Source organism: Arthrobacter sp. CAU 1506 (assembly GCF_005047635.1).
In the GTDB taxonomy this organism is placed as follows: Bacteria; Actinomycetota; Actinomycetes; order Actinomycetales; family Micrococcaceae; genus Crystallibacter.
On record NZ_SUKC01000009.1, the window covers coordinates 1 to 57671 of the forward strand.

Genomic DNA, 57671 nt, shown 5'->3' on the forward strand with positions numbered 1-57671 from the left:
AACCGGCCGCGGATTCGTCAATGGCGCCAATTATCGTACTCGTATTATGCTCAGAAGCGCCGTCAGAACGGCGGCCTGATCATGCATCGCAGCAGTGGAATTCACCACGAAACGCGGAGAGCCAGTTTCATCCCGCTACACATCAGCAGCATGCAGGCGGTGCTGCAAGGGGAGATGATCGCTGATCTCCGTCTAGTCACCGAACGTGGGCTGGCGGAGTATCTGGAGGACACCTTGGCCTCGAAGGAGGGCCTCCACCTGGATCTCGCCCTGGACTTGAAGGCGAACGGTGGACAAATGCCTGTCGGCTGCCCGTCGGCCGCCTGAGAGCGGCCCTCCGGCGCCGAGTTAGCCCAGCAGCAGGGCAACAAGCAGGACGGCGGGAAGCGAGAGTATTGAGCTGAGGAAGATGATGTCCCGCACCAGTGTGGACCGCATTCTGAACTGGCTGGCGAACAGGAACACGTTTTGCGCCGTGGGCAAGGCGGCCATGACCACCACTCCCAGCAGGGGCACGCCGTCCAGTTGGAAGATGAAGTGCCCAACCACCCAGGCGAGAACCGGCATCAGGATCAGCTTCACGGTGGTGCCCAGCGCCACGTCCGCGCGCAGGCTCCGCTGGGTCAGGGGCTTCTGCCCGTACAGGCTCATGCCGAACAGCATTAGCAGCAGGGGGATGGAAGCGTTGCCCACCATTTCAATCGGTGTCCAGAGCACCTCCGGAAGGTGCAGCCCGGTCAACGACATCAGCGCGCCGACGGCGGTGGCAACGGTAACGGGGTTGAGGATGGACCTCACCACGGTGCGCCACAGCGGGACAGTGGCGGGAGCAGCGCCGTCGGAAGACACCGGCTGGGCGGCCGCGGCCTTCCGTTGGCACCAAGCGAAAATGGACAAGTAGATCGGCGCGATGACCAGCAGTTGGGCCAGCAGCACCGAGACCACCGGGTCTGCGCTGCCCACCGCGTAGAGGGCGATGGGCACGCCGATGTTCCCTGCGTTCACGTAGGTGGAGGCCATGGCGCCGCCGGCCGTTTGTGCGGCTGAGCGCCGCAGCGCGAAGCGGCTGAACAGTGCGTAGACCGTGCCGGCAACAGCCGCCGTGATCAAGGCAATCGGGGTGTAGACGCCGATCACCGACGCGAGGTCCGTGTCCGCGAGCAACACCAGCATCAGCGCCGGATTCGTGATATAGAAAATTACCGGCGTGAGCCCGCGCTGCATCTCCGGCGCCTTTTGCGGCAAGATGGCGGCGGCCGCGAAGCCCACCGCCACGATCACCAGCACTATGCCGAAGCCGAGCAGCACTCCTTCCACGGAACCTCCTTCACATCACGTCAATGTCCGGCCGGCCAGGAGTGGCCGACCGGACAGAGCCTTGCACGGTAGAACGGAAAAATCCGCCCGCCCCGCGGTATGCGAAGCGGGCGGAAGGTCCTAGCGGACCAAGCAGGGGCGTTTGGGATCAAATTCCCAACCCTGCACCAGGTACTGCATGGAGACGGCGTCATCGCGCGCGCCGAGGCCGTGCTCCAGGTAGAGCGCGTTCGCTTCGGCCAGCCGATCGCGATCCAGTTCGACGCCCAGGCCCGGGGTCTGCGGGACCTCGATCTCCCCGTCGCGGATCTGCAGCGGCTGCTTGGTCAGGCCTTGGCCGTCCTGCCAGATCCAGTGCGTGTCCAGTGCGGTGATCTCGCCCGGGGCAGCCGCGCCAACCTGCGTGAACATGGCCAGCGAGATGTCGAAGTGGTTGTTCGAATGCGAGCCCCAGGTCAGGCCGAACTCGTTGCACAACTGTGCCACCCGGACGGAGCCGGCCATGGTCCAGAAGTGTGGATCGGCCAGCGGGATGTCGACGGCGTTGGTGCGCACCGCGTGGGCCATTTCGCGCCAGTCGGTGGCAATCATGTTCGTGGCGGTCTGCAGGCCGGTGGCCCGGCGGAACTCCGCCATCACCTCGCGGCCGGAGAACTTGCCTTCGGCGCCGCACGGGTCTTCGGCGTACGCCACCACACCCTGCATCCGCTTGCCCAGCCGGATGGCGTCCTGCAGCAGCCAGCCGCCGTTCGGATCCAGCGTGATGCGCGCGTCCGGAAAGCGCTGCTTGAGCGCGGTGACCGCGTCCACTTCCAGATCGCCGGCCTGGACGCCGCCCTTGAGCTTGAAGTCCTGGAAGCCGTAACGGGCCTGCGCGGCCTCGGCCAGGCGGACCACCGCCTCCGGCGTCATCGCCTCTTCCCGGCGGACGCGTTCCCAGTCGTCCGCGCCGTGCGGTTCGCGCAGGTACGGCAGGTCGGTGGCGTCGGGGTTGCCCACGTAGAACAGGTAGCCGAGCATCGGCACCGCGTCGCGCTGCCGCCCGTCGCCGAGCAGTTCGGCCACGGGCACGCCCAGGAACTGGCCGTGCAGATCCAGCAGCGCCGATTCGATGGCGGTCACGGCGTGCACGGTGGTGCGCAGGTCGAAGGTCTGCAGGCCGCGGCCGCCGGAGTCGCGGTCGGCGAAGGCAGCGGCGATTTCACGCAGCAGGCCACGGAAACGGGCCACCGGGCGGCCGGTGATCATGGCGCCGGCGTCCTCGATGGTGGCGCGGATCTTCTCGCCGCCGGGGACTTCGCCCAGGCCGGTGCGGCCGTCGGAATCGGTCACGATGACCACGTTCCGGGTGAAGAACGGACCGTGGGCGCCGGAGAGGTTCAGCAGCATCGAGTCATGCCCGGCGACCGGGACGACCTCGACGGCGGCAATCGTGGGTTGGTTGCTCATGCTTTACTCTCCTGCGCGTTCGATGGTGCCGTCGATGCGCCGGTTGAGCTGCCACGGGTTGGACTGCTGCAGCGGGGCCGGCAGCAGGGCGTCCGGGATGTTCTGGTACGCCACCGGGCGGAGGAACCGTTCGATCGCCAAGGTGCCCACCGACGTCGTGCGGGTGTCCGAGGTTGCCGGGAACGGCCCGCCGTGGACCATGGCGTGTCCCACTTCGACGCCGGTCGGCCAGCCGTTGGCCAGGATGCGGCCTGCCTTGCGCTCCAGGACCGGCAGGAGCGGGGCGACCGTGGCCTGGTCCTCATCGGTCATGTGCAGGGTGGCGGTCAGCTGGCCTTCCAGCCGCTTGGCGGCCGCGAGCAGGTCGTCCGTGGAGGTGTAGCGGACCATCAGCGATGCCGCGCCGAAGATTTCCTCGTGCAGCACGTTGTTGGAGAGGAACGTGGGGACGTCGGTGCCGAACACGGCCGGGGCCGGGGCGTTCTGCGTGGCTCCGTCCTGGCCGCGGGCCACCAGCTCCACACCATCCTGCTTGCCCAGCGAATCGACGCCGGCGGTCCAGGACTCAGCGATGCCGCGGGTCAGCATGGTTTGTCCGGCGGACGGGGCCATGGCGCGGTTCACGGCAGCGGCGAAGGCATCGCCGGTTTCGCCGGCGGGGACGAAGACCAGGCCCGGCGCGGTGCAGAGCTGGCCGCTGGAGCCGGTGACCGAGCCGACGTAGGCTGCGGCCAGCGCGTCCAGGTCGCCCTTGAGTGCGCCGTCGAAGAAGAACACCGGATTGATCGAGCTCATCTCGGCGTAGACCGGGATCGGTTCCGGGCGGGCGGCGGCGGTGGCCACCAGGGCGGTGCCGCCGGAGCGGGAGCCGGTGAAGCCGACGGCCTTGATCGCCGGGTCGGAGACCAGCGCCTGGCCGATGCTGGCTCCGGGACCGTAGATCAGCGAGAACACACCCGGGTGCAGGCCGCAGTCGCGCACTGCGTCGGCAATGGCATGGCCGACGATTTCGCTGGTGCCCGGGTGGGAGTTGTGGGCTTTGAAGACCACCGGGCAGCCCGCCGCCAAAGCCGAGGCGGTGTCGCCGCCGGCGGTGGAGAAGGCCAGCGGGAAGTTGCTGGCGCCAAAGACGGCGACCGGGCCAACCGGAACCTTGCGCTGACGGATGTCGGCGCGCGGCATCGGCTGGCGGTCCGGCTGGGCCGGGTCAATGCGGACACCGCGGTGGTCGCCCTGGCGCACTACCGACGCAAAGAGACGCAGTTGGCCTGTGGTGCGGCCGCGTTCACCGTTCAGCCGGGCAGCGGGGAGCCCGGTTTCGGCCATCGCCCGCTCAACCAGCTCTTCACCGACGGCTTCGATGTTGTCGGCGATCTTCTCGAGAAATGCGGCGTGTGTTTCCGGATCCAGCGAGCTGAAGGAATCGAAGGCTTCCTCGGCCGCGGCCGCGGCCGTGGCGGTGGCGAGCTGGGCTGCATCAATCAGGCTGTAGGCCGGTTCGAGCGTTTCGTTGGTGGCGGGGTCGAAGCCGTTGACGGTACCGCCGGTGCCGGTGACGGATTCACCGGCGATGATCGAATGGCCTGTCAGAGTTGTCTGAGTGGTGGGCATCGGGTGCTCCTTCTTTACTGCTTCTGTACTGCGGATGGTCGACGGTGGCTGAGGGCCGGAACGCGGCCGCCCGTCTCGGGCGACCGCGTTGGGCCAAGGGAGCCGCCCGTCTCGGGCGACCGCGTTGGGCCAAGGGAGCCGCCCGGGGTCCCCGTGCTGAGTTAAGTGAAGCCGGGGCAGGCGGCGAACGCTAGGCGTTCTGCAGGGCAGCGTCCGCCGGGCGGATGCCGGCCGCGTCGATCAGGGACGACAGGTCGGCGATGTCCTGCTCGGTCAAGTCCTGCAGCGGCGGACGGACCAGGCCACCGTCGCGGCCGACGGCCTTCAGGCCGCCCTTGACGATGGAGACACCATAGCCCTTGACCCGGTCGCGGATCTCCAGGTACGGAAGGACGAAGCGGTTGAGCTTCTCGGTCACGGCATCGCGGTCCTGATTGCGGACGTCGCGGTAGAAGTCCAGTGCGAACTCCGGCACGAAGTTGTACATGGCGGAGGAGTAGGTGCTCATGCCCAGCTGCAGCAGCGGCAGGGCGAAGGTCTCCGCGGTTGGCAGGCCGCCCAGGTAGAACAGCCGGTCGCCGTTCTTGGCGTACACCTTGGTGAGGTGTTCAATGTCGCCCAGGGCGTCCTTGAACCCGATGAAGTTCGGGTGCCGGTCGGCCAGTGCGGCCACGGTGTCCGCGGAGTAGATGGCGTTGGCGCGGTTGTAGACGATGACACCAACGTTGGTGGCGGCGCAGACGGCGGACACGTGGGCCAGCAGGCCGGCCTGATCGCATTCGGTCAGGTACGGCGGCAGCAGCAGCAGCCCTTCGGCGCCAGCAGCCTCGGCGTCCTTGGCGTTCTGGATCGCCTGGGCGGTGGAGCCGCCGGCGGAGGCAAGCACGGGAACCCGGCTGCCGGCTTCCTCCACGGCCATGCGCACCACGCGGGCGGCCTCGGCCGGGGTCAGGCTGAAGCCCTCGCCAGTGCCGCCGGCGGCAAACAGCCCGGCAACATCGAAGCTGGACTGCCACTCCAAGTGCTTACGGTAGGCAGCTTCGTCAATGTTCAGTTCCGCGTCAAAGGCAGTGACCGGGAAGGACAGCAGCCCGTCCTTGAGCTTGTCTGCGAGTTCTTGGGGCGTGTACTGAGCCACGTGCATCTTCCTTTGCGATGGTGCCGGTAGCGGCGGGGTTGACTGCGTTGGTTCCACCCTAGGAATCCCAGATGATGCCTGTCCAAGCCCACTTTTGTATGGATTGATGCACGAAGAGTATTGCGCAGCGGGGTCCCTGCCGCGGTCTCGGGTCCCGGCGCAGCTAGGCGGCTTTGGTCCAGACGCTGTCCAGCATCCTGCGTAGCGCAGGGTTGTGCGAGTTCCGGCTCCAGATGGCGTGCAGCTCCACCGAGTCCGGGGCCAGCCCGGGCAGGTGCAAGTAACTGACGCCCTCGACGCCCAACAGCTGGGCCGACTCGGGCACGAAGGCGACCCCGCGGCCGGCCGCGACCAGCGCCACCATGGTGAGGATCTGGCTGACGGTGTGAACCACGTTGCCGTGCTCGATCGGTAGCTGGCGCACCACCAGATCGTAGAAATAGCGCGCCTTGATCGGTGAATGCATGATCAGCGGAACGTCCTTCAGGTCTGCCATGGCCAGCGGGCGGGCGAGCCGGTCCAGAGGATGTCCGCTGGGAACCGCCAGCATGAGGTTCTCCGAGAGCAGGAGGTGCGATTCGAATAGGTCCGTATCAAAGGGCGGTCGGGCCAGGCCCAGGTCGAGGTCGCCGTCCATGATGGCCCGGATTTGTTCTCCCGTCACCAGTTCTTCGAGTACGACGTCGACATCGGGCAGCTCCTGTGTAATTTCGTCGAGCAAAGAGCCGAGCAGGCTGAAAGCGGTGGCGGCCGTGAAGCCAATGCGTATTTCACCTGCCCGGCCGGCAGCAATGCGGCGCGCCGTTCGGGGCGCACGGTCGGCGGACACTACTAGCTTCCGCGCCTCCGCGAGAAAGGCGTGCCCGGCTGCGGTCAGCGCTACCTTGCGGTTGTCCCGTTCCAGAAGTTCCACGCCAATACTGCGCTCCAGTTTCTGGATCTGCCGGCTCAGTGGCGGCTGGGTCATGCTCAGCCGCTCAGCGGCTCTTCCGAAATGCAGTTCTTCGGCGACCGCGATGAAACTGCGTGCCTGGTCCAGAGTGAACATGATGCCTTTCAAGTATCATTCAATGCACGAATGGGCTTGGACATGCATCATAGTCTTTTTCTAAGCTCGATGACCGAGCCACGAGTGACCTGCTTCATATGAGCCGTGTCACGGCTGAGAACCGTCGAACATCGCTGTTCATCGAGCAAGGAGCCCGAAGTGAAAGCACTCTCCATCCGCCGGACCGTCCTCGGTCTGACCGCTGCCTCTGCTGCGCTTGCGTTGACCGCTTGCGGCGGCAACGTGGGCGGCGCAGCCTCCGACGGCGGAGAATTCCCCGCCGGTCCGATCACCCTGACCGTCGGCCAGGCTCCGGGCGGGTCGACTGACCTGATCGCGCGCACCGCGGCCGAAGGCATGGCGGACGAACTCGGCGTCGCGGTTCCGGTGGTGAACAAGCCCGGTGCCAACGGCGCCCTGGCAACCCAGGAAGTCGCGGCAATGGAGCCTGATGGACAGAACCTCGTCCTGCTGAATGCCTCGCTGATCACCATCACTCCGCTGGCGGTGTCTGAAGAAGAAGCCGTCACGCTGGACGATCTGGAGGTCATCAAGGGTCTGTCACAGGACGACTACGTGCTGGTGGCCAGCGCCGACTCCGGTTTTGAAAACCTGGACGACATCAAGAACAGCTCCAAGAAGCTGACCTTCGGCACCACCGGCGTGGGCACCGGCTCGCAGCTTTCGCAGGCCATTCTGTTCGCCCAGGCGGAAATCAAGGGCACCGCGGTGCCGTTCGATTCGGGTTCGCCCGCGCTGACCGCGGTCATGGGCAACCAGGTCCAATTGGCCACCATCCAGCTCGGCGAAGCCAAGCCGCAGATCGACGCCGGCACCGTCAAGCCGATCGTCGTCTTCTCCGACGAGCGGAACACCTTCCTGCCGGACGTCCCCACCGCCATTGAAGAGGGCTACGAGGTCCCGGTGTCCCAGTACCGCGCCCTGGCTGCGCCGAAGGGACTGCCCGCGGATGTGAAGGAGAAGCTGGTTGCGTCCGTCGAGGCCGCCCAGGCCACAGACACCTACAAGGCGTTCAACGAGAAGAACATGCTGACCCCCAAGGAGATCTCCGGCGAGGAAGTCGTCCAGCAGTGGAACGACTTGGCTGCCAAGTACAAGGAGCTCACCGAGAAGTACGACATCTCGCTGGCCGGCGAGTAGCACTACCCACGTAAGGCCGACCGGCCTTCACAGCGAATCGAGTTAACCATGACGCCCCACCGCGAGAAGCCAGCAGAAGGCAGTGAGTCAGTCGACGTCATCGACGACGACCTGACGCCGGAGCAACTGGCCGCCCAATGGCAGGCCGAGGCCCCGCCGCCGGCAGGACCGATTGCCAACCTCGCCGCATCCCTCGTGGTGCTCGCGCTGGGTGTGGCGGGGCTCGTCATGTCGATCGGCCTGGGGCTGGGAACTCCCTCCCAGCCCCGGCCCGGAATGTGGCCGTTCGTGGTCAGCCTGGTCATCGCCGTCCTCGCGCTCGCCCAACTGATTGTTGGGCGACGCGGAGGCCGCGACGGCGAGAAATTCTCCAAACTGTCCTGGCTGGCGGCCATCGGTTTCGCGACCCTGTTGGCGATGGTCTGGCTGATGCCGGTCATCGGTTTCGAGATCCCCGCCTTGCTTCTCTGCTTGGTCTGGATGAAGTTCCTCGGCGGGGAAACCTGGCGCGGAGCCATCCTGTACTCCCTGCTGGTTGTCGCAGCCTTCTACGGCATCTTCATCCTGGCCTTGGGAACCTCGATTCCCCACCTGTTCTAGCGGGCTGTGCGCTCCCGCCGTGTTGGCTTCGCAGCCGCCGGTGGGACCCTCGACCCACCCTTGCCCCCTGATCCAAAGGTCTTCGCATGGATTTCCTGCAACCGGTCATCGACGGCTTCGGCGTCGTCCTCATGCCCTCCAACCTGCTGTACTGCCTGCTGGGTGTTGTCATCGGCATGCTCATCGGCGTCCTGCCGGGCCTCGGTCCGGCAGCGACCATCGCCATCCTGCTGCCGCTGACGTACGGCATTGAGCCCGTCACCGCCATCATCATGCTGGCCGGCATCTTCTACGGTGCGCAGTATGGCGGCACCATCACCTCGGTGCTGCTGCGGCTGCCGGGCGAGGCCAGTTCCGTGGTCACCGTTTTCGACGGCTACCAGCTTGCCCGAAAGGGCAAAGCCGGAACAGCGCTGGGAATTGCAGCCATCGGCTCCTTCATCGGCGGCACGGTGGCCATCATCGGACTGACGTTCCTGGCCCCGCTGGTGGCCAGCTTCGCCCTCGACTTCGGGCCCCCGGAGTACGCCGCACTGGCCCTGGTCGGCATTCTGCTGGTGGCCACCATCAGCAACGGCGCCAAGATCAAGGCCCTGATTGCGGCCGCATTCGGTTTGTTGCTCGCCACTGTGGGACGCGATGTCTTCACGGGCGCCGAACGCTTCACGTTCGGCAACCTGAGCCTGGCCGACGGCATTGACTTCGTCCCGGTGGCCATGGGCCTGTTCGGTGTCGGAGAGATTCTCTACAACCTGGAAGAACGCCACCGCGTGGCCCAGGCGCCGGCAACCGTGGCCAACGTGTGGCCGTCCAGGAAGGACCTCAAGCAGTCCGCCGGTGCCATTGGGCGCGGCTCGGTGCTGGGCTTCTTCCTGGGCATCCTGCCCGGCGGCGGTGCCACCATCTCCTCGCTCGCTGCCTATGCGGTGGAGAAGAAGCGCGCCAAGAACCCGGAGCGTTTCGGCAAGGGCGCCGTCGAAGGCGTTGCCGGCCCCGAAACCGCCAACAACGCCGCGGCCACCAGTTCCTTCATTCCGCTGCTGACCTTGGGCATCCCCGCCAACGCCACCATGGCCATCATCTTCGGCGCACTGCTCATCCAGGGCGTAACCCCGGGACCGCAGCTGATGGTCGACAACCCGGACCTGTTCTGGGGTGTGGTCAACTCCATGTACATCGGCAATATCCTGCTGCTGATCATGTCCATTCCGCTGGTCGGTCTTTTCGTCCGCATCCTGCGGGTACGTGCCGCCATCCTGGCGCCGATTACCGCCCTGATTACCCTGCTGGGCGCCTACACCATCCGCAACTCGATGTTCGATGTGCTGCTGGTGGTGCTCTTTGGCGCCGTCGGCTACCTGATGAAGAAGTTCGGCTTCGAGCCCGGGCCGCTGGTGCTGGCCTTCGTGTTGGGCGCCCTGTTGGAGTCGAGCCTGCGGCGTTCGCTGCTAGTGCTCGATGGCGATGTCGCCGGATTCATGGGCCGCCCGATCTCCGCCACGTTGCTGGTGGTCTTCGTGCTGGTCGCCGTCTGGCCAATGGTCAAGTCAGCCATGGATCGCCGGAAGAACTCCCTGACCTCTTCCCCCACCACATCTAAGGAGAACGTATGAGCATCCTGGTCGGTTATGTACCCACCCCGGTCGGCGAGGCGGCCGTGTCCGCCGGGATCGCGGAAGCCAAGCTCCGCGGCGAAGAGTTGCTGATCGTCAACTCCACCCGGGAAGGGGCCCTGGTCGACAAGACCGTCGCTTCCGAGAACGACATCCTGCGGCTGAAGTCGGCAGCCGAGACCGCCGGCGTGACCGCCGAAGTGTTGCGCCCGACGCACCGCGACGACCTGGCCGAGGAGATCCTTGAGCTGGCCCGCGAACGCGAGGTCTCCCTGATTGTCATCGGCCTGCGCCAGCGCAGCCAGGTAGGCAAGTTCATCATGGGGTCGCACGCCCAGCGCATCCTGCTGCAGGCCGACCGGCCGGTGCTGGCAGTGAAGGCCGCCGACTAGCCCATCGGGCTGACATTCCAACAAGAAAATACACGAAGCGGCAGCAGGCACCAGCCAGCTGCCGCTTCGGCGTTCGCCGCGGTGCGCCCGTCCGGATTCAGCTCCCCGCCGGGCTCAGCGTCCAGCGGTGACGTCCAACCCCAAAATGCGGCGGGCCCGTTCGCTGTCGCTGGAACGGAAGCCCGAGGGCGCTCGCTGCCCGTCCAGTGCGGGCATCAAGCCGCGCAATGTCCGCTGCCAACCCTCGAAACGCGTCGGGAAGCAGGCGCGGAGGACTTCCAGCAAGATCGAAACCGAGGCCGAGGCGCCGGGCGAGGCACCCAGCAGGCCAGCCAGTGTGCCGCCCGCGCTGACAACAACTTCCGTGCCAAAGCCTGTGATCGACCCGTGGCCGCCCACCCGCTTGACGGTCTGCACGCGTTGGCCCGCAGTCAACAACTCCCAATCGGCCCCGTCGGCTTGCGGAACAAACTCCCGCAATGCCGCCAGTCGCCCGTCGACGGACTGCAGGATCTGCCGGACCAAGTAGCTGACCAGGGACGCATTGGTCCCGGCTGCCGATAGCAACGTACCCAGGTTCCCGGGAGTGACAGAACGCGGTAGGTCGCTTAGGGCACCCGTCTTGAGGAAGCGTGGCGAAAAGGCCGCGAACGGGCCGAATAGCAGATACTCCCGGCCGCCGACGATCCGCAGATCCAGGTGCGGCACGGACACCGACGGCGTCCCGGACGCCGCGTGCCCGTAGACCTTGGCGCGGTGCCGGGACACCAGCGCCGGATTGTCGGTGCGCAGGAACCGGCCGCTGATGGGGAAGCCGGCGTAGCCCCGGATCTCCGGGATTCCGGCCTTCTGGAGCAGCGGGAGCGTCCCGCCGCCGGCACCGACGAACACGTGCTTGGCCCGCAGGCGCCTGTGTCCGGAGGGGGTCTCGACGTCGAGCATCCAGTGCTGACCCGCCTGCCGAAGATTGGTCACCCGGTGGCGGTACCCCACCAGGCACCCGCTCTCGGAGAGGGCAGTGGCCAGCCGGGCGGCGATGGCCCCGTAGTTCACGTCCGTTCCGCCGGCATTTCGGGTGACCGCAACCGCTGGTCCGGACTGGCGGTCGGCGAACATCAGCGGAAGCCACTGGGCCAGCTGCTCCGGGACGTCGCTGTAAACGGTGCCGTCAAACAGCGGGTGGCCGGACAATGCGCGGTGCCGCGCGCGGAGATAGTCCACGCCGTCAGCGCCGCGCGCGAAGCCGAAGTGCGGCACCGTGCGGATGAAGCTCGCAGGTTCCGTGAGGTGCCCGGTTTCCACCAGATGGGCCCAGTACTGCAGCGAGGCCTGGAACTGTTCATTGATGCTGATGGCGCTGCCAGGGTCCACGCTGCCATCCGGACGCCGCGGCGTGTAGTTGAACTCGCACAGGCCGGCGTGGCCGGTGCCGGCGTTGTTCCATGGATGGGAACTTTCCAGCCCGGCCTCGCCCAGTCCTTCGAGCAGGGCGATGCTCCACGTCGGTTCCAGCTCGTTGAGTAGGGCGCCGAGCGTGGTGCTCATGATGCCCGCCCCAATCAGGACGACGTCGAACTCCTCGGCCGGGGAACCGGCGGATCCTGTCATGGCTGCCTTTCTAAGAGCGGAGGATGGGGCGGGCCCAGCAGATGGGCACCAGGATTTCGGGCCGCGTCAGTGTCCCGATTCGCGCTCCAGCCGGTGCCGCGAGTTGACCAGGTGGGTGCGCATCGCGGCGGCGGCTGCCATCGCATCGCCGGACTCGACGGCGGACAGCACCGCCGCATGCTCGGCGGCTACCTCGGCAAGACGGGTGGTCTCGCCTTCGTCCGCGCTGGTCTCCAACCGGTAGCGGGGCATGGCAATCATGGCCGGACCGAGCGCCGCAATCGCATCCTGCAGGTAGGGGTTGCCGCTGGCCTCGGCGACGGTCCGGTGGAACTCGAAGTCGTGGGCCAGTGCCGCGGCCGGGTTGGAGCCGGAACGGGAGAAATCAGCGTTTGCGGAGCGCAGGGCTGCCACCTGATGATCGGTCCGCCGGACGGCGGCCAAGGCTGCGGCTTCGCTCTCCACACCGGTGCGGAATTCCACCAGTGCGCGCCGATCCTGCAGGGTCCGCACCGGACGGGTGGTCCGCGATGCGTCCGGCTCCACCGGCGGGGTCAGGGCAAAGCTGCCGCTGCCGCGCCGGGTATGCACCAGCCCCTCGGCCTGCAGCCGCGTGATGGCCTCGCGCACCACCGTACGGCTCACCCCGTGCTCGGCGATCAGCGTGCTCTCACTGGGCAGCTTGTCGCCCGGGGCGATCTCGCCGTCGACAATCCGCCGGCGCAACTCGTCGACCAGGGTTGTTGTCAGATTCGGTTTCATCGCTCCCGTATCTTTCGTTCTGAGAAATGGAGGAACGACGGCGGTGCGGGGCACCGCCGTCGTTATGTGGACCAAGCGCGGGGCAGGGTCAGGCGCGGCCGAACTCCACGCTGTCCGTGGTCCAGGCCCGGGCCTGATCGCTGAAGGTGAAGCCGAGGCCGGGGCGGTCCGGAACGATCATCCGGCCGTCGCGGGTCTCCAGGCGCTCATTGAAGAGCGGATCGAGCCAATCGAAATGCTCCACCCACGGCTCGCGCGGGTAGGTGGCGGCCAGGTGCAGGTGGATCTCCATGGCGAAGTGCGGGGCCAGGTCCAGCCCGGCCTTGTCCGCCAGCGTGGCCAGCCGGAGGAACTGGGTGATGCCGCCGACGCGCGGCGCATCAGGCTGGATGATGTCGCAGGCGCGGGCGGCGATCAGCCGTTCGTGCTCGGCGACCGAGGCCAGCATTTCGCCGGTCGCAATCGGCGTGTCCAAAGCGGCGGCAAGGGCGGCGTGGCCCTCGGCGTCGTAGGCGTCCAGCGGCTCTTCGATCCAGACCAGGTCGAACTGCTCCAGGCGGCGTCCCATGCGCAGGGCCGTGGCGCGGTCCCACTGCTGGTTGGCATCCACCATCAGCGGCACGTCGTCGCCAATGTGCTCGCGGACGGCTGCAACACGGCGCAGGTCCTCCGCGGTGTCGGGCAGGCCGACCTTGATCTTGATGCCGCCGATGCCTTCCTCGATCGAGCGGCTGGCACGCTCCTTGACCTCCTCGATGGAGGCGTTCAGGAAGCCGCCGGAGGTGTTGTAGGTCCGGACCGAATCCCGGTGCGCGCCCAGGAACTTGGCCAGCGGCAGGCCGGCCCGCTTGGCCTTGAGGTCATACAGCGCAATGTCCAGGGCGGCCAAGGCCTGGGTGGCGACGCCGGAGCGGCCCACCGAGGCGCCGGCCCAGAGCAGCTTGTTGTAGAGCTTGGCGATGTCGTTGGGGTCCTCGCCGATCATCGTCTCGGCGACTTCCTTGGCGTGGGCGTACTGGGCGGGGCCGCCGGCGCGCTTGGAGTAGCTGAAGCCCAGGCCCTGGTGGCCCTGTTCGGTGGTGATCTCGGCAAACAGGAAGACCACCTCGGTCATCGGCTTCTGGCGCCCGGTGAAGACCTTGGCGTCGGAAATCGGGGTGGCCAGCGGCAACGTGGCGGTAGAAAGCTTGACGTGCCGGATGGCATCGGGTGTGTAGGGCATGGCGATCCTTACGCGGGATGTGCAGATTAACTCATCCTACAAGTATCGAACTTGTCCTACAAGTACTGTCCGCGGTCAGCTCACCGGGGTCACCAGCGAGCCTTGGTGCAGGTAGCTGCGCAGGTTTTCCAGCGTCAACGCGGCCATGTCGGCACGGGTCTCGTGTGTTCCGCTGCCGATGTGGGGGAGCAGGACTACGTTCTCCAGTCCGAACAACTCGGCGGGGACGTGCGGTTCGGACGCAAAAACATCCAGTCCGGCACCGGCCAAGCGGCCCTCCACCAAGTCGGAGACCAAGGCTTGTTCGTCCACTACAGTGCCTCGAGCAATGTTCACTAGATAGCCGTCCGAACCGAGCTTGGCCAGCACGTCGGCGTCGACCAAGCGTGCCGTCGCGGGGCCGCCGGCCGTGGCGACGACCAGCACCTCCACCGCTTCAGCCAGTGCGGCCGGCGAGTCGTGGTAAGTGAAGCCGGAGCCTTCGACTGCACGGCGGTTGTGATAGTGGATCTCGCAGCCGAAGGCCTGCAGCCGCTTGGCGATTGCCTTTCCGATGCGGCCCAGGCCGAGGATACCGACCTTTTTGCCGGAGGCACGGACGGCCAGGGGGTACGACGGAGTTGACTCCCATTCGCCCCTGCGGACAAATCGGTCTGCTGCGGTGGTCTGGCGCAGCACATCCAGGTAGAGCGCCAGCGCCGTGTCGGCCACGCAGTCGGTGAGCACATCCGGTGTGTTGCTGATGGCGATACCACGTTCCTTCGCCTGCTTGACGTCGCTGGCATCGTAGCCAACGCCGAAGTTCACGATGGCCTCAAGATTCGGGAGTTGCCGCATCAGGTCGGTATCCACTCCGACCCGGCCGGAACAGACCGCCACACGAACGCCGTCGGCGTGCTGCAGCAGGAATTCTGCGCGCTCCGGGCCGTCCGGGAGCTGCAGGGCGCCGAACTCGCTGGCCAAGGTAGCAGCCACGGCAGGGTTCACCGGCCCGACCTGGAGAATCTGATGCGCGGGGCGGGCGGGGCTTGTCGACTCTGCGGCTGTGTAGACGGTCATAGTGGAAACAGTAGGAAAGCGGCCGACTCCCGTCCAACACGCAGATGGCATGGTTCGATACCCCGCAGGCATGGCGGAGTCTTTGGCCCGCACGGTCCCGACGCCGCGATCTGGTCCGGAAGTCCCTCCTTGGAACCTTCAGGGTGCAGATGGGCGTGTTGCTTGGTTTGCGGGAGCAAGATCACGCCGCGGCAAACCGGTGGCCGACCAGCGCGATGCGGTAAGGAACCAGACCAGCGCGCCGAGAAGTGGCAGCGCCAGCACCAGCAGGGACCAGCCCGCTTGAGCTGAGCGCTGCCGGTTGCTCCGCCAAATGCTGACCAGCGCGCCGGCCGCCAAAAGAAGGGCAAACGGGCCGGCGCAGACAAGCGCCGAAATCCACGTGACTGAATCGAACAGCAAAAGGCCCCCCTCCCTGTAAAGCCCGTAGCCGGTTGCGGCGGCTTTGGACTGCCTGCTACGAGTCTAGGAGCGTGACCCTGCGGCGGGCTATCCACCGAGAGGATGAATTCCGCTCGGGCGCCTCCGCCCGGGGTAGCAGGCATCGGGTGCGCCTTAACTTTGCGGCGGGAACTTCGCCAACACCTTGTGCATCGTGTTGAGGTTCCTGGTGGTGGTCAGCGGCTTGTACCTCGGCTTGGCCAGGTGCTTGGAAAGATTCGACTCCAGGGTGCTTCCTTTGGGGACTTCCCAGTACAGGACGTCCCCGCCGGCTGCGGCGCGCTCTTCGGGTGAAAGCCCGGGGTTGTCCTCGAGCATCTGCTTCACCACGTCCGGGCCGGTAGTGATCACTGCATAGGCATGCCGGAGGACTCCGTCGTCGGCCGGGGTGAAAGGATAGCCGTCGATGATGGCCGCCACTTGCTCCCGGTTCTTGACGATGACCCAGGCGTCGTAACCGAAAGCTGCGCGCAATGTGGCCTGGACGCTTTCCTTGACGGCTGCCGGATCAGCGGTCTCGGCACGGAGTACCACGTTGCCAGACGCCAGAACCGTTTGGACCTCGGCAAAGCCGGCATCGGAGAGAGCGCGGCACAAATCCTTCATCGCAATTCGAATCCCGCCGACATTGATCCCCCGCAGGAAGACCGCAAAGGTGTGGGAAGCCCGGGTTGTGACAGACATATTTTTATTCTGCACTGTGGGACTCGGGGCCGCCCGTTTTTGCTTGTATGCAGCAGGTGTAATCGGTTGACCGGACCACCTTGAGAAGAATGCAGTCCCGCAGATGCGCGTATCGGCATATGTACTAAGGGTGCCTTGCAATCACTCCTGTTTTTGAAGGCCTAAAAGCAACCTTTAACCACTCTCAGAGTGAACCATTAACCAATTCATGCGTGCCCGAAGCCGGGGTTTGAAGCGTGAAATGTCCCTTGTTTTACCCCCGAAGCGCTCCTACGCTGAACCATGTTGGAACGGCATCGGGAAGCATGCCGCACCTAATTCTTGGGCACTGCGGCTGACAGCTGAAGGTGTCACTTCAGAGCCTGATGGACACGGGCGGGCATCCGGCCGGCGGGGGAAGCAGAGCGTGGCTCTGGACAGTATGAAAGCGGTGGGGGACGTTCCTCGCTGGGCGTCCAATGGGGGATTCATGGCCTATGTACTGAGTGTCGATGTCGGCACAAGTTTTACGGCAGCAGCGACTGTCCATTACGGGGAAGGGGATCCTGACGCTCAGCAGCCGCAGCCTGTCGGCTTGGGCTCGCGTGCGGCGGCCGTGCCGTCGGTCATCTACCTAGGCGAGGACGGTACCGTCCTGGTCGGTGAGGCCGCCGAGAGACGGGGCACCAGTTCGCCTGAGCGGGTGGTTCGCGAATTCAAGCGGCGGATCGGTGACGCTGTGCCGATCATGGTGGGGGACCTGTTCGTCACCCCGGAGAGCGTTTTTGCCACAGTCGTCGGGTGGGTCGTGGACCGGACTCAAGAGCGGGAAGGCCAGGCCCCGGAATGCGTAGTGGTGTCCCATCCTGCCAGCTGGGGCGACTACAAGATCGGACTGATCCGGGAGGCACTGGCCGCCGTCGGACTGGCCAACGTGACACTGCTGAGCGAGCCTGAAGCGGCCGCCTTGCATTACGGCTCGCAAACACGGGTGCCGGCCGGGAGCCTGATCGCGGTCTACGACTTCGGCGGCGGGACCTTTGATGCCGCCGTTCTGCGCAAGGACGACACCTCTTCGTTCACCCTGCTGGGCAGGCCCGAAGGGCTGGACCGCGTGGGCGGAGCGGATGTTGACGACCTCGTCTTCGACCACGTCGCGGCCAGCCTGGACGGCGGACTGAGCCGCGTAGACCTGAGTGCACCGCAGGCTCGGGTGGCGCTGGGCCGAATCAGGCGCGAATGCGTCGAAGCCAAGGAGGCTCTTTCGGCGGATTCCGAGGCGACCATCCCGGTCTTGCTGCCGGAAGTGCAGACTGGTATCCGGTTGGTGCGGACGGAGTTCGAAGGCCTGATAGAGCCCGTGGTGCGCGATACTGTCGGTTCCCTGAACCGGGCGCTGGAGGCAGCGAACGTTACCGCCGACGACCTGACCGCGGTTTTGCTGACCGGCGGCTCGTCCCGGATTCCGTTGGTCGCCCAGATGCTGTCAGCCACGTTGGGACGGCCCATCGCGAAAGACACGGATCCTAAGGCTTCGATTAGCTTGGGTGCCGCCTACTTCGTGGCCCGGAACCAGCAGGCGCTGGCCAACGAGCAGGCTCTGGCCCTGGAGCAAGCGCTGGCCCACTCGCACAGTACCCAAACGCTGGCAACCAGCAAGGTGAGCGGACGGGAGCTCTCGCCCGAAGGTATTCCCGCCCCAGTCGGGCAGCCGATCACCGGCGAGGAGACCACCCGTCGGCACGCCTTCTCCGTGCGCGCGGCCGCCGTGACGGTGGCTGTGGCAACCTTGACGGCGCTGACCGCCACGGCAGCCCAGAGTCCCCAAGATTTCGGTCTGTTCGGCTCATTGCCGGGTATCGCCCAAGGCAATGCCGCGGAACGGAACAGCTACATGCCCGGCGGTGCTGCCCAGCAAAGCGATGGCGCCGGGCCGGCCAACTCCGTCATGGCAGCAGAACCGGTCCAGCCCGGCATGAGTCCCGTTGTTTCCTGGGACACCCCGGACGCAAAGGCGGCCGACAAGGCAGGCCAGGGCGGCGCCGACGGCACACCCACGTCCGGCGCCCCGGGGAACGCCCCGCAGGATCAGACCGCGCGAACATCACCCACCACGCCGGACGGCACACCGTCGACCGGTGGCGGCGGCACGCCTACCGGTGCCCCCGGCACGCCGTCCGATCCCGGCGCCAACAGTGGCACCGGCACACCCGCTCCGGCAAATCCTGGAACCCCGGCACCGACCCAACCAGCACAACCGAGTCCGGCGCCCGCACCGTCCACCCCCGTGCCGGAGCCTGTAGTTACCCCGGAACCGACAACCGAGCCCGAACCCCAGCCGGCGGAGACACCTCCTGCCGCCGAACCGACGCCGTCCGAATCGGCCGTCGAGGCCCCGCCAGCCGACGCCCCGACATCTCCGGCTTCGACCGGCCCGGAGCAGCCAGTCATCCCGGCGCCCGAGCCCACTGCTTCGGTGCCGGCATGACGGCTGCGAGACACAGCCACGTGGCCGCTGGGCGAGGGCTGGTGAACCGGAAAGCCGCACAATTGTTGGCTGAGGCCTCGACGGATCCCCGGTCACGGTTGCTGGCCAGCGTGTCCGGACCTGGCGGCTCAGGCAAGAGCACCCTGCTGGAGAACTTGGCGGTGGTCTACAGCGAGGCAGGAATCCCCGTGAGTTCGGGAAGAGACGTCCTGCAGCAAGGCGCGGTGGACGAGGGAACCACCGTGCTGATCGACGACGCACACCAGTTGAATGACCCCGACTTGGAGCACATCCATCGGCTGGTCGAGCAGCAGAATGTCAATGTAGTCGTCGCCTACCGCATGTGGCCGCACTTGCCCGCTTTGAAGCGGCTAACGGCAACGCTTGAGGCACACCGCCGGCCGGTCCTGTTGGGGCCGTGGACCAAGGACGACGTCGCCGCCCACACCGCCGCCACCCACGGGGAGCCGCTCCCCGGTCCCGCCATTGACCAGATCTTCGACCTCACCGGCGGGATGCCGTGGCTGGTCCAGCACGTGTTGGAAGCCCTCGATGAGGGGGGCCACCCGCTGCCGAACGATCCGCTGGAGTTCGGTGGACTCGTCGACCAAATCGGCTATGAACTCGACAGGTTGGAGCCCGGTCTTCGCGAGTTGTTGCTCGCGCTGGCTGTTGGCTTCGACCCGGCAGGGCCGCTGCCGGCCGAAGTGGAGGACGCGCCGGGCGGAATCGACCAGCTGATGTCGCAGGCGGCCGCAGCGGGCCTGATTCTGCCGGAAGGCACCCTTCCCGCGCTGATGCGCAGCGTCCTGCTCCAGACCACCCCGCTACACCAGGTGCGGACGGTCCAACACGCCCTGGCCGACCTCATCTCCACCGGCATGACCCCGGACCCTACTGACGTGGCCCGTGGTCTGGCCCGAAGCGGACTCCAGGATCCTCGGGTGGCCAGCACACTCCAATCGGCCGGCGACAGCGCCCTGGCAACCGAGCCGCAACTGGCGGCAACGCTCTACGAGGAAGCAAGCGCTGCCGGCGCGCCGGAAGTAACGACGGCGGCGCGGCGCGCCCAGGCAGCCTTGGCCACCGGCGACCTTGATGTCGCCGGCCGGTTGGTGGACCCGGTCTTGACGCAGCCTGAAGCACCTGACAAGGGCCGAGGCGCAGATGTGGCGGCGTCGTTGTGGGCGCAGCGGGGAATGCTGGCGAGGAGTGCCCAGGTCTACCGCTGGGTTGGCGCCCCTGCCGCAGAGGCGTCCAACGCCCTCGCCGCCGTCGTGATGATCGGCACCGGCGATCGCGGCACCGCCCGGAGCCTGCTCGCCGCGGACGGGCCGGAAGGATCACCAACGCTGACGAACGTCGCCGTCTCGCTCATGGGACAGGGCGTCGCGGAGTCCATTGGCGAACACACCGAACGCGCACTTCCAGCCCTGGTGCGGGCCTCCGACATGCTGACGGCCTCCGGTGCCGCAGTGCCGCTGCCGGACAGCCCGGCGGCGCTTGCCGCATTGGTGGCGCTGCACGCCGGGGAGCTTTCGGTGGCCGAATCGGTGCTCGATGATGCGCTGCGCGGAGGCCAGGGCGGACCGGCCGACAGGCTCCGGTTGTTGCTCCTGCGAGCGTGGGTCGCCATGTTGCAGGACCATCCGGACAACGCCGGAGCAGCGATAGCGGAGGCTACCGCCGTCGGGATCAGTCCTACTCCGCGCGACGAACTGTTGCTGGACGCTTTGCACGTGGGTTTGGCGCGCCGAACCGATGACATGGCTGGTTTGGTGCGTGCGTGGGAGCGGGCGCGGGGACGGCTGCTGCACGTCGCCGTCGACCTTTACAACCTGTTGCCGCTGGGCGAGCTGGCGGTGGCCGCCGCCCGCCTTCGAGATTCCGAACGGCTGCGGCCGCATATGGCTGACGCGTGGGCGCTGCTGGAGAGGCTGGGCGAGCCCGCGTTGTGGTCTACTCCACTGCACTGGTACGCGGTCCAGGCCGCCATCCTGGCGGAGAAGCCCAGCGAGCTGGCCCCGCACGCTTCTGCGCTGGTGCGCGCGTCAGGGAAGTATCACTTGGCGGCCGTGCTGGCGGCGGCAGGCCGGTGCTGGGTCTCCGTCCTGGCGGGCAGAATCAACCCGCGGGCAGTCGAAGAATCCGCCCGCGCGCTCGCGGTTGTCGGACTGACCTGGGACGGTGCCCGGTTGGCCGGGCACGCGGCAGCGCATGCGGAAGAGCGCAAGGACATGAGTCGGCTCTTGGCCTGCGCACGGGATCTGCACCCCGGGACGCGCGGCACAACCGAGGCTAACCATCCAGCCCCGACGGCCACTGAGGACGAAACACCGAAGATCCCTGCCACCGGAAAACCACCTGCTCCGGAGGGTGCAGCCTTGAGCGAGCGGGAACGCGAAGTGGCCCGGCTGGTTTTGGAGGGCAAGACCTACCGGGAGATCGGTGCCGCGATTTTTATTTCGCCGCGCACCGCAGAGCACCACATCGCGCGGATCCGTCGGCGGTTAGGGGCTGCAAACCGCTCCGAGCTGCTGACCCAGCTACGTCTTGCACTGGGCGAAGACAGCTCCCAAGGGCCGTAGTTCCGCGTCATACCGGGACTTCGACCCACCCTACCTAGTCCCGGGCAGCGGCAATCCCCCTCCGGGGAGCGGTCAGCGGGGGAGGAAGCCCCGATGTCGGCAGCAGCACCCCGACCGTAGCTTGGAAACAAGCCAGGCAACATTGCTCGGCGGGCCACCATCCATAGTTTTGGCCACATCCTGTAGGACTAGATTGGGGAATCAACATAATGCCTACGCTTGCTAGCTCTCTTCTCGAATTCATCATGAACCTGCTCCGCGATCCGCGTGCTGCCGACGAGTTCAACGCAGACCCCGATGCGGCCTTGGCCAGCGCCGGCCTGTCCAACGTCTGCTCGGATGACGTGGACGCGATCATGCCGGTCATTCTGGACTACGCACCGGTTGGATCAGGCTCATCCTTCGACCGCGAGTACAACACCGGTGGAAACCACGGTGGTAACTCCGGCGACTGGTCCAGCGACAACAGCGGCTGGGGCGACGGGCGCGGCCGGGACGACGATGACGATGATGATGACGACGACGACCATGGCCATGGACGGGGCCGGGATGACGATGATGACGACCGCGGCCACGGGCGCGGCCGGGATGACGATGATGACGACCGCGGCCACGGGCGCGGCCGGGATGACGACGATGATGACCGCGGGAACGACCACGACCACGCGGTGCAGCAGTTGACCCATATCGTCAACAACTACTCCTACACCTCGATTGTGGACGACCGGGACACCATCACCGATCAGTCCGTGAACCAGAACATCTGGGCCAACGGCGATGTCAGCCAGTGGTTCGACAATGACGCCGTGGTGGCCTCGGGCGACGATTCGACCGCGGCCGGCGGTGATGTGGACAATTCCACCGGCGACGAGAACAACCACTCGATCAACCTGACCACGGGCGACCTTGGCGGCGGCATCGCGATCGGCAATACGGACAACTCCATCAACGACTCCTACAACGACGACCACTCCGTCGAGGACTCCTACAACACGGATCTTGACCTGGACGTCGACGTTGAGGATTCGTTCAACGACAACTCCGACCATTCGACGGATAACTCGACCGATAACTCCACTGACGTAGAAATCGAGGACTCGTTCAACGGCAATACCACTGAGATCGAGGTCGAGGATTCGTTCAACGAGGACAACTCGACGAACACCGACATCAACGTGGAGGACTCCTTCAACAAGGAGGTCGAGATCGAGGACTCGTTCAACGAGGTCAACGTCCAGGATTCGCTCAACGACAGCTCCACCAACACGGACGTGCAGGTGGACGCCGAGATCGAGGTCGAGGATTCGTTCAACGACAACTCCACCACCGTCGGCGACATTGATGCCGAATTCACCGGGATTGACGAGTCGGTCAACGATTCGGTCATCATCGCGGACAACGACAACAACGATCTGCTGACCGACAACGACGTAGTGGATGCGGATGTCACCGTCGACTAAACGACCTGACAACTGAATCACGACAGATCAGCTGTCCAGCAGGGGGCCGGGGGGGACCTCCTGCTGGACAGCGTCACAGCGTTACGGTCCGGCTGCAGCCGGAAACAGGAGGGGATACGGTGGCCGAACTCGTCAAGCTGGTGGATCAGGGTCTGGAACTGGCCAGGAAGGGCGAACGCGCAGACTTGCAGCGCCGCCTGGAACAAACCCGCGAGCGGCTGAAAGACCCGACCACCAGGGTGATCGTCGTCGGTGAGTTCAAACAGGGCAAGAGCCAGTTGATCAACGCGCTGGTGCATGCGCCGGTTTGTCCCATCGACGACGACGTTGCCACCTCAGTGCCTACCGTTGTGAAGCACGGGGACCCGGCCTCGGCCGTCATCCTGGTTCCCAAGGAAGGTACCGCATCCGCCGACGAGGAAGCGGAACTGGAACGTCGTCCGATCGCTCTCGAGGAGTTGGCCCACCACGTTTCGGAACGGGGAAACCCGGGCAATGAGCGTCGGCTGGCAGCCGCGGAAGTCAAACTCCCGCGGAAGGTCCTCGACGGCGGGCTGGCCTTGGTCGACTCTCCCGGCGTCGGCGGGCTGGACTCGGCCCACTCCCTGACCACCCTGACCGCGCTGCCGACGGCGGATGCCATGCTGCTGGTCTCCGACGCATCGCAGGAGTTCACCGAACCGGAACTCCGGTTCCTGCGGCAGGCCCAGCGGATCTGCCCGAATGTGGCCGGAGTCCTGTCCAAAACGGACCTGTATCCGCAGTGGCGGCGGGTGGCCGAACTGGACCGGGGCCATTTGCAGGGGATCGGGGCGGACATGCCGCTGATGCCGGTTTCCTCGGAACTAAGGCTCCAGGCCGCCGCACTGCGGGACAGTGAATTGAATGCCGAATCAGGCTTTCCGGAGCTGGTGGCCTACCTGCGTAACAACATCTTGGCCCAAACCGAGCGGCTGCAGCGGCGCTCGGTGGCACAGGACCTGATCTCCGCCACCGACCATTTGCGGCTGTCGCTGAAGTCCGAGCTGAGCGCGCTGGAAAATCCGGATGGCACGCCGGAAATGCTGGCCGAACTGGAAGCCGCCAAAGAACGCGCAGATGAGCTCCGCCGTCGTTCTTCCCGCTGGCAGGTCACGCTCAATGACGGGATGAGCGATCTCATCTCAGATATGGAGCATGACCTGCGCGACCGACTGCGCAGTATTATGCGGGACGCCGAGCAGTCCATCGATGCCGGCGATCCTGGCCCGCAGTGGGACCAATTCGTGCACTGGCTGGAACAGCGCGTGGCGTCGGCCGTCTCCGACACCTTCGTGTGGACCAACGAACGGTCGCTGTGGCTGGCGGAACGGGTCGCCGAACACTTCAACCAGGACGAAGTGACCCTGCCGCTGCTGCAGGTCGGCTCCACGGATAACGTGCTGGATCCGGTGGAGGGAATCCCCAACCTGGACCCCGGCAGGATGGGGCCGGTCCAGAAGATCCTGATCGGCATGCGCGGCTCGTACGGCGGCGTGCTGATGTTCGGCTTGCTGACAGGAATTATGGGGATGGCGCTGATCAACCCGATCTCGGTGGGCGCCGGCTTGCTGCTGGGCGGCAAGGCGTACCGGGAAGACAAGGAGGCCCGGCTGAAGCGCCGTCAGCAGGAAGCCAAGGCGCTGGTGCGGAAACAGGTTGACGAGGTGGTGTTCCAGGTGGGCAAGCAGCTCAAGGACCGGCTGCGGATGGTCCAGCGGGCCACCCGGGACCATTTCACGGCCCTGGCCGAAGAGCACCACCGCTCGCTGGCCGATTCGGTGATGGCAGCGCAAAAGGCGGCGAGCAGTTTCAACCAAGAGCGCGACCTGAGGATCCGGGAGATCAAAGCATCGCTCGCGCTGGTGGAATCGCTACGCAAACAAGCTTTGGCCCTTGACGTTGCGCCGCAGTTGGCGGCCCAGGCATGAACGGTGCGGCAGGGGCAGGGGCAGGGGCAGCGGGAGCGGACGTGGACGCGGCACGGGCACTGGCCCGGGAAGCGATGGAGGCCTACCGCGACGACCCCGCTGCCTGCCGGCTTTTGGAAGGCTATGCACGCCGGCTGGACGAGCCCTTGCGGGTGGCCATCGCCGGCATGGTGAAGGCCGGAAAATCGACGCTGCTGAACGCCATCATTGGCGAGGAGATCGCACCGACCGACACGGGGGAGTGCACCCGCGTGGTCACCTGGTACCGCTACAGCGACACTCCGCGGATCACGCTGTACCCGCGCTCCGGACCGCCGCGGAACGTACCGGTCAAGCGGACGGTCGGCCGGCTGGTCTTCGAGCTGGGCGGATTAGAGGCCGAGGACGTCGCCAAGCTCGTGGTGGACTGGCCGTCCAAGACCCTGCGGGACATCACGCTGATCGACACGCCGGGCATCGCCTCGCTCTCCCAGGACGTATCGGCCCGCTCCACCGAGTTTCTGGCGCCCACCGACGCGCCCTCGGAAGCGGACGCGATCATCTACTTGCTGCGGCACCTGCACGCATCCGACCTCGGCTTTCTGGAGTCGTTTCGGGACACCGCGGCCGGTCAGAGCGGCACGGTCAACGCGCTGGCGGTCTTGTCCCGCGCGGACGAGGTCGGCGCGGGCCGGATCGATGCGCTGCTATCCGCCCGGGAGGTAGCTGCGCGCTACCGTCGCGATGGTGCCTTGCGGTCGCTTGCGCTCGGGGTGGTGCCGATCGCCGGGTTGCTGGCGCAGACAGCCCGCAGCCTGCGGCAGGCGGAGTTCTCGACCCTCAGCGAACTTGCCTCCCTGGACAGGCGCGAGCGGGAGCGACTCCTGCTGTCCGCCGACCGTTTTGTCCGCCCCGGAGGGCCGCTGACGGCCTCACCGGAAGCGCGGGCGGACTTGCTGGACCGCTTCGGCGTCTTCGGGCTCCGGCTGGCGGCGGCGCTGCTCCGCGGAGGCATCTCGGATCCCACCGTGCTGGCCCACGAACTGGCCCGCCGCAGCGGACTGGACGAACTGCTGGCCGTGATGACCGGGCAGTTCCAGGCCCGCGCCGGACAGCTGAAAGCCCGCACCGCCGTGGTCGGCATCGAAAAACTGTTGACCGATCGTCCCCGCCCCGGCACCGATGCGGTGGCGGCTACCCTGGAACGGCTGCTCGCCAGTGCCCACGCGTTCCGCGAACTTCGGCTGCTTGCGGTAGCCCGTACCACCGGGCTGCCGCTGGAGCCGAAGTTGGCTGCCGAAGCCGAACGCATCATCGGCGGCGAGGGTGTTTCTGCGCAGGAAAGATTGGGACTGCCGCGGGACACGGCCGACGACGAACTGCGGGAACACGCCCTCGAATGCCTGCGCCGTTGGCACGCGGTCGCGGCTGATCCGCTGCACGGCCGGCCCGTCGCCGAAATCTGCCAGACCGTGGTCCGCAGCTGCGAGGAGCTGCTGGCCGGAGTGCAGCCTGCTTCAGGCGGCCGCGCGGCCGCGCGTCTGGTGCTCGGCCCGGAACCATTGACTGGCTCCGTGCAGGACGCTGGCGACTACCGCCGCGCCGGCTAGGGCCAGCTGTATGACCAGCAGCACCCGGATGCCCACCCCTTGATCGCCGGCCGCCAGAAACGCATCGGCCACGAGCGTCACCACGCCATTGACCAACAACATGGCCAGCAGCACGAAGCGCACTTTCCCGTGCCGGCGCATGAGCACAGCCAGCAGCACCGCTTCGATCAGGATGACGAGTGCCAGCATGCCCAGGGCGCCCCAAAAGACCACCACCGCCAGGGCCTCCACGGTCTGCTGGTCTTCGCCCCGCTCCAGACCCGTGATGAGCCCGCGCACGTGCTCGAGAATCTGGTCCCGGGCGAAGAACGCGAAGATTCCCGCGATCACCCCGGAAGCGAAGCTCAGGAGCCACAAAAAGCGGACTCTTTTGACGGCCGGCGGCGGCGTCGGGATCTCTCTGATCGGTGCCGGTGTGCGGTCTGAGAGTGGCGGACGCGGCGGCGCAGGACGTTCCGGTTCGCCGGACATCCCCCCGGTTCCCTGAGCTCCAGGCGCCCCCATCCCTGGTTCATGAGACATGCCAGTAATCTAAGCCGCTCCCTGTTCGCACCGCAATGGCGCTGTTGCTGCCGGAGGCGTCGATCAGCCGACATGGATTCCGGGTCGGCGCGCCGGATCGGGCTCGTTTTGGCGGAGGATTTCGCGGACCACCGGCGCAGTGTCCCCCTGGCCCAACAGCAGATAGCGGAAGAGGTGACCCAGAGGATTGCCCTCGGACCATTCGAAATAGGCATGGGGACGGACCCCGGTCGCGTCCCGGACGGCCAAGAGGATCGACGCGATCGCGTTGGGGACAGCCGGACTGTCCGCCCGCAGCACCCGGTACCCATCGACGTCGACGCCGCGCACGCGCAGCACCTTGGTAAAGGCAGACGGGTCCACAATGTCGATTTCAAGGAACAAGACGTCCGCCGTTCCCGGCACAGCGTTCATGTACCGTTGCGAAGCCTCCTTGGCGCTGTAGTCGGCCTGGCTGCCCGGCCGGCGTTTGGCAATGATGTCCAGGGCGCCGTCATAGTCCAGCGAATCGCTGATGAACCGCCGGGCCGTTGGGTCAAACTCGATCCTTTCGGTGCGCAGCTCGGTGGTCCGGGTAACCCGGGAGACCAGCGAGACTGTGACCATGCCGAGGACGAAGAGCCCGCAGATGGCGATGCCGTCCGGCTTTTCCACGATGTTGGCCAGCAGTGCGTACAGCAGTACCAAGCTCAGCGCCGCGTAGCCGGTCGCGCCGCGGCGCTTCTGCCGGCGGGCCACGGTGAACGTCACCGCGACGGCCGCTGAGACCATCATGGCCAGGATCCCGGTGGCGTAAGCCCCGGCTTGGGCATTGACGTCGGCGCGGAAACCCAGGGTGATCAGGATGCTGACGCCGGTGTAGACCAGGACCACCGGCCGGATGGCCCGGGTCCATTCGGGTGCCATGCCAAAGCGCGGCAGGTAGCGCGGAACAATGTTGATCAACCCCGCCATGGCCGAGGCCCCGGCGAACCACAGGATCAGGACGGTTGCTACGTCGTAGAACGTCCCGATTCCTTCGCCGAACATCCCGTGCGCCAGGTAAGCGAGGGCCCTGCCGTCGGCGGGGCCGCCGGGAGCGTAGGCAGCGGGCGGGATCAGGACCGCCGTGACGAAGCTGCTGCCCAGCAGGAATCCGCTCATCACCACCGCAGCGCAGGTGAGCAGCTTCCTGCTGTTGTGGATGCGCGAGGCCAGGCGCTGGGCCCGGGTTTCTCCGGTCGAGGCGACCAGCGGCATCATGCTCACGCCCGTTTCGAATCCGGAGAGTCCCAGGACCAGCAAGGGAAAGGCCAGCAGCAGAGTCAAGGCCAGGCTGCCAGGACCCGCGCCAGCCGACGTCACCGCCTGGGTCCAATCGGAGACGAGGCCTGGTTCCTGCGCGATCGTCGCCAGTCCCGCGGCGATAACGATGACGTTCATGACCAGGAACACGGAGACCAGCGGCACGGCAAGGGCCACCGCCTCGCTGAAGCCCGCGAGGAAGATGCCGCCGAGCACCAGCAGCAGCATGATGGTGACCGGAACCGCACCGCCTTGCAGGGCATCCGGGACGTAGGGATTTTCGAGCACGTGGACGGTTGCATCGGCGGCGGACAGCGTGATGGTGATGATCCACGAGGTAGCGACGAAGCCGAGCAGGACGAGGATGACCACCTTTCCCTTCCAGAAGGGCAGCAGCCGGTCCAGCATCGCCACCGAACCTTGTCCGTACGGGCTCTCGGCAGCCACCCGTCGGTAGAGCGGGAGCATGCCCAGCAACGTGAGTGCCACAATGAGCAGCGTGGCCAGCGGCGACAACGGTCCGACGGCGATCAAGGCGATGCCGGGAAGGTAGGAGAGCGTGGAAAAGTAGTCCACGCCGGTCAGGCACACGACCTTCCACCAGGGATACGTTGCGGACCCGGGGGCGCTCTCCCGGCCGACCGGCGGGACCTTGTCCTTGACCAGCCAACGGCTCAACGGGTGGCGGAGCGGCGGCGGGGGACCCGGCCTCGGCACAACGGCCGGGACCGTATGTTCAAGCGACCAACGCACCGGATTCTCCAGTTGCCCCGGCCGGCGGACCCCGGTCTGAGGCCCTGTCGCGGGGCGCTCCCACAGTATAGATCGGTCAGGGGCCGGGCACGAGACGTGGACGGGCCGCTTGGTTCACTCTCCTAGCAGCGGCTGTTCGCCAACTGTTGCCAACGTCAGGACAGCTTCTTCGATGAGGTCGTGCTCCTCCAGAGCGCGTTCCACGCGACGGAGCGCCACCGCAACATCATGTTCGGGAAGGTCGCCGGCCATGTCCACCGCGGCCACCACGTACAGCCGTGAGGGGCCTACAAACTCCATGTGCAGATAGGTCACCCGGTCCACGTCCGGATGTTGCAGCAGTAGGTTCACGACGGCGGTGCGCACCTCGCCGGTCGCGGGTTCACCGATCAGGAACTTGCGGTTCCGGTCGATCAGGACCACCGCGATGGTGCCCAGCAGCAGGCCCACCAGGATGGAACCGATGGCGTCCGGGACGGGGGATCCGGTGATTTGGTGCAGTCCCACGCCCGAGGCAGCAATGGCTATGCCGATGAGGGCGGCAAAGTCTTCGGCGAACACCGCCCGCAACGTGGAATTGGAACTGACAACAACGTACTCCAGCGTGTGGCGCCGGTAGTGTTGGGCGCCCTTCCTGGCCTGTCGCAGCGCCTGCGCAAAGGAAACCCCTTCCAGCACGAACGCCAGCGCCAGCACCACGTAGGCCACCATGAAGTCGCTGGCCGGTTCGGGGGTGAGCAGAACCTGGATGCCGTGCCACACCGAGACAACCGCCCCGGCAGTAAACAAGCCGAAGGCGGCGAACATGGACCAGACGTAGGCTTCCCGCCCGTAACCGAGCGGATGGCGTGCATCCCGCGGCTTGTTCGACCGGCGCTCGGCAATCAACAAGAAGATCTGGTTCCCGGTGTCCGCCCACGAGTGCGCTGCCTCCGCTGTCATCGACGCAGACCCGGTCAAGACTGCGGCGACAGACTTTGCCACTGCCACCAGCGCATTGGCGCAAAAGGCAATGATGACGGTCAGGAGGCCCTGCTTCTCCTCCGCCTTGCCGGAGGGCGCAGTCGTCTTCATGGCCGGATCGCGGTCATCCACCAGGGCATCGGCGCTCCTCCCGTTCACGCTCAGGCTAGCGGCGGGGTGGCGAAACCGCTACGGCTGGAAACGCCTGTTTGCCGGCAGCAGGGCGGAGCGAAGCATCGGTTAGGCCCGGCTTCGTTGGTGATGCTGCCGGGCGCTGCGCGCTACTTTCCGGGGCGGCCCAAACCGGTGCGCGCCATCGCGTCTGCATAGGCCTCATGCATGACGTCCAGCCATTCCTGCTGGCGCGCGGGCGAGCCGGCGAAAGCCCGGCCGCTGAGCGCCCGCACCTTGAACGTCTTGAAGCCGCGCCGCCAAAGCAGCGGGTTCTCGGTCTTCAGCAGCAGCGCGGCCAGCCGTTGCGCTTCGGTTCCGTGAGCCACCAGCACCGATGCCCGCGGCACCAGCGCCAGCATCCGCAGCAGGGGCTTGAGCCCGGCGCTGATCTGGGGCGGCGTGAGCTTGCCGTTGGCCTCGCCCGGGGTGAACCACGGATGCACGTTCCACGGCATGACATATTCCGGCCGCAGGCCCAGTTGCCACTGCAAGCCAAGCATCCGGGTGGCAGCCTCCGTATCGCCCGGCCAGATAAAGCCGGTCTCGGACGCCTGCCCGATATTGGAGTACAGCGACACAATCCGGCATTCGTCAGCATTGTGGATCGGGTCCACGTAGGGAACCTCGGTGCCCGGCTTCTGCTCGCGCAGTTCATCGATCAGGTGGTTGATGTCGGCGACGCCGGAATCGTACCGGCGGTCCATAAGGTCCTTGTGCTGATCGGATACTGCGGGGCTGGTCATCGGGGTGCGGACTCCTGGACGGGAAGGGAAGGTTAACGTTAGGCGAATCGATGCGCCGTGAACGACGGCGATGCCCGCCGGTGGCGGGTCGGCCGCCTGCCGCGGCGGGAGGCGGCTATTGAGCATAGCAACCGAAGCTGGGAGCGTCCGGCTGACTCGGTGCGGATTTACGCGCCCGGCGCGGCTGCCCTGTGACCAAGATGACCCGGCGCTTAACCTGCGGTGAATTCAATACTGTGCCAGCCGCTGGCGCCGTCCGGGGCCGGAGGCGCCGGAGTTTCCGTTTGCAGCGTGCCGTCACCATCCCAGGCCCGCACCCGGAGCCTGTGCTGCCCAGCGGAAACACCGTCCAGCACCCAGTACCACTGGCGCCACGTGTCCACGGAAGCCTCCGCGGCCAGCTCGGCGTCGACCCAATCGCCGTCGTCCAATTGCACCTGCACTTTGGAGATGCCGCGGTGCTGCGCCCAAGCCGTTCCCGCAAAGGCTGTCCGGCCTGCGGCGATCCGGGACCCGTCGCGCGGCACATCGATCCGCGACGCTGTCTTGATCGGGCCGTGGTCCGACCAGCCGCGGCTGGTCCAGTACGCCGTCTTGTCCGCAAACCGGGTGATTTCCAGGTCCACCACCCACTTGGTGGCGGACACGTAGCCGTACAGGCCCGGAACCACCATCCGCACCGGGAAACCATGCTCCAGCGGCAGCGGTTCGCCGTTCATTCCGATCGCCAGCAGCGCGTTCCGCGCATCGGTCAGCACCGCCAGCGGGGTTGAGGCCGTGAACCCATCGACGCTGGTGGACAGCACCATGTCTGCCTCCGGCAGCGGGCGCGCCCGCGCCAGCAGTTTCCGCAGCGGGTAGCCCAGCCACCGCGCATTCCCCGCCAAGCCCCCGCCCACCTCATTCGAAACGCACGTCAGGGTGGTGTAGCTCTCCACGAGGTCTGCCTCGAGCAAGTCCTGGAAGCCGATGCTGAAGTCTTCCTCCACCAGCCCGTGGACGCGCAGTTTCCACTGCGCCGGATCCACCGACGGAACAAACAGCGCGGTATCGATGCGGTAGAACTCAGTGTTGGGCGTGACAAACGGAATGGCCCCGTCCACCGGAGCCTGCACCCCTTTCGGCAACGGCTTGGCCGGCCGCGCCGGCGCCGGCAGGCCAAGGGCCTCTCGCACCTGCCGTGCACCGTTGCGGGCAGCCGAGACCGCGCCGGCCGCGATCCCCATGACGACGGCGGCGCCGGCCATCAGTCCCGCGGTTGCCAGAAACCGGCGGCGATCAGGATCCATCCTCTGGCTGGTGGTGCCGGATTCGGCGACGTCGGTGGCCGGGGCAGGGCCGGGCAGGAGCCGGATCAGCCAGCGCAGGCAGAACAGGCCAACTGCCGTCCCCAGTGCGGTGGGGATGGCATCCGCCGGCACGGCCCCGGCCCGGGTGAGGACACACACGGCCATGCCCGTGCCCAGCGCTGCCACCACGAGAGCGCCCGCGGTCCAGTTCCGGAGGGCCAGCACGCCGATCCCCGCGGCCAGTACCGCTGCGGCAATACCCATGGCGATGAACAGGACCAGTTTGTCCGCTGTTCCAAAGGTGGAAATGGCAAATTCGGTCAGCCCTGTTGGCGACAGTTCAACCACGGCGGCACCCACGGAGCCAAACGGCGAGGCGGCCGGACCGAAGAACGCGGCGGCCAGTTCTGCAACGGCAAAAAGCACGGCGGCTGAGACGATGCCCGCCAGCATGGCCGGCATCCACGCCGTCACTACGGCGGCCTTCGACACTGGCGGTGCTGCCATGCCGGCCCTTGCCCTTCGATCGGTTCCGGCCCGCGTTTCCGCACGCGGAGACGCCTTGGACCCTGGTTCGATCATCTACCCGGCATGACCGCAACACAACCGTCTGCCGCTGGATTCTCCGGCCACCAAATCGCTGCCTGTTCTCCGTGAGCTCTAGCCTGCGCGCCGGGCTCCGGACAGTCATCCGGGCAGAGGGGCGCTCCGCCCTAAAGACCCGTCCCGGCTACCTTGGCGCCACATTTAGTCACAAATCGCCGCCGCTCGCTTCCGATCGTTCCGCAATTGCGGTCTGTCAGCGGGCCTTGTTCCGCTGATGCGGGTGTCCACGAAAGGGGGTCCATCAATGCGACGAAAAGTGAACATTTTGCCGCCCATTCTGAAAAAATTGGTTGACACTTCAACCATAAGGTGTTATTGTAGATGCATAAGCATGAAGTTCACCTGAGCTTCAGAACCAGATTTCAACCAGGAGGCACCACATGGCCGCTCAGCTCACCCCAGGAACTTGGACCCTCGATAAGTCCCACACCGAGGTCGGCTTCTCTGTCCGCCACGCCGGCATCAGCAAGGTGCGCGGCCAGTTCACCGACGCCGACGCCACCCTCGTGGTGGGCGAAAGCCTGGCCTCGTCCTCGGTCGAAGCCGTCGTGAAGACAGCCTCGTTCGACTCCAACGACGACAACCGCGACGCCCATGTCAAGGGCGAGGACTTCTTCAACGTGGAGCAGTACCCGAACATGACCTTCAAGGCCACCAGCGTTGAGGGCAACCCGGAGGAGTTCAAGCTGGCCGGCGAGCTGACCATCAAGGACACCACCAAGCCCGTGGTCTTCGACGTCGAATTCGGCGGTATGGCGGTTGACCCGTTTGGTGCGACCCGCGCCGGCTTCTCCGCCACCACCCAGATTTCCCGCAAGGAATTCGGCATCACCTGGAACGCTGCCCTGGAAGCCGGCGGCGTGCTGGTGGGCGACAAGGTCACCATCACGGTGGACTCGGCCTTCGTTCTGCCGTCCAACTAATTCCCGCGCCACGCAGGCAGGGTCCGGAAGCTCTCCGGCCCCTGCCTGCGGCGTTTAACCAAGGCGTGTGGCCCCGGCGCTGTCCTGCACCGGGGCCGGCCGGGCTTGCCGCTAGGCTGGCCTCGTGAAGATCGCGATCCTCGACGACTATCAGGACGTGGCGCTCAGCAGTGCCCCGTGGGACCAGTTGCCGGCGGGCATCGCCGTCGAACGTTTTACTGACCATCTTGACGACGTCGGTGCGCTCGCCGAGCGTCTGGCCGGCGCGCAGGTGGTGGTCACCATGCGTGAGCGGACGCCGATCACCGCCGAGCTGATGGACCGGCTGCCGGACCTCAGGCTGGTCACCACCACCGGAATGCGCAACGCGTCGATCGACCTGGATGCGGCAGGCAAGCGCGGGGTGACCGTGTGCGGAACGCAGAAGGGCACCGCGGCGCCCGCCGAACTGGCTTGGGCGCTGGTGATGGCGGTGGCGCGGGAGATTCCGCAGAACGACCGGGACGTGCGCGCCGGCATCTGGCAGGCCCGGATGGGAATCGATCTCGCCGGGGCCACCATCGGGCTGCTGGGCCTCGGCCGCTTGGGGCGGTTGATGGCCGGCTACGCCGCGGCCTTCGGCATGGAGGTGTTGGCCTGGAGTCCGCACCTGACCACCGAACGCGCCGCGGAACACGGGGCGGAGCTGGTGTCGAAGGAGGACCTGTTCCGCCGCTCGGATATTGTCAGCATTCACCTGAAGCTCGCGGGATCGACCGTGGGAATCGTCGGCGCCGCGGAGCTGGACCTGCTCGGTCCGGCGGGTCGGCTGGTCAACACCTCGCGGGGGCCGTTGGTGGATGAGGCGGCATTAATCGCGGCGCTGGCCGAAGGTAAGATTGCCGGGGCGGCCCTGGATGTCTACGCCGTGGAGCCACTGCCGGCGGACAGTCCGCTGCTCGGCGTGCCCAACCTGATCCTCAGCCCGCACATCGGTTTCGTTACCGTGGAGGCCCACCGGTTGGGATACACCCAGATGCTCGAGGACATCCTGGCCTACCTCGGCGGCGCACCGATCAACGTCCTGACCTGACCGTCCCGGCGGGAGGTACCGGCGGTGCCCCGACAGGCCTAATGCGCCGTAGTGCTGCGAAGGTCAGGCCGGCGCGTCGGCCGGGACCAGCTCCATGGCGTGTTCCTCCACGTAATCCAGCGCCAGCCGGACGGCACCGGCAGCCACAATCGCATCGCCGAACTCGGAGACGGCCACGCGCGGAGGGGTTGCGGTGAGCCGGGGGAGTTCACGGGTGATGGTGGGCAGCAGGGCCGATGCCGAGGCCGCCACCGCGCCGCCAATGACCACCAGTTCGGGGTTGAAGAAGGTGCCGAGCACGGCGATGACCCGGGCCATCCGCAGGCCGATCCGTTCCAGGATCCCCTGGGCCACCTCGTCACCGCGTGCCGCCGCCTCGAACACGAAGCGCGCCGACACCCGGCTGGTTCCCGGACCGACCAGTTCGCGAATCAGCGTTGGCCGGTCCGCGGCGAGGGCTTCGTTGCCCCAGTAGCGGGCAAGCCGGGCGATGCCGTCCTGGCTGCCCACCCCGTCCACCAGTTCAAGCGTGCCCACTTCGCCGGCACCCCCGTTGCAGCCGTGCAGCAGGCGGCCCGATTCAATCAGTCCGGTGCCCAGGCGCTCGCCGGCCAGCATGACGGCAAGGTCGTCGACGCCGGTTCCCACGCCGCTCCAGCGCTCGGCCAGCGCCGCCAGGTTGGCGTCGTTCTCCAGCAGGACCGGCCAGCCGTAGTCGGAGAAGACCTCGGTCTGCAGCCCGATGTCGAAGTGCTCGGACAGTTCGTGTCCGGCAGCCACGTTGCCGTGGCGGTCCACCACCGTGGAGACGCCGATGGCGGCGGCCAAAACGGCCGAGGGGGCCAGCCCGGCCTCATCCAAGGCGCTGGCGACCACCCGCTTGATGGTGGCGCGGCGCGAGGCGGCAGTGGCCGGCGGCTTGTCGAACCGCTCGGAAACCCGGGCCAGCGTCTGTCCCCTCAAATCCGCCACCAGAGCAGTGGCGGTCGCCATGCCCACGTCCATTCCCAGCACGCAGCCGGCCGCCGGATTGAATTCGAACCGCCGGGCCGGCCTGCCCTTCGTGGTGCCCACCAGGCGTTCCCCCGGCAGTTCGCGGACCCAGCCGCGGGCGGTCAGATCGTCGCAGACCGCGATGGCCGTGGCACGGGTCAGGCCGGTGGCCTCGATCAAGTCCGTGCCGGTCACCGCGCCGTTCGCCCGCATGACGGACAGCACGGCTTTCAGGTTGGCCAGCCGCAGCACTTGCGGAGTGGTGGCGGAGGTGCTCACATCGTTCCCCTTGACCTTGTAGGGCAGCATCAGGATAATAGTAATGGAACATAAATTTAGACGCTAAATAAAAGGAGTTCCCATGGCAGTGCGGGTCGGTATCAACGGTTTCGGGCGGATTGGCCGCAACTACTTCCGGGCCGCCCTCGCGCAGGGAAAGCTGGGTTCCGATCTGGAGATCGTGGCGATCAACGACCTCGGCTCGCCGGAAACCCTGGCGCACCTGCTCAAGTACGACTCCGTCGTCGGACGGCTGGCCGCGGAGGTCGCGGTTGCCGACGGCGACCTAGTGGTGGACGGCAGGGTCATCAAGGTCCTCGCCGAACGCGATCCCGGCAATCTGCCGTGGGGTGAACTCGGCGTGGATATCGTGATCGAATCAACCGGCCGCTTCACCGACGCGGCGGATGCGGAAAAGCATCTGGTGGCCGGCGCCCGCAAGGTCCTGATCTCCGCCCCGGCCAAGGGCGACGTGCTGAGCGTGGTGATGGGCGTCAATGAGGGAGAGTACGACGACGGCACAAACCACATCGTCTCCAACGCCTCCTGCACCACCAACTGCCTGGCACCGCTGGCAAAGGTGCTGCACGAGAACTTCGGCATCGAGCAGGGCTTGATGACTACCATCCACGCCTACACCGCGGACCAGAACCTGCAGGACGGCCCGCACCGGGACCTTCGCCGTGCCCGCGCCGCCGCCATCAACATGGTCCCCACCTCCACCGGTGCCGCAAAGGCGATCGGGCAGGTGCTGCCGGAGCTGAAGGGCAGGCTGGACGGGTTTGCCATCCGCGTGCCGGTGCCCACCGGCTCCGCCACCGACCTGACCGTCACCGTGGGGCGCGAGGTCACCGTGGAGGAAGTCAACGAGGCGTTCAAGGCAGCGGCTGCAGACCCGCAGTTGGCCGGCATCCTCACCTACACGGAGGACCCGATTGTCTCCTCGGACATCGTCACCGATCCGGCGTCGGCTATCTTCGACTCCGGCCTGACCAAGGTGATGGGGAACCAGGTCAAGGTCATTGGCTGGTACGACAACGAGTGGGGCTACTCCAACCGCATGGTGGACCTGACCTCGCTGGTGGCGTCCAAGCTCTCCTAAGCTCGTCCCGCTCCACCGCCGGAACGACTCTTCATCGGGCGCCCTTTTCAGCCGTGAAATGGGCGCCTGCTGATTCCTCGATAGGCCTGGGACGTGAGCGTCGGCCAAGTCGGAGTTCCGGGCGCGTGTCCGTTCGGCTCAGGTGTACATCAACGAACCCGGGGTGGTGAGCAGTTCGCCGGTTTCCAGCCAGGTCTTGAGCCCGGAGAGGATCATTGGCCAGCCGCCGTACAGCTGGTCATTGGCGCCTTCGCGCAGTTGGTCGTGGGTGACGGTGAGCCGGCAGGAGTCCTCCACCTGCTCGATCTCCCAGGTCACCCGCGAGGTGCCTTCGGCGATCACGTCCTCGCCCCAGAGTGCACGCATGGTCTGCACCAATTTGCGCGGCGGGTCCACTTCCAGGTTCTCGCCCTCGCCCAGCGGGGCATCCGCACGGGGATTGGTCATGGTGTAGCTGGAGCCCGGTGTCCAGTCGGTCTCGATCCCGTTGCCGAAGTTGTACTTGCTCCTGATCTCGCTGTCCGTAATGGCCTCCCAGAGCTTTTCCGGGGTGGTGCGGATGTAGATCTCGAAAATCTTTTCCATGGGATTTTCCAATCGGGATTTGAGGTCGCTGAGCCCAGCGGCCCACGGCTGTGCATACTTGCTCACCCAGCGGTCGTGGATGAGCCGGATGGGCACCGGATTGAGGAAATGGAGTTTTTCCCGGCCGCGGCGGCGGGTGACCACCAAGTTGGCCTCTTCCAATTGCCTCAGGTGCTTCATGACTCCGAAGCGCGTGATGTTGAAATGCGCTTCCAGCGCAGTGAGGGTCTGCCCGTCCTCGCGGAACAGTTCATCCAGCAGTTCTCGCCGGGTGGGATCCGCCAACGCTTTGAACACGGCATCCATAGGCTCATGATAGGTGACCAATTGGTCACATGTCGAGGCTTTTTTGGATCAAAGGTTGGGTTTCAGCACGGCCTTGATCAGCGGACGCCCGGCGGCGTCGGTGCTGCCGTCAGCAGTCAGCCGGAGTGCTTCCACGGCCCGGTCCATTGGATAGGTGGTAATCAGGCGCTCGCCCAGATCCGGGAGACCGGCTAGAAAAGCCAGGGCGTGTTCAAAGTCCGGACGGGTCGAGATGAAGCTGTGCAGCACATCAAGGTTCTTACTGGTCCGGACCACCGGCGCCGGGGCGGTTCCGGTGGCGTACATCGCCACCATGACCAGGCGGCCCAGGGGGCGCAGTTCCTCGACGGCCCGAGCCAAATGCGTACCCGCGCCGGTCGCTTCAATCCACACGTCATAGCTGTCCGGCCGCGGTCCGGTGGTGCTGTCCAGCCCCAGGCTGGCGGCCAGTTCGACTCGGGCCTGGTGCCCGGGGCCCTCGCGGCCGATCATCGTCACCGCGGCGCCGGCGCGCTGTGCCATCAAGCCCGCGAGCAGGCCGATGCTGCGGGTGGTCGACACCGCTAGCCGCTCCCCGGATTGGATCCGGGCTACGGTGGACACCGCCCGCCAGGCGATGGAGGCGGGCTCGGCGAGAACCGCGGTGGTGTCCGGGACCGAGTCCGGCACGGGCACCAGGTTGCGCCACGGTACCAGCGCCCGGGAGGCTGCTTGTCCATGCTGGGTCAGCCCCAGACCGGAACGTCTGGCGCAGAGGTGCGGCTGGTCCGCCCGGCACGCCGCACAGTGCCCGCAGCCGACGGTGGAAATCGGCACCACCCGGGTCCCCGGGGCGAGCCATTCCGGTACCAACAGCCCGGCACGGACCACCGAGCCGACCGACTCGTGGCCCAGCACCATGCCGAGCGGAACCGATGCCGCCGCCGGGTCGGCACGGTAGACAATGACGTCCGATCCGCACAATCCGCAGAGGCTGACCCTGAGCTCCACCTCGTCTGCGCCGGGCGCACGGAGCGGGTGGTCGATCAGCCCGACGCCGCCGGGCTCGGCCGAGATCCTTGCCAGCGCTGGGTTCATGGCCCGCTGACCAAGTGCGCGGCCGTGTGCAGCTGCCACTTCTTACCCTCCTCGACCACGCGCAGATTCGTTGCTCCGATCTTAACGCCGGGATCTTAACGCCGGGCGGGCAGGACGACGGCGGCGCCTGGGTGGGCTGCGAACCCCACCCAAGCGCCGCCGTCGTTGTCTGCTTCGATCAGTAACTGGCCGGCGTTCCTGCCGCGCCGTCCCCGTCCGAGGGGAGGTACTTGGCGGCCAGGGCCTCGGAGCCGCGGGCCAGCAGCGCCACGTCGGCGCCGACGCCCACAAAGTCAGCGCCCCACTCCATGTAGCGGCGGGCAGAGGCTTCGGCGAACGCGTTGACCCCCACAAACTTGCCGGCGGCCTTGGCCGCCTTGAGCGCCTTCTCCACGCCGGCCACCACCTCGGGGTGCTCCTGCTGCCCGATCACGCCCATCGAGGCGGCGAGATCGGAGGGGCCGATGAAGACGCCGTCCACGCCGTCCACCGCGGCGATCTCGGCCGCGTTCTCCACGGCCTCCGCTGACTCGATCTGCACGATCAGCGTCAGCGTTTCCTCCGCGCGGGTGAGGTAGTCCGGGATCCGGTTCCAGCGGGCCGACCGGGCCAGCGCGGACCCGACGCCGCGCACTCCGGCCGGCGGGTAGCGGGTGGCTGCCACGGCCGCCCTCGCCTGCTCGGCGCTGTGCACCATCGGGATGATCAGCGTCTGCGCGCCCAGGTCCAGGTACTGCTTGATCAGCACCGTGTCGTTGACCGGCGGACGGACCACCGGGATGCCGGGGTAGCCGCGCACTGCCTGCAGCTGGGCCAGCACGGACTCCAGCCCGTTGGGGGAGTGCTCGGCGTCGATGAAGATCCAGTCGAAGCCGGCGCCGGCGCACAGCTCGGCGATCAGCGGCGAGCCGGAGCAGACCCAGATGCCTGCCAGCGGGCGGTCGGCGGCGGCCAGCGCGTCCTTGAAGGACGGATCGGGTTCTACTCGAAACGGCATGTGATGGTTCCCAGCTGTCCGTAGTCCGCGAACACGGTGTCGCCTTCGTGGACCCACATCGGGCGGGTGAAGGAGCCGGCCAGGATGGTTTCGCCGGCCTTGAGGTGATCGCCGTGCGGGGCGATCTTGTTGGCCAGCCAGTAGACGCCGGCGGCCGGGTGGTTGAGCACGCCGGCGGCCACACCGGTCTCCTCCACCGTCTGGTTCTTGTACAGGATGGCGGAGATCCAGCGCAGGTCCACGTCCTGCGGGCGGACCGGGTTGCCGCCGATCACCATGGCGCCCATCGCGGCATTGTCCGAGATGGTGTCCACGATGGTGCGGCCTTCCATCTCGATCCGGGAGTCCAGGATCTCCAGTGCGGGAACCACGTACTCGGTGGCGTTCAGCACGTCGAAGATGGTGGCGTTGGGGCCCTTGACGTCGCGGTTGAGCACAAAGGCCAGTTCAACCTCGATGCGCGGGTGGGTGTACTGGTCCCACTTCACCGTGCAGCCGTTCTCCAGGATCATGTCGTCGAAGATGATCCCGTAGTCCGGTTCGCTGATCCCGGTGGCGTACTGCATGGCCTTGGAGGTCAGCCCGATCTTGCGCCCGGCCAGAGTCCGTCCGGCGGCTTCACTGCGCTCCCGCCACAGGTTCTGCACCTTGTAGGAGTCCTCAATGGTCATCTCCGGGTACCGGGCGGTCAGCCGCTGCACCGGCGTGCGGGTCCGTCCCGCCTCCACCAACTCGTCGGCGATGGACTCAATCGTTGACTGGTCAAGCATGCTTGTGGCACCACTTCCTTGTTCCTCAGGGCCGCGACTGGCCCTTCAGCTGGGCGGCGGTGCGGTCCCGGCGCCGCACGGGAAGGGCGCCAGCACCATCTTACGGTGGCGCGTGTCACCCCTTGTAAGTTGGTTACGGCGTGCGGGAACAACGACGGCGGTGCCTCCGCGGGTGCCTCGGCCGGCGGCTGCGGGGTCTAGGGTGCCTCGGCTGCCCAGTTGGATGGCATCACCGGGCGGTGAGCCGGGCGCGCACCCTTCCGTGCCGGCGGCATAACCAGCAGAATGGCGCCATGGAGGAGACAAAGCTCAACGCCCTGGCCCTGGTCTGCACTTTGACGCCGTCACCCAAACCGTCCAGCAGCGAACTGCTGGCGCGGCAGGTGATCACGCAACTGTCCCGGCAGGACGTCGAGTGTGAGCTGCTCCGGGTTGCGGACCATGACGTCAATCCCGGCGTGCAGAAAGACATGGGCGAGGGTGATGCCTGGCCGTCCATCCGCGCCAAAGTGCTGGAGGCGGACATCCTGGTGCTCGCCACGCTGATCTGGCTGGGCCATCCGGCCAGCCTTGCCCAGCGGGTGCTCGAACGGCTGGACGCCGAGCTGTCCGAAACCGACGAGGCCGGCCGGCCCAGCATGTTCGACAAAGTCGCGCTGGTGGCGGTGGTCGGAAACGAGGACGGCGCCCACCATGTCACGGCCGAGCTCTACCAGGGACTGGGCGACGTCGGCTTCAGCATCCCAGCCCAGGGGTCCACGTACTGGGTGGGCGAGGCGATGCATGGCACCGATTTCCAGGACCTGCCGGAAACTCCCGAGGTCACCGCGACGACTACCGCGACGGCGGCCCGGAACGCCGTTCATCTGGCCAGGCTGCTGCGCCGCGGCCCGTACCCTGCGCGGTGACAGGGGCTGCCCCCGGCTAGGGTAGGCAAGTGAACTCCTTCCTCCGCAAGCCCTGGACCGGGCGGATCGGTGCGCTGCTGGGCATCTTGACCATGGCGCTGAGCTTGCGCGCCGCAGTCTCCGCCGTGGGCCCGCTGCTGGGTGAACTGGGCCCGGAACTGGGCTTCGACGCGACCACCATCGGTGCGCTGGCCATGCTGCCGCCGCTGGTCTTCGCGGCGGCCGGCCTCTGCACACCGGCGCTGATCCGCTGGCTCGGGCTGGAAAAGGTGCTGGTCGCGGCCGTGCTGCTGGCGGTCGCTGGCCAGGTGGGCCGCGCCGCCGTCGACGGGGTCTGGCCCTTCCTCGGTCTGAGCGCTGTGGTGATGGCCGGGTACGGCATGGGCAACGTGGTGCTGCCGCCGTTGGTGCGGAAATACTTCCCGGACCGCATCGGAGTGGTCACCGCCGGCTATGTGACGCTGCTGGCGATGGGCACCGCGATGAGCCCGCAGTTTTCGGTCCCGTTGGCCGAGGCTGCCGGCTGGCGGGTCTCGCTGGCGCTCTGGGCCTCGGTCAGCGCCGTGGTGCTGGTCCCGTGGGCAGTGCAGGCGGCACGCGACCGCCGTAAGGGCAAGACGTACGACGGCGGCACGCCGGCTCCGGCTGCTGCCTCGCCTGCAGCCGGAAAGCTGAACCCTTGGCGCTCGCCGGTGGCTTGGGGGCTGGCTATTTTCCTGGCCGGTAATTCCGCACAGACCTACGTGTACTTCACCTGGTTGCCGCCCTATCTCACCGCGCACGGCATCGACGCTGCGGCTGCGGGCTCGGCCTTGGCCTACTTCGCCATCCTGGGGCTGCCGGTCAGCCTGCTGGTGCCGCTGATTGTGCCCCGTCTGAAGCACCCGATCGCCGCGATCCTGGTGTTCACCATGTGCTGGATCGGCGGGCATGCGGGACTGCTGCTGTCGCCGGACAGCGGCACCTGGTGGTGGGTAACGCTGTCCGGGCTGGGTCAGGGCACCTTCGCCGTCGCGCTGCTGATGGTCAACCTGCGCTCGCGCACCGTCCACGGCTCGGCCGTGCTGTCCGGCTTCAGCCAGGGCCTCGGTTACGCCGGCGCCAGCGTTGCTCCGCTCCTGTTCGGAGTGGTCCACGAATCTACCGGCTCGTGGACTGCATCCTTTGCCATGCTGGGCGCCTGCATTGTGGTGATGCTGGTTGGAGCGGTCATGATCAACGGTCCGCGCTGCATTGAGGACCCCCCAGGAGCCGGCCTCAGGCGCAAGGCCGCGCTGAGTCCGGCGGCCGACACGGAGCGGCAAGACGCACACCGCTGACGCAGCGCGGAGGGCCCTTCCGCCGCGCCGTCCACCCGGCCTAGACTCGATTCACTTGAACATGAGTCACCTTGGGGCCCCTGCCCGGGCCCGCCTCGGGGCCTCACGGCCTGCCGGGACGGGGGCCGTCACGGTTTAGTCCTGAGAGGCACCGGCCGCATGGCGGATCACGGCCGGAAGCCGGCAAGAGGAAGAAGTGCGGCATGCGGATCGCCGTCGATCTCACAAAATGCCAAGGCTACGCCCAATGCGCCTTCCTGGCCCCGGAAGTCTTCCGCATCCAGGGGGACGAGGCGCTCACCTACGACCCGGACCCGGACGAAGCGCAGCGCATCAAAATCCGTCGGGCCGCTGCCGCGTGTCCGGTCCAGGCCATCAGCCTGGAGCACACGGACGGGCCGAACGAATCGCAGCATCCGGAAGGACGGCCGGGGACAGCTGGCGTCGCCGGTGACGGCCACGGCAACTCGTTCAAGAAAACGGGCCGGATCGTCATTGTCGGTGCATCGTTGACGGGGTTGCACGCGGCGGAGCGGCTGCGTGAGGAAGGCTTCACCGGCCCGCTGACCTTGGTCGGCGAGGAACCCCACGAGCCCTACGACCGGCCGCCGCTGTCCAAACAACTCCTGGCCGGGACGATGAGCTCGGCAGATACTTCGTTGCCCCAACGCCGGGACATCGCGGCCACCTGGCGGCTGGGAGTCGCGGCGACCGGGCTGGACCTGCGGGCCAAGCACGTCCGGCTCGCCGACGGGAGCCGGGTCGGCTTCGACAAGGTGCTGATCGCCACCGGACTGCGCTCCCGGCCCTGGCCGAACCCTGCCGAGGCAGCGCTGGAAGGAGTCTTGACGTTGCGCACCCGGGAGGACGCGTCGAAGCTCCGGCAGTTCCTGGCCGGGCGACCCCGCCGGGTGCTGGTCATCGGCGCCGGGTTCATCGGCTGCGAGGTCGCGTCCGTGTGCCGTGAACTCGGTCTCCCGGTCACCGTTGCCGAGGCCGGGCCGGCGCCCTTGGTCGCGGCCCTCGGCGGTACGATCGGCGCCATAGCCGGCGACCTGCAGCTCGAGAAAGGCGTGGACCTGCGCTGCGGCGTCCGGGTCACTTCCCTCGAAGGGGATGCCGCAGGGCAGCTGCGCCGGGCCGTCTTGTCCGACGGGACAACGGTTGAGGCCGACGTGGCGGTCGCCGCGCTGGGCTCGGTCCGCAATGTCGAATGGCTCGCAGACTCCGGGTTGGCCTGCGGCGTGTGGGGAGTCGCCTGCGACGCCGGCTGCCGCGCTTTCGACGCGAACGGCCTGGTCACCGATGACGTCTTCGTGGCCGGGGACATAGCGCGCGCCCCGCAGCCGATGTACGGCTACCAGTTCCTGGCCATGGAGCACTGGGGCAACGCCATCTCGCAGGCCGAGGTTGCTGCGCACAATATGGTCAGCCGCGAGACCGAACGCTGGCCGCATCTGGCGGTGCCGCAATTCTGGTCGGTCCAGTTCGGCACCGAAATCAAGAGTGTGGGGGTTCCCTCGGCCGCCGATGAAGTCGCCATCGTCCAAGGATCGGTGGTACAGCGGCGCTTCCTGGCCGTCTACGGCTACAAGGGCCGCATTGTGGCGGCTGTTGCCTTCAACCAGAACAAGTGGCTCGAATTCTACGAACCGTTGATCGAACAGGCCGCGCCCTTCCCGCCGGCCTTCCACCACGTGGACGAGTCGGCCGATGGGCACGCCGTGCCGGCCGGCTTCAGGCCGGCGGTCAGCCCCACCCAGGACGCAACCGTCGTCGTGACCGGCCACGACCCCAACGAACGCCGCGCCCGACTGACCCACCCTGCCGCCGGCGACACACCGTCCCGGAGGCCGGCGGAAACCGCGCAACGATCAAAGGAGCATTCGCTATGACCCCCGCCAGCTCATGGGAGCAGGTCCTCGACTACTCCAACCGGGCCAACCCCTACCCGTTTTATGCTGACCTCCGCAAAACACCGGTGACGCGGCTGCCGGACGGAACCTATCTGGTCAGCACCTACGCCGAGGTCGTCTCGCTGTTGCACGATCCGCGGGTCAGCTCCGAGATCAGCCGCAATCCTGCCGCAGCCGCAGCCGGTGTCTCCGGGGACCAGGGCGACGGCGCCGACATGACGCCAACGTTCCTGAGCATGGATCCGCCCGACCACGATAAGTTCCGCCGGATGACCATGCGCCACTTCGGGCCGCCGACGACGCCCGGCCGGATCGCCGGGATGGAGCCACGGATGAAGGAAATCGTCACCGGCCTGATCGACAAGATGGCGGGTCGCAGCAGGATCGACGTCGTCGATGAACTGGCCTATCCGCTGCCGGTCACGGTGATCTGCGAGCTGCTCGGCGTGCCTGAGAGCGACGAGCAGCGCTTTCGGGTCTGGGTGGACGTTGCCCTGCAATCCACTGATCCGGGTCTGGACCCTGAAACCCAGCAGAAAAAGCGCGCGGAAGCCGGTGCGGAGCTGCGCGCCTTCATGGAAGAACTGGTCGAGTCCCACCGAAAGTCACCGGGCGACGACATGCTCTCGGCCATGGCCACCGACGACGGGCCGGAAGGCAGCATGCCGGCGGATCAGCTGGTGGGCACCGGCCTCCTGCTGCTCATTGCCGGACACGAAACCACCGTGAACCTCATCGCCAACGGCGCTCTGACCCTGCTCCGCCACCCGCACCAGCTGGAGCGACTGCGCAACGACCCCGAGCTGGCCATCCCGATGGTGGAGGAACTGCTGCGCTATGAACCGCCGGTGCATTTCGTCCCGTTCCGCACAGCCCTCGACGATATCGACATCGCCGGCACGACCATCCCGGCCGGAGCTTCCTTCACGCTGCTCCTGGCCGCAGCCAACCGGGACCCGGCCCACGTCACTGACCCCGACCTCTTCATTCCGGACCGGCCCAACAACGGCCACCTAGGCTTCGGCGGCGGCATCCACCTCTGCTTCGGAGCACCCCTGGCCCGGTTGGAAGCCCAGATCGCCCTCGCCGCATTCGCCAGCAGAATCGAGAACCCGAGGCTGGTGGACGACCCGCCGGAATACCGGCCCAGCCCCTTCCTGCGGGGGCCTTCCCACCTCCCGATAGACATCGACGGCATCGCCGGGACTGGAACGCGCTGAGGCCGGCCGCGGATACCCCCTGCAGCCCTCCTGCTGCTGCCGCCGCCGTGCCCGCGAGAGGTGCCGGCCTCAGGAATTCCCAAGGTGCGGGGCAGATTTTGCGGTTACTGTGAGCCATCGGTAAGAGCACATGGGGATGTTTGGGGGAACCGAAATGTTGTCTAGCCGCCTTGATGAGGTGCGTCCGCAGCGCACACGCACCTCGCGGATTCTGGCCTATACGGCCGCGGCATCCGCCTTTGCGTTGACCGGGGCGTTGATTGCGGGCACCGCGGCGCCGGCTGCGCCGGGCGGCTTCTCCTCGCCGTCAGCCAGTCCGTCAGCGAACCCGTCGCCTCATCCGACGCTGCGGACCATCGCCGTCGTCAAGCCGCTGGTCGTCAGCGGGACCGCCCGCTATGACAGCACCATCAAGGCAACTGGAGCGTGGACGCCCGGATCCAACGCGACTTACCAGTGGTACCGGAACTCTGTTGCCATCAAGGGTGCAACCGGCACATCCCTGAGGCTGGGCACGGCTGACATCCGGGCCAAGATCCATGTGGTGGCTGTGGTCAAACTCTCCGGCTACGCCACCCGAACGGACACCTCATCGTCGGTCACGGTGGGTCCGGCACTCTTCACATCCGCGCCTGCCCCGACGATCTCCGGAACGGCGAAGGTGGGGCACAAGCTTACGGTGTCGGCGGGAGCATGGGCGCCGGCTGCGGCAACCCTCGGTTACCAGTGGTACCGCAACGGCCAGGCGGTCAGTGGGGCAACCGCGGTGACTTATACCTTGACGGCGGCGGACAAGGGGGCCGACCTCAAGGCCCGGGTGCGCGCGGCTAAGGGCGGCTACACCACCACGGACAGGCACAGCGCCCCGGTCAAGGTCGCCGCAGGAACCATCAGCGCCACCAAAGCCTTCAAGATCAGCGGTACCGCCCGGTACGGCAGTACGTTGAAGGTCTCGCAAGGCTGGACGCCGGGCGTCAAGATCACCTACCAGTGGTACCGCAACGGAAAGCCGGTAAAGGGTGCCACCAAGTCGTCGTTCGCCTTGTCTGCAAAGGACATCGGCGCCAAAATTACGGTCCGGGCCACCGTCACCAAGCCCGGCTACTCCTCCCGAGCAGTCACCGCCAAGGCTGTCTCCGTGGGTAAAGCGGTGTTCAGCGTGAAAACGGCGCCGAAAATCACGGGCACCAAAAAGGCGGGGGCCATCCTACGGGCCACCACTGGATCGTTCTCGGCGAAGCCGACCTCCTACGGCCACCAGTGGTACCGCAACGGCAAACCAATCAGCGGAGCGAAGAAATCCAGCTACCGGGTGGTCAAGGCCGACCGAGGCCAGAAGATCAGCGTCCGCGTCACCGCGAAGAGGACGTACTACGTCAACAAGACGGCACGCAGCGCGTCCGTGCGGATCGCAGCCCGCTAGGCGCCGAGTGCTCCTGACCTGACAGGCGACGACGGCGGGGCTGCCTTGCCCGGACGTAGGATGGGTCCGGATAAGGAGGCCCATCATGGATCGCCTGCGTATTGCGGCACGGCTGGTGCTGCCGGCCCTCTGGCTGGGCCTGATCATCGGCATTTCGCTGATCGAGGCCCCGCTGAAGTTCCAGGCTCCCGGCATCACCATTCCGCTGGGGCTGGGCATCGGCCGGCTGGTGTTCACGGCGATGAACATTGTGGAGCTGGTGCTGGCCGGGCTGCTGGTGCTGTCCCTGGTGGGGCAGCGCGTGGACCGCAGGTTCTGGGCTCTGGTGGGAGGCGCCGTCGTCGTGCTGTTGGCCAAAGTGATGGTGATCCGGCCGCTGCTCAACCGCCGGACTGACATGGTGCTGGCAGGCACCGACGACGGCGGGTCCGCGCTCCACTATGTGTACATCGCGGCGGACGGCGTCCTGATCATTCTGCTGGTCTTGATGCTGGTCGCCGCAGCACGCCGCTGGGTGCCGACGCCCGCCGGCCGCCCCTGACCGGTTACCACTCGCCCGGGAGCGCGTAGGGCCGGGACCAGAGTGCAATCTGCAGGATCACTGCCTTCAGCCAGGCCTGCATCATGGCATCCACGTCCTGCGCGGAATCACTTCCGCGGGACAGGAAAGGCCGCATGGTGGTGACCACCGGCCCGATCAGTGCGATCAGGTACCGCAGCGGGACCACCTGGGTGGAGCCTACGTGGTCCGTGTCGTTCTTGTGCTCGGGGGTGTGCCGCAAGGCAATCTCGTTCTGGTAGTCCAACCACTCCTGGTCATAGGGCTTGGTGCAGGTGTCCCGGATCCACTGGCCGAACCGCAAACGGACAGCCCCCAGATACTCTGCGATCGGCGGGCCGTCTGGACGGGAGAAATGCTCCACCAGATGGGGCTGGCTCGCGATGAAGCTGTACCAAACATCGAGTATCTCCTCGACCTGGTCGTCGAGGACCGCTCCGGCCCGGCGCAGCATGGCGGCATCCTCCTCACCGAACATGGCGCTGGCCTTGAGCTCGTCAAGTTCGGCCAGTGTGACCGGTGACTGGGCCACCGTGCCGTACTCGTAACCCGGGATGTCGGAACCGCTGGATGCATGGACTGACATGGCAGTGCCTCCGTTGAAGGGGTGAATGCATGGTGCCCGAACCGCCATTGATACTCCCGCCCGGCAGCGGGGTCAACGCCCCGCCGGGCTGCTGGATCCGGACGAACCTAGTTGCCGAAAGCAGGTGGTGCGACCTCGTCCGGCCGGGCTTCTTGCTCCTTTTTGCTGCGCTCGGACGGCACGGTGACGATGATCGAGGCGATGGCGACGACCACCATGAACACGTTGAACAGCAGTCCGACGGCGCCGCCGAAGCGCAGCGCCACGTTGTCTTGGCGGCCGAGGAAGATGCCCCAGGACTGGATGATTTGCGGGTCCACCGCTTGGGCCGCCACGTACAGGGCAGCGGAAATGGCGACGCCGATCGCATTGCCGAGCGAGGACGCCATCTTGTAGATGCCGGAAGCGGCGCCCACTTGGGCATCCGGGACGTTGGACAGCGCCGCATCGGTGGACGGGGTGGCGTAGAAACCCAGGCCCACACCGAAGAGCGTGAATCCGATGACGGTGAGCACGATGTACTCGCCGATGCGCAGGAAGGTGGTGGAGCACAGCAGGATCCCGATTCCGGTGATCATGCTGCCCCACAGCATGGGCTTCTTCGGACCGAACCGCTGCAGCAGCTTCTCACCCACGCGGATGGTGGCCAGGATGGCGATCAGATAGCCGAGCGTCATCAGGCCCGACTGCAGCGAATTTAACCCGGCGGCGACCTGGACCAATCCCAGCGAGACGATCAGGGTGCCCGCGGCGCCGTTGAGCAGGAAGTTGGACAACGTTGCGCCGGTGAAGGTGCCGTTGCTGAACAGCTTCAAGTCCACGAACGCGAAGCTGCGGTGGGTCTCGATCTGCAGGAAGAGCAAGCCGAACACCACGAACGCGGCCACCAGGCTCAGCCCGGTCCAGCTGAACCAGCCGATTGCCGGGCCCTGCGAAATGTAGACGTTGATGGCCACCAGCATGATGATGAAGCACGCCAGGCCGGCCCAATCGAAGTGGCGCTCGCCGGCGTTGGGGTCGACGGGGGCACGCGACTCCGGCGTACCCCTGAGCAGGAACAGGGCCAGCACGGACAGCACAATCGAAATCCAGAAGATGGACCGCCAGCCCAGGAAGGACGAGGCCATCAGCCCGCCGAACAGTGCGCAGAATCCTGAACCGCCCCAGGAGCCGATGGACCAGAACGACAGCGCGCGCTGCCGGTCCTTGCCCTCGTAGTAGCTCTTGATCAAAGCCATGGTGGAGGGCATGATGCATGCCGCGGAAAGTCCCTGGATGGCGCGGCCGCCGAGCAGCATGAAGTCCGTCAGCCCGCCGAGGTTTTCCGGCGTCAGCGCGATCAGCAGCGACCCCAGGATGCTCAGGTAGATGCCGACGAACATGATCTTGGCGCGGCCGATCCGGTCGGCAAGGCCGCCGGCGACCACGATGAAGATCCCGGAGAACAGCGACGTGATCGAGACGGCCAGGTTGGCCAGCGTTTGTTCGACGCCGAGCTGGTCCTTGATGCCGGGGATGACATTGAGCAGTGTCTGGGCGAAGAGCCAGAAGTTGATGACGGCCAGGACGATGCCCAGCAGCCACTTGTCGGTCGGTTTCCAATCGGTCCGGACCGGGACAGATGTTGATGAGGTCATGGGAAACAACCCCTACGGTGCCAAGTACGCCAGCGCGGCAACGACCTGAGTCTGGGTGGCGACCGAGAGTGTCGGGTCGATGGCGGGGGCGAAGAACGGTGAATGGTTCGCCGGAATGTCCTCGGAGACGGTGCCCTTCTCCACGGCTTTCCGGTAGATGTCGGCCGGCACGGAGCCGACCGTCCAGTAGCTGTACGGAACCCCGAACGCGTCCGGAATCCGGCTGAAGTCCTCGGAGGCCGTGACCGGCTCGGCGTGGAAGACCCGGTCGGCACCGAAATGCTCGGTGAACGCGGCAGTGATCTTCTGGGTGGTTTCCGCGTCGTTGCTGGTCAGCGGGAACTGGTCGTAGTACTCGAAGTCAGGGTCGCGGGGCGATCCGGCGGCCGCGCACTCGCCGCGGACAATCCGTTCGATCGAGGCCATGATCCGTTCCCGCAGTGCCACATCGTAGGTGCGCAGGTTCAGCAGCAGCTCCGCACGGTCCGGAATGATGTTCGATTTGGTGCCTGCGTTGGAGGCGCCGACGGTCACCACCGCGAACTCGCCCGGCTTGGTCTCGCGGGACACGATGGTCTGCAGCCGCAGCACAATCGAGGCCGCCAGCACCACCGGGTCCACCGCATTATGTGGCATCGAGCCGTGCGCCCCGCGGCCGTGGACCGTGACTTTCAGGGAGTCGCCGGCCGAGAGGATCGGTCCCGCCGTCGTGCCCACAGTGCCCGCCTCGAACGGCATCACATGCTGGGCGAAGGCGACGTCGGGCTGGGGCAGTTTGTCGGTCAGGCCGTCGGCCACCATCGCCTGCGCACCGGCGGCTACCTCTTCGCCGGGCTGGAAGAGCGCCACGTAGGTGCCGGCCCACCCAGCCCGGTGCGTGGCCATCAGCTTGGCCGCCCCCAGCAAGGAGACCACGTGCAGGTCATGGCCGCAGGCGTGCATCACCCCCGTGGTTTCGGAGGCATAGTCCAGTCCGGTGGCCTCGGCTACCGGCAGCGCATCCGTGTCAGCTCTGGCCAGCACGGTGCGGCCCGGACCGTTCTCCAAGACACCGACGATGCCGGTGCCGCCGATGCGCTGGACCTGGTATCCGAAGCCGGCCAGTTCGCTTTCGATCCGGCCCGCTGTGCGGTGTTCTTCCATGCTGAGCTCGGGGGCCCGGTGCAGTTCTTTGTACAGGTCCCGTTGCCAGTCCAGCCCCTGTTCAAGCGAAGCGAAAACGTCGTCCGGGATGGCCATAGTGCCCTCTTCTCCTCCGCCGGCACGGGAAGCGCGCAGGCACGCGGCTCCCGGAGGCCCGGTTTCCCTTAACGTAGACCCGCGCCTGCCCGCAGACAACGACGCCGGTGCCTCGGTGGGGTGCGAAACCCACTGAGGCACCGGCGTCGTGATGGTGCACGTCAGGCGGCGTAGTACCGCCTGGCCCGTGCAGCCTGGACGGTCAGTTTGGCGCCAGCTGTAGCGCCAGCCGCCTGGTTAGAAGGGGTAGTTGGCGATGTCCGGGCGGACGGTGAGCCATTGGAGTTCGGTGAAGGAGTCCATGTTGGCTTGGTGGCCGCCGATCCGTGAGCCGTTGCCGGAGTTCTTGGTGCCGCCGAACGGGGAGTTGGCTTCGTCGGAGACTGTTTGTTCGTTGATGTGGACCTTGCCGGAGTCCACCCGGTCGGCGACCTGCATGGCCAGTCCGACGTCGCCGAGGATGGAGAGGGAGAGACCGTATTCGTTGGCGTTGGCCAGTTCCACGGCTTCGTCGATGGTGGAGAACTTGATCACCGGGGCGACGGGGCCGAAGATTTCGTCCTTCCACGCGGTGTTGTCCGGGTCGAGGTCGGCGAGCACGGTGGGGGAGTAGAACGGGCCGTCGTTGGTGCCGCCGGCGGCCAGCCGGGCGCCGGCGGCGACCGCGTCCTGCACGATCGAGTCGATGCGCTTGAGCTGGTTCTCGTCGATGATCGGGCCGAGCGCGACGGTGCCGGTCTTCGGGTCGCCGACGGGCAGGTGCTGGGCCTTTTCGGCGAGGGCAGCGACGTAGTCCTCGTAGATGTCTTCGTGCACGATGTGCCGGCCGGTGGTCATGCAGATCTGGCCCTGGTGCATGAACGAGCCGAACGCGGCGGCTGACGCGGCCTTGGCCAGATCGGCGCCGGGGAGGACGATCATGGCGTTGTTGCCGCCCAGTTCCAGATGCGCGCGCTTGAGGTTGCGGGCGGCGGATTCGCCGATCTTGCGGCCGGCGGCGGTGGAGCCGGTGAAGGAGATGACCCGGACCTCGGGGGCTTCGACCACGGCGGCGCCGATGTCCGCGCCTCCGGGCAGCAGGGACAGCAGGCCGGCGGGCAGGCCGGCTTCTTCGAAGATCCGCATCAGGCTCACGCCGCCGCAGACGGCGGTGCGGGGGTCGGGCTTGAGCAGTACCGCGTTGCCCAGCGCCAGGGCCGGGGCGACGGCGCGGATGGAGAGGATCAGCGGGAAGTTGAACGGGGCGATCACGGAGACCACGCCGACCGGGCGGCGGCGGGCGAAGGACCAGCGGTCTTCGTTGGAGGTGAGTACGTCGCCGGCCGGCAGCGAGGGCAGCGCGGCGGCCTCGTAGCATTCGTTGGCGGCGATGTGGGTTTCCAGTCCGGCCTTGGGGCCGATGCCGCCGGATTCGCGCACGATCCAGGACTGGATTTCCTCGGCGTGTTCTTCCCACAGCGCGCCGGCGCGGCGCAGCACCGCGGCGCGTTCTTCGGGCTTGCGGGACGCCCATTCCTTCTGCGCGGCGGCAGCAACGGCCGCGGCCTCGTGCACGTCCTCGACCGAGGCCACACCGTATGTGCCTAGCGTCTCGCCGGTGGCCGGTTCCACCGAGGACGCGGTGCCGGCACCGCCCTCGCGCCAGCCGTTGAGGTAGATCTTGCCCTCCCACAGGGAAGCATCAAGCAGGGACATAGCCCGTCCTTTCAATCATTGGGTAGTTACATTCCGGCCGCGGCGAAGCGGCCAGGGTCTGGGTATTAGCCGGCGACCTTCAGTACGGCCTTGATGGTGCTGCCGGAGGTGGAGTCGCCAACGGCGGTGTCGATCTGGTCGAAGTCGTAGTACTTCACCAGCTTGTCGAACGGGAACCGCCCGGCCTTGTACAGTGCGATCAGGCCGGGGATCAGCTGTGCCGACGTGCTGGAGCCGCCCAGCGTGCCGATGATGCGCTTGCCCCAGAGCGTGCGCAGGTGGTCCACCGAGAACCGCGCCTCGGCGGGCGCCCCGCCGATCAGGATCAGCGTTCCCAGCATGCCCACCGCATCCGCGGCTTCCTCCAGCACCTTGATGTTGCCGGTGCACTCCAGCACGTAGTCGGCCGGACCGCCGCAAATCCGCTGGATTTCTTCCAGTGCGTTGGTCTTGCCGGAGTTGATGGTGTGCGTAGCCCCGAGTTCGCGCGCCAGTTCCAGCCGCGAATCGTGCAGGTCGATGGCGATGATGGTGGCCGCCGGCGTGTTCGTTGCGGCCATGATGGCGGCCAGTCCCACGGCGCCGGCACCGTAGACCACCAGCGACTGGCCCGGTTCGGGCTTGGCGGTGTTGAAGACCGCGCCCGCGCCGGTGGTGATGCCGCAGGCCAGCGGTCCCACCAGCTCCAGCGGGATGTCCTGGTCCACCTTCACCAGCGAGGTTGCCAATGCCAGCGAGTAGTCCGCGAACGAGGACTGCCCGAAGAAGTGGCCGGAAATCTTGCTGCCGTCGGCCCGGGTGTAGCCGGACTTCCCGGCGTCCGGCCCCTTGAACCGCGAACCGCTGACCAGCGCCTCGCCCAGCCGCAGGCAGTAGCGGTGCTCGCCGCGCAGACAGTTCTTGCACTCGCCGCAGTACGGCCAGCCCATGATCACGTGGTCACCGACGGCAACGTTGGTGACGCCGGCGCCAATGGCCTCCACCACGCCGGCGCCTTCATGGCCCAGTACCCCCGGCAACGGCAGCGGCATGTCCCCGGCCTGCGTGATCAGGTCGGTGTGGCAGAGCCCGACGGCGGCCACCTTCACCAGCACTTCGCCCGGCCCGGGCGCATCCAGTTCCAGCTGCTCGCGGACGAACGGGGCGTTTTTCTCCTCGACTACCAGCGCATTGATCTTCATGTCCTGCTCCTAGTCCTCTGGAAGTTTGTTGATACGTCAATCATTAGTCCAACGGACGACGACGGTGCAAACTCTCCGGCGCGGCGCCACCGCGCAGAGTCCATGACTCCCGGGGCGCCGGCCGGACGCCTTCCCTGTCTACCGCAGGTTCGGCGGCAGCGTCCATGGCTGGTTGAGCCGGTAGCCGACGGGGAAGAGCTGGATGCCGGTTTTGTTGGTGACGGTGCCCCAGAGGCCGCGGGGTAGCCAGATGGCTCCGGCCACGCCAATGGCGCCGAGGATGATCATGTACCAGGAGCCGTAGCCGGCGAGCAGTTGCTGGAGTGCGTAGAACACGATGGCGCCGAGTAGCGGGCCTTCGAGGTAGCCGATGCCGCCGATGATCACGATGAAGATCATGTAGGCGGACCACTGGACGGAGAAGATGGCGTTGGGCTGGACGCTGAGCGAGTCGATGATCAAGATGCCGCCGGCGGCGCCGCAGCCGGCAGCGGACACCAGGTAGACCAGGCGTTTGGACCAGGTGACGTCCACGCCGTTGGCGCGGGCTGCGGTTTCGTCGTCGCGCACCGCGGTCAGTGCCAGCCCGGTGCGGCCGCGCATCAGCAGGTAGCAGCCCAGGATGGTCAGCGCGGCCAGGGCCAGCGCGGCCCAGTAGGTCAGCGCGCCGCGCAGCACCGGGTCCATCCCGTTCAGGCCGGGCAGGGACATGCCGCTTGGCCCGCCGAGGCTGTCGAAGCGGATGATGATCAGCCGGTAGACCTCGGCGATGACCCAGGTGCCGACGGCGAAGTAGTCGCCGCGCAGGCGGAAGGCCAGCCAGGAGGTGGGGATGGCGAACACCGAGCAGGTCAGCGCTGCCAGGGGCAATGCCACGAACGGGTTGATGCCCATGTTGGCGAACGCCAGGACGGTGTAGGCGCCCACGCCGACGAAGGCCTGCTGGCCCACCGAGACCATGCCGCCGAAGCCGGCGAGCAGGTTCCACATGCTGGCCATGATCAGCAGCACGAAGAAGGTGACCATGGAGCTGGTGGTGCCGGCGAACGCGATGTAGGGCAGCGCGGCGAGGACGATGACGGCCAGCGCCAGCACACCGGCACTGGCTTTGGAAGCGCGTCCGGCGCGGGTGACCAGGGCGCCTGGAAGTGGCGGGGCGGCAGAGGCGGCGACCGGCGTCGTCGTACCTTCGGTGGTTGGCGGGGTGGTGCGTGCCATGGTCACACCGTCCTTTGCGGGATCAGGCCCTGGGGGCGGAAGGCGAGCACGGCCAGGAAGACCAGGTGCCCGGCCAGGATGGTGAAGGACGGGTCCAGGTGGGCGGCGAAGGCCTGGGTCAGGCCGAGGACGACGCCGCCGGCCAGGGTGCCCCAGAGCGAGCCGAGGCCGCCGATGACCACTGCCTCGAACGCGAAGATCAGCTGGGTGGGTCCGATCGACGGATCGAAGGAGGACCGTGCACCGGACATGATGCCGGCCAGCGCCACGGTGCCGAACGCGATGGCGGTGGCGATCGCGTACAGGTGTTTGGAGTTGGCGCCCACCAGCGAGGCGGTGTCGGCGTCGTCGGAGACCGCGCGCATCATCTTCCCCGTCCGGGTGCGGGAGAGGAAGAGTTGCACGCCCACGATCACCACGACGGCCAGGATCAGTGTCAGCAGGCCCAGGTAGGAGATGGAGAGCTGGTTATTGAGGTGGAAGGCGCCGGTATTCAGCACGCCCATGTCAATGGTGCGTGTGTCGGCGGAGAAGCCTTCCAGCAGCCCGTTCTGGATGACGATGGACAGCCCGAACGTCACCAGCAGGGCGGAGAGCGGGCCGGCCTTGAGGCTGCGGCTGAACAGGCTGCGGTGGATGCCGTAGCCGATCACGGCGAAGAGGGGCAGGGTGACCAGCACGACCAGCCAGAGCGGGAACATGGTGCCGCCGAGCAGCACCAGGACCAGGTAGCCGGCGATCACGGCCAGGTCGCCGTGGGCCAGGTTCACCATGCGCATCACGCCGAACATGATGGACAGGCCGGCGGCGAACAGGGCGTAGAGGCCGCCGAGCATCAGCCCCTGCACCAGGGTATTGAGCAGATCCATGGGGTAGTCAGTTTCCTTCCGGGCCGCCGCCGGCATGGGCCAGGCCGAAGTAGGCCTGTTCCACTTGGGCGGGGGTCAGATCTTGCGGGCTGCCGGTGAGTACGGTGCGGCCCTCGAGCAGGCAATGCACCAGGTCCGCGGCGGCCAGGGCCTGTGAGACGTCCTGTTCGACCAGCAGCACGGCGGTGCCGCGCTCGACGATCCGCGGCAGCAGCGCGTACATCTGCTTGACCACGGCCGGGGCCAGGCCGAGGGAAAGTTCGTCGATCAGCAGCACCTTGGGGTTGGCCACCAGGGCCCGGCCGATGGCGACCGCCTGCTGCTGGCCGCCGGAGAGCGAGGCGGAGTTTTGCCGGGCGCGTTCGCGCATCCACGGGAACAGCTCCATCACCGCGTCCACGTTCCACGGACCGCTGCCGGCCCGATAGGTGCCGGTCTCCAGGTTCTCTTGCACGGACAGCGATTTGAACAGCCGGCGGCCCTCGGGCACCAGCGAGATGCCCTGGGCCACCCTGCGGTGGGCGGGCAGCCGCGTGATGTCTTGGCCGCCCAGCCGAATGGTGCCGGCGGTGGGCAGGTGCGAGCCGGCGATGGCCCGCATCAGGGTGGATTTGCCGGCTCCGTTGGCGCCGATCACCGCCACCGTGGCACCGGGTTCCACGGACAGGCTGAAGCCGCGGACGGCGTGCAGCTGGCCGTGGTGGACGTCCAGGTTTTCAACTTCCAGCAGCGTCACGCTGCCCCCTCTTCTGTTTCAGGGCCGCCGAAGTACAGCTCCAGCACCTGCGGATCGGCCAGCACGGTGGCCGGGTCGCCGTCGGCAATGAAACGGCCGCCGGCCAGGCAGAGCAGCCGGTCCACCGACTTCACCAGGGCGTGGACCACGTGTTCGATCCAGACCACAGCCACACCGCGGGCCTTGACCTGGCCGATCAGCTCGACCAGTTCGAGCACTTCGGGCTCGGTCAGTCCGCCGGCGACTTCGTCCAGCAGCAGCAGCTTGGGTCCGGTGGCCAGGCCGCGGGCCACCTCCAGGCGCTTGCGCTGCAGCAGTGACAACGAGCCGGCACGCTGGTTAGCCGCGGCCGCCAGGCCGCATTCGGCCAGAACGTCGGCGGCCTGCTGTTGGGCAGCACGGCCGTGCAGGCCCGAGCCCTGGGCGGCGGAGACGAGGACGTTTTCGAACACGGTCATTCCCTCGAAGGGCCGCGGCACCTGGTAGGTGCGGCCGATGCCGGCCCGGCAGCGCTGGTGCGCGGGACGTGCGGTGACATCCTCGCCGTCGAAAGTGACCCGGCCGGCGTC

General features: G+C 66.9%; 48 protein-coding genes and 1 pseudogene (1 of these 49 running past the window's edge). 19 read left to right on the plus strand and 30 right to left on the minus strand.

Features of this window, described 5'->3' with window-relative positions:
* Positions 1-327, plus strand: a pseudogene (locus E4J89_RS19565) (hypothetical protein); the annotation flags it as partial.
* A 21-nt stretch (positions 328-348) separates the two neighbouring features.
* On the opposite strand, the gene E4J89_RS11250 reads toward E4J89_RS19565, so the two are convergent.
* The 5 genes from E4J89_RS11250 to E4J89_RS11270 all read right to left on the minus strand — a co-directional run bounded on the left by E4J89_RS11250 (position 349) and on the right by E4J89_RS11270 (position 6563).
* Complete coding sequence (locus tag E4J89_RS11250) at positions 349-1317, minus strand: AEC family transporter (RefSeq protein ID WP_136786242.1); 969 nt, start codon at positions 1315-1317, stop codon at positions 349-351.
* Between the two features lie 120 nt (positions 1318-1437).
* Complete coding sequence (locus E4J89_RS11255) at positions 1438-2766, minus strand: enolase C-terminal domain-like protein (protein ID WP_136786243.1); 1329 nt, start codon at positions 2764-2766, stop codon at positions 1438-1440.
* Positions 2767-2769: 3 nt separating this feature from the next.
* Positions 2770-4377 carry an aldehyde dehydrogenase (NADP(+)) gene (locus E4J89_RS11260; protein WP_136786244.1) on the minus strand — a complete coding sequence of 536 codons (1608 nt, stop codon included), beginning with the start codon at positions 4375-4377 and terminating at the stop codon, positions 2770-2772.
* A gap of 190 nt (positions 4378-4567) precedes the next feature.
* The gene (gene kdgD, locus E4J89_RS11265) at positions 4568-5515 is read right to left on the minus strand and encodes a 5-dehydro-4-deoxyglucarate dehydratase (protein ID WP_136786245.1); all 948 of its coding nucleotides are present in this window, start codon (positions 5513-5515) and stop codon (positions 4568-4570) included.
* A gap of 163 nt (positions 5516-5678) precedes the next feature.
* The gene (locus E4J89_RS11270) at positions 5679-6563 is read right to left on the minus strand and encodes a LysR family transcriptional regulator (protein WP_136786246.1); all 885 of its coding nucleotides are present in this window, start codon (positions 6561-6563) and stop codon (positions 5679-5681) included.
* Between the two features lie 159 nt (positions 6564-6722).
* On the opposite strand from E4J89_RS11270, the gene E4J89_RS11275 reads away from it, so the two are divergent.
* The 4 genes from E4J89_RS11275 (at position 6723) to E4J89_RS11290 (ending at position 10329) form a co-directional block, all read left to right on the plus strand.
* Positions 6723-7724: a tripartite tricarboxylate transporter substrate binding protein gene (locus E4J89_RS11275; RefSeq protein ID WP_136786247.1), complete on the plus strand. Its 1002-nt coding sequence runs from the start codon at positions 6723-6725 to the stop codon at positions 7722-7724.
* A gap of 48 nt (positions 7725-7772) precedes the next feature.
* Positions 7773-8324 carry a tripartite tricarboxylate transporter TctB family protein gene (locus E4J89_RS11280; protein WP_136786248.1) on the plus strand — a complete coding sequence of 184 codons (552 nt, stop codon included), beginning with the start codon at positions 7773-7775 and terminating at the stop codon, positions 8322-8324.
* Positions 8325-8410: 86 nt separating this feature from the next.
* The gene (locus E4J89_RS11285) at positions 8411-9937 is read left to right on the plus strand and encodes a tripartite tricarboxylate transporter permease (protein ID WP_136786249.1); all 1527 of its coding nucleotides are present in this window, start codon (positions 8411-8413) and stop codon (positions 9935-9937) included.
* Complete coding sequence (locus tag E4J89_RS11290; RefSeq protein ID WP_136786250.1) at positions 9934-10329, plus strand: universal stress protein; 396 nt, start codon at positions 9934-9936, stop codon at positions 10327-10329. The genes E4J89_RS11285 and E4J89_RS11290 overlap by 4 nt, the downstream gene beginning before the upstream one ends.
* A 114-nt stretch (positions 10330-10443) precedes the next feature.
* Here E4J89_RS11290 and mqo read toward each other — a convergent pair whose 3' ends face one another.
* The 6 genes from mqo to E4J89_RS11320 all read right to left on the minus strand — a co-directional run bounded on the left by mqo (position 10444) and on the right by E4J89_RS11320 (position 16105).
* On the minus strand, positions 10444-11937 hold the full coding sequence (gene mqo, locus E4J89_RS11295; protein ID WP_136786251.1) for a malate dehydrogenase (quinone): 1494 nt from the start codon (positions 11935-11937) through the stop codon (positions 10444-10446).
* Positions 11938-12003: 66 nt separating this feature from the next.
* Positions 12004-12699: a FadR/GntR family transcriptional regulator gene (locus tag E4J89_RS11300; protein ID WP_136786252.1), complete on the minus strand. Its 696-nt coding sequence runs from the start codon at positions 12697-12699 to the stop codon at positions 12004-12006.
* 88 nt (positions 12700-12787) lie between these two features.
* Complete coding sequence (locus E4J89_RS11305) at positions 12788-13921, minus strand: mandelate racemase/muconate lactonizing enzyme family protein (protein WP_136786253.1); 1134 nt, start codon at positions 13919-13921, stop codon at positions 12788-12790.
* Between the two features lie 75 nt (positions 13922-13996).
* Positions 13997-14980 (minus strand): 2-hydroxyacid dehydrogenase, encoded by a 984-nt coding sequence (locus E4J89_RS11310; protein WP_136786254.1) that lies wholly within the window; start codon positions 14978-14980, stop codon positions 13997-13999.
* Positions 14981-15118: 138 nt separating this feature from the next.
* Positions 15119-15382: a PLDc N-terminal domain-containing protein gene (locus tag E4J89_RS11315; RefSeq protein ID WP_205754479.1), complete on the minus strand. Its 264-nt coding sequence runs from the start codon at positions 15380-15382 to the stop codon at positions 15119-15121.
* A 153-nt stretch (positions 15383-15535) separates the two neighbouring features.
* Positions 15536-16105: a DUF1697 domain-containing protein gene (locus E4J89_RS11320; protein ID WP_136786255.1), complete on the minus strand. Its 570-nt coding sequence runs from the start codon at positions 16103-16105 to the stop codon at positions 15536-15538.
* Positions 16106-16679: 574 nt separating this feature from the next.
* On the opposite strand from E4J89_RS11320, the gene E4J89_RS11325 reads away from it, so the two are divergent.
* From E4J89_RS11325 to E4J89_RS11345, 5 genes are all read left to right on the plus strand, one after another.
* Positions 16680-18572, plus strand: a complete 1893-nt coding sequence (locus tag E4J89_RS11325) for an Hsp70 family protein (protein ID WP_240691858.1) — start codon at positions 16680-16682, stop codon at positions 18570-18572.
* 188 nt (positions 18573-18760) lie between these two features.
* Positions 18761-21160 (plus strand): LuxR C-terminal-related transcriptional regulator, encoded by a 2400-nt coding sequence (locus E4J89_RS11330; protein WP_240691859.1) that lies wholly within the window; start codon positions 18761-18763, stop codon positions 21158-21160.
* A 209-nt stretch (positions 21161-21369) separates the two neighbouring features.
* Positions 21370-22620 carry an IniB N-terminal domain-containing protein gene (locus E4J89_RS11335; RefSeq protein WP_136786256.1) on the plus strand — a complete coding sequence of 417 codons (1251 nt, stop codon included), beginning with the start codon at positions 21370-21372 and terminating at the stop codon, positions 22618-22620.
* A gap of 119 nt (positions 22621-22739) precedes the next feature.
* Positions 22740-24569 (plus strand): dynamin family protein, encoded by a 1830-nt coding sequence (locus E4J89_RS11340; protein WP_136786257.1) that lies wholly within the window; start codon positions 22740-22742, stop codon positions 24567-24569.
* A 74-nt stretch (positions 24570-24643) separates the two neighbouring features.
* Positions 24644-26158, plus strand: coding sequence for a dynamin family protein (locus tag E4J89_RS11345; protein WP_240691867.1), 1515 nt, complete (start codon positions 24644-24646; stop codon positions 26156-26158).
* Here E4J89_RS11345 and E4J89_RS11350 read toward each other — a convergent pair.
* The 5 genes from E4J89_RS11350 to E4J89_RS11370 form a co-directional block, all read right to left on the minus strand.
* Positions 26066-26515, minus strand: a complete 450-nt coding sequence (locus E4J89_RS11350; protein ID WP_136786259.1) for a hypothetical protein — start codon at positions 26513-26515, stop codon at positions 26066-26068. The two genes, E4J89_RS11345 and E4J89_RS11350, sit on opposite strands and share 93 nt — an antisense overlap.
* Positions 26516-26743: 228 nt before the next feature.
* Entirely contained in the window at positions 26744-28717 is a 1974-nt protein-coding gene (locus E4J89_RS11355; protein WP_136786260.1) for an APC family permease, read from the minus strand.
* A gap of 114 nt (positions 28718-28831) precedes the next feature.
* The gene (locus E4J89_RS11360) at positions 28832-29791 is read right to left on the minus strand and encodes a cation diffusion facilitator family transporter (RefSeq protein ID WP_136786397.1); all 960 of its coding nucleotides are present in this window, start codon (positions 29789-29791) and stop codon (positions 28832-28834) included.
* Between the two features lie 170 nt (positions 29792-29961).
* On the minus strand, positions 29962-30597 hold the full coding sequence (locus tag E4J89_RS11365; protein WP_136786261.1) for a uracil-DNA glycosylase: 636 nt from the start codon (positions 30595-30597) through the stop codon (positions 29962-29964).
* 212 nt (positions 30598-30809) lie between these two features.
* Entirely contained in the window at positions 30810-32393 is a 1584-nt protein-coding gene (locus E4J89_RS11370; protein WP_240691860.1) for a molybdopterin-dependent oxidoreductase, read from the minus strand.
* Between the two features lie 479 nt (positions 32394-32872).
* Here E4J89_RS11370 and E4J89_RS11375 point away from each other — a divergent pair, with 479 nt between their 5' ends.
* On the plus strand, positions 32873-33415 hold the full coding sequence (locus E4J89_RS11375; protein ID WP_136786262.1) for a YceI family protein: 543 nt from the start codon (positions 32873-32875) through the stop codon (positions 33413-33415).
* 124 nt (positions 33416-33539) lie between these two features.
* Positions 33540-34487 carry a D-2-hydroxyacid dehydrogenase family protein gene (locus tag E4J89_RS11380; protein ID WP_136786263.1) on the plus strand — a complete coding sequence of 316 codons (948 nt, stop codon included), beginning with the start codon at positions 33540-33542 and terminating at the stop codon, positions 34485-34487.
* A 63-nt stretch (positions 34488-34550) separates the two neighbouring features.
* On the opposite strand, the gene E4J89_RS11385 is transcribed toward E4J89_RS11380, so the two are convergent.
* Positions 34551-35789 (minus strand): ROK family transcriptional regulator, encoded by a 1239-nt coding sequence (locus tag E4J89_RS11385; RefSeq protein WP_205754480.1) that lies wholly within the window; start codon positions 35787-35789, stop codon positions 34551-34553.
* Positions 35790-35841: 52 nt separating this feature from the next.
* Here E4J89_RS11385 and gap point away from each other — a divergent pair, with 52 nt between their 5' ends.
* Complete coding sequence (gene gap / locus E4J89_RS11390) at positions 35842-36861, plus strand: type I glyceraldehyde-3-phosphate dehydrogenase (protein ID WP_136786264.1); 1020 nt, start codon at positions 35842-35844, stop codon at positions 36859-36861.
* Positions 36862-36999: 138 nt separating this feature from the next.
* On the opposite strand, the gene E4J89_RS11395 is transcribed toward gap, so the two are convergent.
* From E4J89_RS11395 to hpaH, 4 genes are all read right to left on the minus strand, one after another.
* A complete protein-coding gene (locus E4J89_RS11395; protein WP_136786265.1) occupies positions 37000-37752 on the minus strand; it encodes a metalloregulator ArsR/SmtB family transcription factor in 753 nt (250 codons plus the stop codon).
* A gap of 48 nt (positions 37753-37800) precedes the next feature.
* Complete coding sequence (locus E4J89_RS11400; protein WP_136786266.1) at positions 37801-38868, minus strand: alcohol dehydrogenase catalytic domain-containing protein; 1068 nt, start codon at positions 38866-38868, stop codon at positions 37801-37803.
* Between the two features lie 139 nt (positions 38869-39007).
* Positions 39008-39826, minus strand: coding sequence for an HpcH/HpaI aldolase/citrate lyase family protein (locus E4J89_RS11405; protein ID WP_205754481.1), 819 nt, complete (start codon positions 39824-39826; stop codon positions 39008-39010).
* Positions 39811-40596, minus strand: a complete 786-nt coding sequence (gene hpaH, locus E4J89_RS11410) for a 2-oxo-hept-4-ene-1,7-dioate hydratase (RefSeq protein WP_127512373.1) — start codon at positions 40594-40596, stop codon at positions 39811-39813. The genes E4J89_RS11405 and hpaH overlap by 16 nt, the downstream gene beginning before the upstream one ends.
* Before the next feature lie 293 nt (positions 40597-40889).
* Here hpaH and E4J89_RS11415 point away from each other — a divergent pair, with 293 nt between their 5' ends.
* The 6 genes from E4J89_RS11415 (at position 40890) to E4J89_RS11440 (ending at position 47923) form a co-directional block, all read left to right on the plus strand.
* Positions 40890-41504: an NAD(P)H-dependent oxidoreductase gene (locus E4J89_RS11415; protein WP_136786267.1), complete on the plus strand. Its 615-nt coding sequence runs from the start codon at positions 40890-40892 to the stop codon at positions 41502-41504.
* Positions 41505-41533: 29 nt separating this feature from the next.
* The gene (locus E4J89_RS11420) at positions 41534-42823 is read left to right on the plus strand and encodes an MFS transporter (protein ID WP_240691861.1); all 1290 of its coding nucleotides are present in this window, start codon (positions 41534-41536) and stop codon (positions 42821-42823) included.
* Positions 42824-43026: 203 nt separating this feature from the next.
* Entirely contained in the window at positions 43027-44718 is a 1692-nt protein-coding gene (locus E4J89_RS11425) for an FAD-dependent oxidoreductase (RefSeq protein WP_136786268.1), read from the plus strand.
* Positions 44715-45959, plus strand: coding sequence for a cytochrome P450 (locus tag E4J89_RS11430; RefSeq protein WP_136786269.1), 1245 nt, complete (start codon positions 44715-44717; stop codon positions 45957-45959). The genes E4J89_RS11425 and E4J89_RS11430 overlap by 4 nt, the downstream gene beginning before the upstream one ends.
* Positions 45960-46113: 154 nt before the next feature.
* Complete coding sequence (locus tag E4J89_RS11435; protein ID WP_136786270.1) at positions 46114-47382, plus strand: hypothetical protein; 1269 nt, start codon at positions 46114-46116, stop codon at positions 47380-47382.
* A gap of 85 nt (positions 47383-47467) precedes the next feature.
* Positions 47468-47923: a hypothetical protein gene (locus E4J89_RS11440; protein ID WP_136786271.1), complete on the plus strand. Its 456-nt coding sequence runs from the start codon at positions 47468-47470 to the stop codon at positions 47921-47923.
* A gap of 4 nt (positions 47924-47927) precedes the next feature.
* Here the strand turns inward: E4J89_RS11440 and E4J89_RS11445 are convergent, their stop codons facing one another.
* From E4J89_RS11445 to E4J89_RS11485, 9 genes are all read right to left on the minus strand, one after another.
* On the minus strand, positions 47928-48527 hold the full coding sequence (locus tag E4J89_RS11445) for a protoglobin domain-containing protein (protein ID WP_136786272.1): 600 nt from the start codon (positions 48525-48527) through the stop codon (positions 47928-47930).
* Positions 48528-48634: 107 nt separating this feature from the next.
* Entirely contained in the window at positions 48635-50164 is a 1530-nt protein-coding gene (locus E4J89_RS11450) for an MFS transporter (RefSeq protein WP_136786273.1), read from the minus strand.
* Positions 50165-50176: 12 nt separating this feature from the next.
* Complete coding sequence (locus tag E4J89_RS11455) at positions 50177-51403, minus strand: amidohydrolase (protein WP_136786274.1); 1227 nt, start codon at positions 51401-51403, stop codon at positions 50177-50179.
* 237 nt (positions 51404-51640) lie between these two features.
* Positions 51641-53098, minus strand: a complete 1458-nt coding sequence (locus E4J89_RS11460) for a benzaldehyde dehydrogenase (protein WP_136786275.1) — start codon at positions 53096-53098, stop codon at positions 51641-51643.
* Positions 53099-53163: 65 nt separating this feature from the next.
* Positions 53164-54279, minus strand: a complete 1116-nt coding sequence (locus tag E4J89_RS11465; protein WP_136786276.1) for an NAD(P)-dependent alcohol dehydrogenase — start codon at positions 54277-54279, stop codon at positions 53164-53166.
* A gap of 138 nt (positions 54280-54417) precedes the next feature.
* Entirely contained in the window at positions 54418-55497 is a 1080-nt protein-coding gene (locus tag E4J89_RS11470) for a branched-chain amino acid ABC transporter permease (RefSeq protein WP_136786277.1), read from the minus strand.
* A 2-nt stretch (positions 55498-55499) separates the two neighbouring features.
* The gene (locus E4J89_RS11475; RefSeq protein ID WP_136786278.1) at positions 55500-56366 is read right to left on the minus strand and encodes a branched-chain amino acid ABC transporter permease; all 867 of its coding nucleotides are present in this window, start codon (positions 56364-56366) and stop codon (positions 55500-55502) included.
* Between the two features lie 7 nt (positions 56367-56373).
* A complete protein-coding gene (locus tag E4J89_RS11480) occupies positions 56374-57102 on the minus strand; it encodes an ABC transporter ATP-binding protein (protein ID WP_136786279.1) in 729 nt (242 codons plus the stop codon).
* Positions 57099-57671 carry the 3' portion of an ABC transporter ATP-binding protein gene (locus tag E4J89_RS11485; protein ID WP_136786280.1) on the minus strand. The gene runs 168 nt beyond the window's last position, so 573 of the gene's 741 nt are visible here — the last part of the coding sequence; the start codon falls outside the window, past its right edge — the gene reads right to left on this strand; its stop codon occupies positions 57099-57101. Before E4J89_RS11485 ends, E4J89_RS11480 begins: the two co-directional genes overlap by 4 nt.

Coding starts and splice junctions, on each gene's coding strand:
- E4J89_RS11450 (WP_136786273.1), bottom strand. CDS start 50,164: ATGACCTCATCAACATCTGTCCCGGTCCGGACCGATTGGAAACCGACC.
- E4J89_RS11255 (WP_136786243.1), bottom strand. CDS start 2,766: ATGAGCAACCAACCCACGATTGCCGCCGTCGAGGTCGTCCCGGTCGCC.
- E4J89_RS11375 (WP_136786262.1), top strand. CDS start 32,873: ATGGCCGCTCAGCTCACCCCAGGAACTTGGACCCTCGATAAGTCCCAC.
- E4J89_RS11405 (WP_205754481.1), bottom strand. CDS start 39,826: ATGCCGTTTCGAGTAGAACCCGATCCGTCCTTCAAGGACGCGCTGGCC.
- E4J89_RS11335 (WP_136786256.1), top strand. CDS start 21,370: ATGCCTACGCTTGCTAGCTCTCTTCTCGAATTCATCATGAACCTGCTC.
- E4J89_RS11365 (WP_136786261.1), bottom strand. CDS start 30,597: ATGACCAGCCCCGCAGTATCCGATCAGCACAAGGACCTTATGGACCGC.
- E4J89_RS11470 (WP_136786277.1), bottom strand. CDS start 55,497: ATGGCACGCACCACCCCGCCAACCACCGAAGGTACGACGACGCCGGTC.
- E4J89_RS11465 (WP_136786276.1), bottom strand. CDS start 54,279: ATGAAGATCAATGCGCTGGTAGTCGAGGAGAAAAACGCCCCGTTCGTC.
- E4J89_RS11370 (WP_240691860.1), bottom strand. CDS start 32,393: ATGGCAGCACCGCCAGTGTCGAAGGCCGCCGTAGTGACGGCGTGGATG.
- E4J89_RS11310 (WP_136786254.1), bottom strand. CDS start 14,980: ATGACCGTCTACACAGCCGCAGAGTCGACAAGCCCCGCCCGCCCCGCG.
- E4J89_RS11300 (WP_136786252.1), bottom strand. CDS start 12,699: ATGAAACCGAATCTGACAACAACCCTGGTCGACGAGTTGCGCCGGCGG.
- E4J89_RS11290 (WP_136786250.1), top strand. CDS start 9,934: ATGAGCATCCTGGTCGGTTATGTACCCACCCCGGTCGGCGAGGCGGCC.
- E4J89_RS11345 (WP_240691867.1), top strand. CDS start 24,644: ATGGAGGCCTACCGCGACGACCCCGCTGCCTGCCGGCTTTTGGAAGGC.
- E4J89_RS11360 (WP_136786397.1), bottom strand. CDS start 29,791: ATGAAGACGACTGCGCCCTCCGGCAAGGCGGAGGAGAAGCAGGGCCTC.
- E4J89_RS11440 (WP_136786271.1), top strand. CDS start 47,468: ATGGATCGCCTGCGTATTGCGGCACGGCTGGTGCTGCCGGCCCTCTGG.
- gap (WP_136786264.1), top strand. CDS start 35,842: ATGGCAGTGCGGGTCGGTATCAACGGTTTCGGGCGGATTGGCCGCAAC.
- E4J89_RS11260 (WP_136786244.1), bottom strand. CDS start 4,377: ATGCCCACCACTCAGACAACTCTGACAGGCCATTCGATCATCGCCGGT.
- E4J89_RS11415 (WP_136786267.1), top strand. CDS start 40,890: ATGGAGGAGACAAAGCTCAACGCCCTGGCCCTGGTCTGCACTTTGACG.
- mqo (WP_136786251.1), bottom strand. CDS start 11,937: ATGACAGGATCCGCCGGTTCCCCGGCCGAGGAGTTCGACGTCGTCCTG.
- E4J89_RS11435 (WP_136786270.1), top strand. CDS start 46,114: ATGTTGTCTAGCCGCCTTGATGAGGTGCGTCCGCAGCGCACACGCACC.
- E4J89_RS11425 (WP_136786268.1), top strand. CDS start 43,027: ATGCGGATCGCCGTCGATCTCACAAAATGCCAAGGCTACGCCCAATGC.
- E4J89_RS11455 (WP_136786274.1), bottom strand. CDS start 51,403: ATGGCCATCCCGGACGACGTTTTCGCTTCGCTTGAACAGGGGCTGGAC.
- E4J89_RS11395 (WP_136786265.1), bottom strand. CDS start 37,752: ATGGATGCCGTGTTCAAAGCGTTGGCGGATCCCACCCGGCGAGAACTG.
- E4J89_RS11385 (WP_205754480.1), bottom strand. CDS start 35,789: ATGCTGCCCTACAAGGTCAAGGGGAACGATGTGAGCACCTCCGCCACC.
- E4J89_RS11280 (WP_136786248.1), top strand. CDS start 7,773: ATGACGCCCCACCGCGAGAAGCCAGCAGAAGGCAGTGAGTCAGTCGAC.
- E4J89_RS11445 (WP_136786272.1), bottom strand. CDS start 48,527: ATGTCAGTCCATGCATCCAGCGGTTCCGACATCCCGGGTTACGAGTAC.
- E4J89_RS11320 (WP_136786255.1), bottom strand. CDS start 16,105: ATGTCTGTCACAACCCGGGCTTCCCACACCTTTGCGGTCTTCCTGCGG.
- E4J89_RS11285 (WP_136786249.1), top strand. CDS start 8,411: ATGGATTTCCTGCAACCGGTCATCGACGGCTTCGGCGTCGTCCTCATG.
- E4J89_RS11475 (WP_136786278.1), bottom strand. CDS start 56,366: ATGGATCTGCTCAATACCCTGGTGCAGGGGCTGATGCTCGGCGGCCTC.
- E4J89_RS11430 (WP_136786269.1), top strand. CDS start 44,715: ATGACCCCCGCCAGCTCATGGGAGCAGGTCCTCGACTACTCCAACCGG.
- E4J89_RS11270 (WP_136786246.1), bottom strand. CDS start 6,563: ATGTTCACTCTGGACCAGGCACGCAGTTTCATCGCGGTCGCCGAAGAA.
- E4J89_RS11460 (WP_136786275.1), bottom strand. CDS start 53,098: ATGTCCCTGCTTGATGCTTCCCTGTGGGAGGGCAAGATCTACCTCAAC.
- E4J89_RS11305 (WP_136786253.1), bottom strand. CDS start 13,921: ATGCCCTACACACCCGATGCCATCCGGCACGTCAAGCTTTCTACCGCC.
- hpaH (WP_127512373.1), bottom strand. CDS start 40,596: ATGCTTGACCAGTCAACGATTGAGTCCATCGCCGACGAGTTGGTGGAG.